Raw genomic sequence first — 57,671 nt, 5'->3', positions numbered from 1 at the left:
TTGCCATTATGGGCGGCTATTTATGGAAAAGTGCTGGTGGTTGAGCCTCGACGGGTTGCTTGTACGTCGCTAGCAGAATATTTATTAACTGAAGATGCAAATCCTAACCAGCTATCCATTGGTTATGCGATTCGTTTTGAACATCACTTTAATGAAAATACGGACATTATTTACGCGACACCCGGTGTTGCATTACGTTGGTTAAGTGAAGGCAATTTAGCTCAGTTTTCAACAATTATTATTGATGAGTTTCATGAAAGACGTTGGGATACTGATCTTCTGCTCGCGTTACTCAAACAGCAACAATCTCATCGTTTAGTTATTACTTCAGCAACGATTGATAGCCAACGGTTAGTTAACTACTTATCTGCACAGCACTTACAAGCTAAAGGACGTAATTTTGCGGTAAATGTGTTGCATCATGCCCATGATAGTCGAGATATGCCTGATGCGATGAACCTTGATAAGCGGATAACCCGTTTGGTTCAAACACATGCTGATAGTCATCAAGATATTTTGATCTTTTTACCCGGAAGAAAAGAGATAGCATCAACGCAAAACGCACTAAAGCAACAGTTTAGTGAGCAAGTACAAGCAGGATTAATCGATATTATTCCATTACATGCATCTGTTACAGATGATGAAAGAAAGCGAGCTTTAACACTAAGTGATAAGCAACGTATTATTGTTGCAACAAACGTAGCTGAAACCTCGATAACCATACCTAGGATTACGTTGATCATTGATTCTGGTTTAGAGCGTCGTACCCACCAGCGAAACGGTCGAACAGTATTATCATTACACGCTATTTCCAACGCAAGTTCAGAACAGCGGAAAGGGCGTGCTGGGCGTGTAACAGATGGTGTGTGTATTCGGTTGTATGGTAAAGCCGCAGCGTTAGAATTATTAACACCACCAGAGTTGCAACGCGAAGAGTTGGTAGAAGCCTATTTGGCTGCTTTATGTTGTAACGCAAGACTTAGCCAACTTTCGTTTATTGATCCTTTACCTGAAAAAACCTTTGTCGCAGCGCAGCAGGCTTTGTTGTCTATGGGGGCTATGACGGAGAATGAAGTTATTACTGATTATGGCCGTTGCTTATATCAACTTCCTATCGATACTTTATTTTCACACTTGATAACAGCAATGGATACCCGAGCAAATAAAGAAGCGATGGTTGATCTTGCTGCTGCATTGTCTATTCCGCAACGGTTATGGCAGCCACCACGCTCAGAAGAAAATATTGAACAATTGTATCGATGGCTGGGTAATGTGTTTTGCGATGCGACCGCCTTAATTAAAATGGTGCGCATGGATGAGTGTCCAGAATGGCTAGCGGTAGATGAAAATATGCTAGCAGAAGCGCGTTTGTTATCAGTTCAAATGCGAGAGTTACTTGAACTTCCAGAGCTGTCCGTTGCTAGCCGATTTAAACGAGATTTATGGCAAGGTTCGGTAATTAAGGCGTTACCTGAATTGGTTTTTCTTCGTCGGGAAAAACGTCAGCAGGCAATGAGTAACGGTATTATTGAAGTCAGTAGTGCAAAAGATTCATTAATTGATAATCAGCCGATAGATGGATCACTATCTCAAGCTATGATCGTATTTGATCAATTTGCTTTACCTGGTAAGGGGGTTAAACAAAACCGCATTTTGGCAACCTGTAGTGCGCCCGTTACATTGTCACAAATAAATGATGCCGAGTTAGTTCAAGGCGAGACTGTTGAAAAACAAGACGGCTCTTTTAAAACTGCGGTGCAAAGGATCTATGCGGGACGGGTGATTAATACTAAATGGATTGAACCTGAAGGGAAATCAGCACGCTCAGCTATAGTCGATATGCTGCTTGTGGGTGAAGTAATGCCTGAGCTTGCACCTCGAATTACCTCAGATATCTCGCAGTGGAATTTATATCTCGCATTGGGTTTATATAATGCAGATTTTGTTAAACGTGCACCAGAGCCTGTTGATGTGACTGAATGGCTATCGCAACAAATCGAAGATTTAGGCATTGAACATATTGATGACCTTGAACTCTTTGAACCTACAGATTTTATCTTTGAGGGAATACCTGAATGGGAACGTCAAGAGTTTGATGAGCGTTATCCGCGTGAAGTGAAACTCACAGATCTTGTGATGACAATAGAATATGACATTCATCGTAAACTTGTTATTGCAAATTATCTGTCGGGCAACCGTAAGCCAGATCCAAAACGATGGGAATTACCACGATGGCAAGGATGGCGAGTGCAATATAGAAAAGCGAGCCGCATTATAGATATTAAGTAGATCTTTAAAGAATTTACTTTAGTCCCAAATATATGATTATGGGGTTTCGTCAGTGATGTTAATACCGTCAGGATTAGTTGCTTCGACAGACTGATAAAAAAGTGTTTTACCGCTATGGTTAAAAAGCTGAATTAAAACTGAAGTCATTGAGCCCGTGACTCTTATTGTACCACTAAAATTGCCATTCGAAATTGTGCCAGAGACAAGTTTACTCCCAGCAATTGGAATAATGTAACCAGGTTCTATTTTATTGAAGTCATGGTAGATAGCGATACTCAATGTTTCTGTTGTTTTTAAATTGATGGTGATTGCCATATCGTAAGAAGTGTTGAAATCAAAATCGTCAGGAACAACTAAATCGCTCCAATTATTGTTTGCACCAGGTGACGCTGGTAGCGTAGGCTTTTCAGGTTCAGGTTCAGGTTCAGGTTCAGGTTCAGGTAGGGTTATATTGGGTTCATCAAATTCACGTTGCTCGTTGTTCTCATCTACTGGATTTATAGTTAATGTATCCTGCTCTAATTCTGGTTCAATAATTGTCTCAACGTCACTATTCGTGTCACTTTTATCACTATCAGGCGTCGTTGTTGGTAATGGTTCTATGGGTAATAGAGTGTCTTCACTACTTGGTTCGATATCCACAGTCGAGCTTTCAGGAGTACGACTTTGTTCGGCAGCATCTTGACCATTACAAGCAATTTGAGTAAATAGAAAACATACGAAAGATATTGTCAATACAGGTTTCATTACAGAGATATTATCGGCCTATACAGCACGGTTTCTAGTGAGAACTGTATAAGCCGATTTTGTCTTATGTTAGTTGCTAATATTTATGCCATCAGCATTTACTGGCACGACGGTTTGAAACGGTGGTATGTTTGGATCGGGATACCAAGCTTCAATTAGTAAGTTCTTGAGAGATCCCGTCGCTGCAATCACACCACTAAAATCGCCGTTAGCAATTTGACCTGAGATAATTCGACTACCTGCAATAGGCATGATAGTTCCATCATCAGCGATATTGAAATCACTGTAGATACTTAAGCTCATTGGCTCCGAAGTATCTAAATCTATGCTAATTGGCATATCATATGTGGTTATCAAATCAAATCCATCAGGAATAACTAGATCCTCAAATTTCGCAGTACCCACATCTGGTACCGTTTCAACCGGTGTGGCTGGTGAAGCCGGAGCCGGTGATGCGGCAGCAGGAGCGTCTGCACTTGCGGCATCATCTCCACCACCACCACCGCCGCAGCCGAATAAGAGAGCAGCACTAAAAAGCGTTACATATAAACTTTTCATCATTAATACTCCTCGCCATTATTCGAATAGTTTGCTGACAACAGCATTATTTCTATCATGCCAGTCAGTATTAGTTGAGCCACCAGATGTAGCAAAGCCAGATAGATCAGGATATGCATCTAAAATATTAGAGCCTTCGCTTGGGTGATCCCATTCTGCGTCAATAACTACTGCCCATGGTACCCCGTTGGTATTGTGGTAAGTATCACAACTTGATCCTGGGCAGTCACCATCAACGTAAACCGAAGTATCTTGCTCGGTACTAAAATAAGTGGTGTTCGCTTTGCTGGTAACATCATAGTTTTTCAAGTGAATTTCAATGGCACGTCCATCAGAAGAACGAAGACCATCACCGTGGTCAATACCTGGTGTACCAAAGATGAATGGGTTAAGTGGCATACTTGGTACTGTACTTGGATCGAGTGGAGTCGTGAATGGAATACTTGCCTCAAATACAAATTGATCTGCGGCGTCATCTGTACATCCTGTCCATACGCGATAATATGGACCGAGAGCACCTGTACAAGCTGGCGTTGATATTTCAGTTTTCAGGTTATTACTGATAATAGCAACTACATCAGTAGTTCCAGACTCAAGGATTTGAGTTGTATGTTGAGTAGCCCCGTTAATAACAAGCTTTGTTCTTGCTGAATCAACGGCACCAGCAGCAATACCATCTATTTTAACAGCAAAACCATTGGCAAAGTCTGCACCGTAAGCTTGTAAACTACCGTAAATATCGTAACGAAGGATGTCACCATTACTGTCAGCCACTTTATCTACACGGTAAAACATCGTGATATCATTAAAATCAAAATCACCTTCTTCTGGCCAGTCATCTTCGAATGCCAGAGTTACCCATGTGCTTGATGTTGGATACCATGTATGAGTGACAGGCTGAGCATCGATTGTGACTTGATGATCTTCAACCTCACCATAAGAGACACCACCAAATGCAAGTGTGCCAGCATCTTTCGATATACGGAAACGAGCCCAAATTTGACCTGTGGTAGCATCATCTGGGACTCTTACTTTTAAGGTGTGACTAGCTGGAGTAACACCATCACCCGCATTGAGGAATTCATCGTTTATAGCGTGCTCTGTTGCTTCATCGAACTCACCATTATTGTTCCAATCAAACCAGGCGTTAACAAATCCAGAAGCAGCACCACCAATGGTTAGATTAATTAAGGCGTCAGAACCTTGTTTAAAGTTAACAGGGAAAGAAACACCATCCTCATCATTAGATCCATCAGCATCATCAGAGCTTGGAGACACCAATGCATCACCCTCGGTATCAACAGAAGGTCCGAAGAAGTAATTAACACCGGAAATGTTGTAGTGACGAGCACCATTAGTGGATAGTGATGTTTTATAAGAATCGGGAGCATCACCAAAGTCAGTAGCTTCTGCGACAATTGGCGCGTTAGCACAGCGGGCACCGTCGTTAAGTCCTGAAACTGGCCCCCCTGAAAATTGAACCGCTGTCGATGTGATGCTTGATAAATCACTAAGATCAACTTGATATACTAAGCCATCTTGATTTCGGCTTAAGTACATGAACCCATTAGAATCAAAATATTGCGCTCCGAATGTTGATGTACCCGAAACACCAGTGTCACCTATTTCAGTGAATGTAGCTCCATTTTCTACGGTATAATTGGTAATTTCATAGAGTTTTTTATTGGTATTATCGACCGCAAATAATCGACCAGCTACATTTGGGTGAAATGCCATGTCAGTCAGGTTTAATGTAGCGTTACCTGAGGTCATCACTAATGTGGCTGTGAATGTCGTTAAATCAACCTCATACATACCTACAGTTTTCTTATAGAGGTAGTATTTATTGTTATAAACATCACCAGTTGGATAACTAACTGATGTATCTAAACCACTTATAGAAACATTTTCAAAGTCAAACAACTGGTTTATACGTACTACTTCAAGATTAGTCGTATCGTATCCATAGATGTATCTGTCCGATTCATTAAAACCTACAGCATTGATGGAGGAAGCCATCGTATCTGATAATTGATAAAAACCAGAAGATAAATCCATTTGATACACAACTGTTGGGTTACCTTGGAAAAGGAAGGCATCGCTAGGACACCCCCCGTTATCCGTAAAAGCGTGGGGGATGATGCTGTAGGCCGAGCTAGAAACAAAGGCTAACGAGCATGCTAGTAAAGAGTGTCGTAAACACTTCATATCTTTGCCTCACTCAGTTTAAAATACTTATGGACATTCATTGTTTTGTTCATCATTGATAAAATGTACAAGTTTCAAGCCAACAAATATTTAATAAGGCGGAAATATCAGTGTTTATATCTATATGATTATAAATGGAAAGTTTTTAATACTTTTCCATAGTTTGTAGCATATAGCGAACTTACAAAAATAAGTATCAATATAAAAATATAATGTAGACAGGAGTGTCTATATATTTACACCTGTCTTTTCTCAAAATAAAAAGCACAAATGGTTATATTAGCCATTTGTGACTCCCTGTTAATAACTTAATTGTGTTATTAAACATTGCCTATTAAATGATTGCTTTAATTGTCTAGTAAAACATGTAGAGATGCATAAATATTAGAATATGTTAAGTTTGCACTCTCTATATAGGATAGGTGTTGATATTAAAACTATCAAGAAAGGACTAATAAAGAAAAGAGCTATGGTCATAGCTCTTAAATAGGTTAGCTAGTGGTATTTTTAGCGTTGAGTTTGGCTTTTATAAACGCAGAATGATCTAAATATATTAAATCAGAAACTTGACGAATCACTGCTTCTTCTTGTGGGTCAATCACACCATCAGCGTAGGCAACTTGCCACATAGCTTCAACTAATTGATAGCGTTCTGGTTGCTCAAGTGAACGCAATTTATTAGTGAAATCATAAAGAGAAACAGAAGTTTCTGCTTGTTGCTGAGCTTTCTCAAGTAATTGTTTTGATGTAACTTCATCAATTTCAAGTAATTTCATTAGAAGTTGAATTTTAGCTTGCTCTTCTCGTGGATCCTTATCGTGGTCGGCAATAGCTACTTCACATAATAAAGAAGCCATAGCTAAATGAAGCGTCGGAGTATCAACGGCTTCATTACTATTAGGATCATTCGTCAATTGCCGAAATAGTGTACGTAGCGATTTGAACATTATTGTCCTTATTATTTTCCTAGTTTAAATTAATAATATTAATAATATCTTCAATAAATCAACATTAAAAATAACAATATTGGATTACATATATGTAATCAATTTATTTTTTTAAATTATTTATATCCATTTTCTACGATAAAAAAGGATAAGTTGAAGAATTAATACACCGAATAAGAGGCTACAGAATATATAAAATGCCCAATGATTTTGTGAACCAGGAATACCTCCTAAATTAACACCCAGTAAACCAGTTAAAAAACCTAGAGGTAAAAATATGGTTGTAATTAATGAAAGAAAATATAAACGCTGGTTTAATGCCTCAGATTGTAAGCTCATTAATTCTTCTTGTGTCACATTGGCACGTTCACGAATCGCGTTTAAGTCATCGATGACATGGAGTAATTTTTCATTTACTTCATGTATTTTTTGCTTGTCTGATAGTGAGAGTAGTGGAGTATCAATAGTGAGTAATTTAGCGATTGCATCACGTTGTGGACTGACATAGCGACGAAGATAAACCGTTTCTCGTCTTAATTGCGCAATGTTATTGCGGAGGTTGTCATCACTATTATTCATTACCTGATCTTCAAGGTGGGTTAACTTGTCATCGAGGGAATCAATCACTTCTATTTTATGGCTCGTAAGGTGATCGCAAAGACAGAGAATGAATGCGCCAATGGTTTTGGGCCCAAAGCCACCATTAATATGTGCCGCGACTCGATCAAGTGCTCTAACAGGACGATCTGAGGTGGTGATAATGGTGTTGTGTGTATAGTAACCTCGAATAGAGACCATTTCTGATGGTTGGTCTGATTGATTATCCGAATCTAAATCTATTCCTCGTAATGACAAGAAAAAACCTTCTTTCGTTTGATTTAAACGAGGGCGAATACGCTGAGTAGTAAGGGCTTCTTTTTCTACATCTGGCAAATGGCTATTGTTAATCCATGCTAGTGCATTTTCATCAGTATAGTCTAAATGCACCCACATTAGCCCATTATTACTGCTCCAGTTATTTATTTGATCAAGTGAGAGCGGTGAAGCGCCATTACTCGCATCAAGTTGATAACTATATGTAAAGCAGTTTTGCATCTGGTGATCCTTTCATCGTTAAAGGCGTTTATATCTAATAAGACTAATCATCACTTTGTTTTTTTACTAGCTTAACTGATAACACCTTAGAGAGAAAAATTATTTAATTATGCGAAGTAATTTGGTTTTTAAAGTTGTGGCTGAAATTGAATCCGAAATTGTCGAGGCGTAAAACTACTCCAATTTTTAAATCGAGTACTAAAATTTGTTGGGTTTGGGTAACCACATAAGTCACTAATATGTTGAATCGGCCAATTGGTAGTAGTCAGTAACCCAGCAGCATGTTCCATTCGAATTTGAGTTAAATAGGCTATGGGAGATTGTTGGTAATATTGTTGGCATAATCGATGAAAATGCGGCTCAGAGCATGGATATAAGGCTGCAAGATCGGAGACTTGCCATGGGTGGTGTAACTGACTTTTCGTTTGCTGGTAAACATGTTCTAAACGGGTAAGTGCTTTAGGGGAGTGAGAGGCGGTTTGGGTATTCACCAATAAACAAATTTGTTCGGTAATACCCTTACATAGCGCATCTCCCAATGGATAATTGAAACTTAAAGATTCACTTAAACAAATGATAGTTTTAAATAGTAATGAGCCTGATTGTGAATCTTGATAGGTAATATCATGAGGTAAGCTCTCATCCCAACACTTATGTTTCTCAAGCATTATCCATGCAACATCCCAAATAAGGTCCGGGTTATCGTCTGGGTTGATAAAAAAGCCATTTTCATAACTGGGTGGTACATAAATAACACTGCCTGTTTCTAATGCCCATTCATCGTCTGGTGTTTTCAATAATCCCTTTCCACCCGTCGTATAAAGCAGCATATACATGTCTGGGCTTCTTCGATAAATACTGAATGCCTCTTTGCCATAATTAATGCCACATTGAAGAATTTTTTGCTTTTCAAGTTCAATCGATTGTACTTGATCAATAATGATAGATTGGCATTTTGGCGAAATAGTAAAATTATCAATATACGCCATTACAGAACTCCAAAATTAAAAAATGATAGTTTGGCAAAGTTTTTTGATTGCTTAGAATAAACGTGTTTGATTAAACATAGGTATGATCTGCTTCACAGTAAGAAAATAATAAATAGGTGGCGGTCATGCAACACTGGCGATACTCAGCAGATAAAACATTTTGGCAAAAAACATGGCGTCTAGCGTTGCCAGTATCAATGCAATCAATGTTGTTTTCACTACTTGGTTTAGTCGATGTCATCATGGTTTCTAAACTCGGTGAGTCGCAAGTTGCCGCCGTAGGTATTGGTAATCGGATATTTTTCTTTAATTTATTGCTTGTTGTGGGTGTCAGTGGAGCTGTTGGTGTACTCGCGGCACAATATTTTGGCGCAGGGAAAATGGAAGGGGTAAGGCGCACCTTGTTACAATCTTGGGTATGCGCAATCTTTCTAACTTTACCTTTTGCTGTGGCATACCGTGTTTTTCCTGATCAAATTGTTTCTTTGGTTAATGATCAAGCCGATTTTATTCACTATGCACGTGATTATTTGTATGTCTGCGGCTGGAGCATTATTTTTACAGCAATTGTTGTACCGCTTGAATCTGCTTTACGTGCGGTAGGTGAAGCTAAAATGCCAACGTATGTTGGGCTGGTGGCTGTCATTATTAATGGCGTACTTAATGCGCTATTAATTTTTGGATTATATGGTTTTCCTGAAATGGGTGTTGCTGGTGCCGCGCTGGGGACAACGATTTCACGTGGTGCACAAACAGTTATTTTGCTGTTTATTACTTATAAAGCCTATAAAAAAGTATTGCCAACACAAGAAGATATAGAGCCAGCAAGTAACGCTAAGGCAAGGAAGCGTTATTTTAATGTCGCTTGGCCTATGATTGTTCATGACGGTGCATGGGCAATGGGAATACTTGTTTATAGTGTTATTTTTGCCAAATTAGGTGTGACAGAGCTTGCCATCATTAGCTTACTATCGCCAATAGAAGCGGTATTGATCTCTGCTTTTATTGGTTTTGCTGTTGCTGCATCAACGATTTTGGGGCACGAATTAGGCGCTGAAAATTATCAACGAGCGTTTCATCAGTCGTGGTTCTTTTTAGCTTTGAGTGTGTCTATCGCTTTTGTGCTTGGTGTGTCTATTTGGCTATCGAGTGGGCTTGTTGGGGAGTGGTTGGCAAAGGCTCAAGCACCGAACCTTGAAATGTCGCTGAATGTTACCTTAGTGATGGCGTTAGGTATGTTCTTAAAAGTATTCAATATGGTGGGCATTGGTGGGGTATTACGTAGTGGTGGCGACATCAAATACAGTATTTTTATCGATTTATTCGGCCAATGGGTAATAGGTATTCCTTTAGCCATACTCACGGGTATTGTTTTAGGCTGGCCCCTACATTGGGTGCTTGTTGCAATATTGGCAGAAGAAGTAGTAAAAGTTGGACTGACAACTTATCGTATTTATGGACGTAAGTGGTTAAAAAATCTTGTTAATGATGACATAGAATCCTCTTCTATGACCGCGTAAAAAATAAGACAATACATAACGGCTGATTAAAGTCTGCATAAAAAGAGTTAGACAGTGATTGTTTAGCTTTTTTTATTTGTAATTAACTCGTCTAAGAATATCAATATTCAACGTGATTTATTGCTTATTACGCAAGTAAAATTCGCAAGCAGAATATTGCCACGCGTAAGTGTTTAATAAATCTGTCATTTTTAGATAATAGAAATGAAATAACAGCTTCTTAATATCCACCAACTTTTTAGGGTATTTGCCAAGGTTGTATATGAGTTACCAATTATCAAGACGTCAGTTTTTATTAAGTTCAGCAAGTGTCGCTGCAACATCAGCAACGGTATTACCTGGTTGTAAAATGCAAAGTAATAATAACCAGAGTGATCAAACACATAGAATTGCTTTACTTGGTGATGTCCATTTTCATGATATTCATGGAGATTTTGGTTTTAACGACAACGAAGTTTGTATCAGAACGATGCAAGACTCTGTTGGTTCTACCCGTATGTTTAATGAAAACTACTTTGTCTTCAAAGCGACATTAGATGACATTGTAGCTGAGGGCATTAAGTTCGTTATTCTTGTTGGCGATTTTTCTGATGATGGACAAGAAGCGCATGTTGATGGCTTGAAAAGAGTGCTTGATCAATACAGTGACGAATATGGATTAGAGTTCTTCTTAACCCATGGCAATCACGATCCAACAACACCCTATGGCGAAGACTGTGATAAGACCTTCTTACGCTCAGATGGTGCTGGTATAAAAGTAACCAGCAATCAAGGCGATGTCGAAAACTTTATTCCTAGTGATGAAGTAGACGGTGTACTCTATAGCCCGAAAATGCAATCTCTAGGTTTCATGCCATTAATGGAAAAGTTAGGTCGATTTGGTTTTCAATCGCAGCCGCATTATCACTACTATGAAACGCCATGGAAATCGGACAAACTTGAAGATCGCGTATATCAAGCAACATCTGCTGATGGAACCTATATAGTTGAATGTCCTGATTCTAGTTACCTTGTCGAACCAATAGAAGGCTTTTGGATTTGCTCCGTTGACATGAACACTCATGTACCTTTGGATCCGCTGGGAAGTCAATGGGATCATGATGCAAAAGGGTATGAAGATGGCAAAGTTCAGAAACCGCAGGTATTAGCTTGGTTAAAAGATGTTATTAAGCGAGCGGATGAACAAGGAAAAACGTTATTAGTTTTTTCGCATTACCCAGCCATCGAATATTTAAACTATAGTGCTGACGATTTTTATTATTTGTTCGCTGACTCATCGTATAACCACAAGCGAGTCCCAACATCAGAAACTACTGAAGAACTCATTGATTGCGGTTTAAAACTGCATTTTGCCGGCCATATTCATATTAACGATACCGCTAAATATGTTGGTCGCAATGGACAAACCTTAGTTAATGTTCAAGCACCGTCATTAGCCGCTTATATTCCAGCGTATAAAAAAATCACCTGTTATGGTCCCGACGACTTCGAGATAGAAACCAAAGTCATTGAAGATGTGCCTGAATTTGATTCTTTATTTAATCATTATGAAAATGAAATAGACTGGCGAACAGCTAAAGGTTTAGACACGCATTGGAAATCGATGCTTGAGGTGTCTTCTTACCGAGAGTTAATGTATCAACACCTGATTTGCTTGACTGTTAATAATAAGTCTGATGATTGGGGCTGGGATATGCGCCATCTTTACCAATCAAAATTTCCACTCTATTGGCTAATGGTTTTAAGCTTGATTGATGACGATTTATCAGGAACGGAACTTTCAACGCTTGTAGACAACATCACCCCAGATACCGATGATACTAAGGTTATTGATTTATTGGTTGAAGCGGGCTTAGAACAAGTGAGTGTTAATAACGCAATTGAAGATGTTAATCAGCACTTAATCAATATGAACTTCAGCCGTCAGCAATTAAATCAGGCTATATTTACAGATTACTGTAATGCAATGCTACATATTCGAAACGGTGATGAGCTTGCATTACAAGACATTGGTTTAGATAAGGTTGTGGGCTACAGTGTTGTTGCAGAGCTTTTTGGTCGTTGTGATATCGACAATAATCTCGAAAATCATGATTATTCTCAAGACTATATAGAGGCAGATCCTGAAGCCGGCTCTCATGAAGAGTTTGATAATAACAAAGATAATTTATCAAACTTAAAATTACGTTTGGCTGCGTTGGCCAGAATTTTCCACATGTTCAGAATTACAGAACCAACAACACACTTCAGGGTTTTCCCGTCGCGAGGGGAAGTACTCGATTTATCTAACGAGAATCCGCTTAGAATTAAAGCGTAATCAATAGCCGACTTTAAGAGTCGGCTTTCTTTTTTTATTAATTACGCCTCATGCACAATATCCCATCATTACACCCCAGTAATTGTCTTTTAACCTGCTCTCACACCGCTTTAACTGTGATAGAATTAACAAAAATTTCGAATCGCCAAGTGATACTGAGCGAGTTTTCATCATGATGTTCTCGGTATCCATTAGTCATTGAAAGACAGGAATTACTTTGAGTCAGTCGAATCAAACTCAAGCAGATGTGTTGAATAACGAAAAAACATTAAAGTCTGCGATTAAAGATTGCATGATGCGCGATCGTTTTCGTCTACACAAACGTGTACAAGGCGCATCAAGAATTAAAAATGAAAAATCGAAGCACGCTGTATTTGACGAAATTGCATTAGAGATTGCGAAATCAATGCAAACGGTAGAACGTCGCCGTACTCAGCGTCCAAAAATCATTTACCCAGCACAGCTACCCGTAAGCCAGAAGAAAGATGATATCGCTGAAGCGATCTTAAATAACCAAGTGGTTATTGTGGCGGGTGAAACGGGTTCAGGTAAAACTACTCAGCTACCTAAAATCTGTTTAGAAATCGGTCGTGGTACCTACGGCATGATAGGTCATACTCAGCCTCGACGTCTGGCTGCACGCTCTGTTGCTTCTCGTATAGCAGAAGAAATGGAATGTGAAATGGGCTCTCACGTAGGTTATAAAGTCCGATTTAACGATCAGGTCTCTGAGCATAGCCACGTAAAGTTAATGACAGACGGTATTTTACTGGCTGAAATTCAACACGATCGTTTCTTAAGTCAATATGACACTATCATTATCGATGAAGCGCACGAACGTAGCTTAAATATTGATTTCATCATGGGTTACCTGCGTGAATTACTACCAAAACGCCCAGATTTAAAAGTCATAATTACTTCAGCAACCATTGATCCTGAGCGTTTCTCTAAGCACTTTAATAATGCACCGATTATTGAAGTTTCAGGTCGTACGTACCCAGTAGAAGTTCGTTACCGCCCTGTGGTTGAAGACGGTGATGACACCGATCGCGATCAGTTAGATGCAATTTTTGATGCGGTCGATGAGCTATGTGATGAAGGTGAGGGTGATATCCTGATCTTCTTAAACGGTGAGCGTGAAATTCGTGATACTGCAGATGCGTTAGAAAAGCGTAAATTACGCCATACAGAAATTCTACCTTTGTACGCACGTCTATCGGCGGGTGAGCAAAACAGAGTATTCCAATCGCACTCTGGTCGTCGCATTGTACTTTCAACAAACGTAGCGGAAACCTCACTAACTGTTCCGGGTATTAAATACGTTATTGATCCGGGTACGGCACGAATTAGTCGCTATAGTTACCGTACTAAAGTACAGCGTCTCCCGATTGAAGCCATCTCACAAGCCAGTGCCAATCAGCGTATGGGTCGTTGTGGTCGTGTTCAAGAAGGTATCTGTATTCGTCTATATTCTGAGGAAGATTTTTTATCTCGCCCAGAATTTACCGATCCGGAAATTCTACGTACTAACTTAGCGTCAGTTATTCTTCAAATGACCGCGATTGGTTTGGGTGATATCCAAGCTTTCCCATTTGTTGAAGCACCAGATAATCGCAATATTCAAGACGGTATTCGATTATTAGAAGAGTTAGGTGCGATTAACTCTAAAGCGACAGATCCGCGTAAACGTTTATCCCCAATGGGTCGACAATTAGCGCGTCTTCCTATTGATCCGCGTTTAGCTCGTATGGTACTTGAAGCGCCTAAATTAGGTGCATTACGTGAAGTAATGATCATTGCATCGGCACTGTCTATTCAAGATCCACGTGAGCGCCCATCAGATAAACAACAACAGTCTGATGAGAAACATCGCCGATTTAACGACAAAGATTCTGATTTTGTTGCGTTCGTTAATTTATGGAATTACGTCCAAGAGCAACAAAAAGAGCTTTCTAGTAATCAATTCCGCCGTTTATGTAAGAAAGAATACTTAAACTATTTACGCATTCGTGAGTGGCAAGATATCTATTTCCAAGTCAACCAAGTGATTAAAGAGCTTGAGTTGAAAATGAATGGCAACGAAGCAAGTTATGACAGTATTCATATTTCGCTATTAAGTGGTTTGCTTTCTCATATTGGTATGAAAGACCAAGAGAAAAATGAATACCAAGGCGCACGTAACGCCCGCTTTAATATCTTCCCGGGCTCTGGCATTTTTAAGAAACAGCCAAAGTGGGTGATGGTTGCAGAGTTGGTTGAAACGTCACGTTTATGGGGGCGAATTGGCGCAAAAATTCAGCCTGAGTGGGTTGAGCCATTAGCGGGTCATTTGATTAAACGTAGTTATAGCGAACCGCATTGGGAGAAGAAGTCTGCTGCTGTTCATGCGTTTGAAAGAGTCACATTGTATGGCATTCCTGTAGTCGCCAAACGTAAAGTGAACTACGGTAATATTGACCCAACGTTATCACGTGAAATCTTTATTCGCTCAGCTTTAGTTGAAGGGGATTGGGATACGCGTCATAAGTTCTATCAACAAAACCGTAAGTTATTACGCGAAGTTGAAGAGCTTGAACATAAATCACGTCGTCGTGACATTTTGATCGATGATGACGAGCTGTTTAACTTTTACGATCAGCGTATTGATTTAAAAGTAACATCAGGTCGTCACTTTGACTCATGGTGGAAAAAAGCTTCGAAAGAAGATCCTGAGTTATTAAACTTTGAGCGTGAGATGCTATTCCGTGGTGATGCAAGTCATGTCACTGATTTAGATTACCCTAACTTCTGGCATCAAGGTAACTTGAAGCTAAAACTAAGCTACCAGTTTGAACCGGGCGAAGATAACGATGGTGTGACCGTACATGTACCATTGGCTATTTTGAACCAAATTCAGCCTGATGGTTTTGATTGGCAGATCCCAGGTTTGCGTCATGAGTTGGTTGTTGCGTTGATCAAATCATTACCAAAGCCGTTACGCCGTAACTTTGTGCCTGCGCCAAACTATGCCGATGCTTTCTTAGCGCGCGTTAAGCCAATGGAAGCGCCATTGCTAGATTCGCTTGAAAAAGAATTAAAGCGTATGAGTGGCGTGACAATTGTGCGTGAAGATTGGAACTTAGATCAGATCTCTGATCACTTGAAAATCACATACCGTGCTGTTGATCACCGCAATCGTAAGTTACGTGAAAGCAAAGATATCTATGGCCTGAAAGACAACTTAAAAGAGAAGGTTCAAGAGACGTTATCGCAAGTTGCTGATGATGATATCGAGCAAGATGGTTTGAAAACCTGGAGTTTTGGTGAGCTACCTGAACGTTACCAACAGAAACGTGGGGGTTTTGAAGTAAAAGCTTACCCTGCGCTGGTGGATAACAAAGATTCTGTTGGTATCAAATTGTTTGAAACTGAAGAGCAGCAAAACAATGCGATGCAGGCGGGTCAACGTCGTTTGATTCTTTTGAACGTACCATCGCCAATTAAGTATCTTCATTCTAACTTGCCAAATAAATCAAAGTTAGGTTTGTACTTTAACCCATATGGTCGTGTACTTGATCTGATTGATGATTGTATTGCTTGTGGTGTTGATAAGCTGATAGAAGAGAAAGGCGGATTAGCATGGCAGCCAGAATCATTTGAAGCATTGAAAGAGTTTGTTCGTGCTGAACTTGGTGACACCGTTGTTGATATTGCTAAACAAGTAGAAGCAATCTTAACCACAGCATTTAACATCAGTAAGCGTTTGAAAGGCCGTATTGATTTAAACATGGCATTTGCGATGTCTGATATCAAAGCACAAATTGAAAGCTTGATCTTCAAGGGTTTTGCAACAGAGTGTGGCTGGAAGCGTCTACCTGATATTTTGCGTTACATGCGTGCCATTGAGCGTCGAATGGAAAAACTGCCAATCGATCCAAACAAAGATCGTGTACATATTTTGAAGATTGAGTCAGTAGTTAACGAATACAAAGAGCTACTGAACAAGATCCCGAAAGGGCAGCCAGTTCCATATAAGGTAAAAGAGATCCGCTGGATGATTGAAGAGCTTCGTGTTAGCTACTTTGCTCAGCAGTTGGGTACGCCATACCCTGTATCTGATAAACGTGTACGTAATGCGATTAATGAGTGCTAATTAACGCTCATTGAAAAGAGATGAAAGCCGATAGTGTTGACGCATTATCGGCTTTTTTATATTCATCACATCAGTAAAAGCATTGATTGAATATACTGATAAACATAAATAAGAAAAATAAGCCTTAAATCTTAGCAAAAGGAGCGTTGTCTCAACATGGATGTCCATTATAGAAAACTTGAAAATATGTACGCTGCTGCACCTATCAATCAGTTTTATTCACCAATAATGACCGTTAGTGAGGGGGTGGCGGAGATTGAAATTAATGCCAATTCATCATTACATCATTCTGCGGGGGCTGTTCACGGCTCGGTGTATTTTAAAATGCTTGATGATGCAGCTTTCTTTGCTGCAAGCTCACTAGAAAGTGAAGTATTTGTATTAACAACCTCATTTACGACTTATTTAACCCGACCAATTTCAGAAGGGGCTATGCGGTCAGTGGGGAAGGTGGTGAACAAAAATAAATCTCAATTTATTGTTGAAGCAGTGGTTTATGATGCAGAAAACAGAGAAATAGGACGAGGTAATGGTGTTTTCGTTCGTAGTAAACAGCAACTTGCTGATGTAAATGGTTACGGTGTTTAACCCATATGAAAGATATAAAAAAGGAGCTAATCAGCTCCTTTTTTATAATGCTACAAACTGAAATTAACGTTCCCAGTATGCTTCTTCCAAACAGTCTTCACGCTCTGGTAGGCCATGAGATAGGCGAGGTGCGTGTTGGATCAATACTTCATAGCTAACACGGTTAGAGTATTGGCAAATCTGAGAGAAAGACGAGTACGACAAGAAGTTCGCTGTGTGTTTCTCAGAATTAGGTACATTAACCTTGTGAAAACGGTTGGCAGACATATCGTGTAGAAGTGCAGAAAGCGCAGCATCACCTGCACCGTTTGTGTTTTTTATCTCAACGGGTCCACCAAGGTAAGGGGCGATGTGAGAGTAAACTCGAATAGGTTTTTCACACTCGCTTTTCGCCATTGGACGGCTGAATTCGTATTTATTGAATTCTGGGATCTTACCTGGAAGAAGTGGCAGTGATGATTCACGCTTCAATGAATCTTCGGTGTAACCCGCCATGTATAAACCAACAGGACCTGCAGTACACAGAACCATATCAACCCAATCAAGTGCTTTATCAGCAGCTGTCAGTGGATCTGTTTCACCGGTTAATGCTTCAGCTTCTTCTTCGTTCATCGCAACACAGGTTACGTGCTCTTTTAGAAACTCAATCCACCATTCGCGCTTATCTTCGATAACGTATTTAGTGCCCATAGTCAGTACTACTGGCACATTGTATTTTTTCGCGTATTCGATAGCTTTAAGCGCAGCGTCTTTCATTGGGTCTGTTGGCTTACCACGAACAAGGTAAGTTGATAGCACCAATGCAGAGGCTTTCTCAAATGCAGATTCAGGAATACTTTCTGGACGAAGTTGGTTCATTTGACCTTCGTTAATCGCGAAAGTACGTTCACCATCTTCACTGATAAGCGTGTAGCAACGACCGATAGGACCATTTACTGGCTGTAGGTAATCTAAATCCATACGACTAGAAGTGTTACATAAATAGCGGTATGCGTATGAACCGATTTTTAGATCTTGGCTCATTACACCAAGTAAGATTGATTTATCATCAGCTAATACAGAGTAGTTGTGCAATGTATTACCAATAGTATCGCCAGGATATTCGTGGCTAATAAGCTTACGATCTTTTAATTCTTTATAAAGCAATTCAGCTTTATCTACATCAAGAACGACAGATTGTCCCTTAGTGAGAGCATGTCTGGCTAAGAAGTCATCGTCAACGCGAGCTTCAATATCAACTATGGTTTGACCAACACCAATTAGATGTGATTTTGCTAATGGATTGTCTTGTTGAATTTGAACAACTAATGGATCGCGGGCATTGACAGGAAAGTAATGCTTTGACTTACGTTGACCAGGAAATTTCATGTCTTGATGGCTATGGAATTAAGGGATTTTGATTTATTCTAACATGAAAATGCGACTGGAATCTCATTTCTTTGAAATATCGTGTTGATAGTTGTTCTTTTGCTGTTTTTTTAAACGAGTCAAATAAAGTTACATGAAAAGAGGCTAAGAACTATGCTTTTAAGCTATTTATCAGTGTTGTGCGTTAGTTTTTGATAGGCATGAAATAGCAGTTATATTAGCTATTATGGTAATTTAAAAATTAGAAAGTTATAAAAAAAGCCGCACTAGCAGCTTTTTTACGATAAAACGACAGAATCAGTTAAGTCTTTTTAATTCTTCTTGTGCTGATTTACCACCAACAGGGCGGCTGACCGAAATAGAGCGGCCTTTTTTCATGCCTTTCTCATAATCATCAGTGAGTGCTTTCATTGCTTCTTGTAGTTGCTTTTTAAACGTTTCACGATCAAGGTTTTCAAATTGTTTATCAATATAGTTGGCCATACGTTGATCATGGTCATCGTCTGTCGTCAACTCAGGTAATTTTTCCAATGCCCCTTCAAGCCAGCCTGCTAAAAAAGAGTTCACACGACGTGTTACTTCTTGTGTACTAGTGCTAGTACCAGCAAAACTATTTCTGAATTGACCTGTTTGTTGGTTCATTTCTCGATATACAACATCAAAAGCAAAAGCGGCGAAAATTGCACGCTCTGCCATGCCAATGAATTCCGCTTTTTTTAAACCTTTATAATTAGTCAGTACACATTCCACGCCGAATCGACGGTTGATACCACGAATAATTTTTAAAATCTGCGCACTAATATCACTCGGTAGTAAGGTCTGAGATTTTGTTTTGCCCATTTTGATGAATTCAATATCGTCTTTCTCAAGACCATATTTGAGCATGAGGCGATGGGCCATACGAATAGCTTGCGCGGCTTCATTAACGTTAGCCGAGTTACCTAACTCTAAGCATTTTGCTATTTTCTTTAGCGCCTTTCGCTTTTGTTCAGACATTCAACATACTCACGATTTAAACAGGGCGCGTATTTTACCGCTTTAGTTGCTACTACATCAAGCGTAACGGCTATTAATAAGGGGAATTAATACTAAGAATTGAATATTTACTATAACAACTTACCACGGCAAAAATTTTTGCTGATATATATTTTCCTTATTATCTGATTACACGAAACAAAGTTATCGTGTAATCAGAAAGTTAATAGGAATAAAAGTAGAGGATGCTATTTTAATGCCGCCCGTTTAGCACGACGTTTGATATTTCCTGTTTTGGTCATAAAGTCGAATAGTGGTGCAAACAAGTTGGCAAATAAAATTGCGAGCATAATACCTTCTGGATAAGCAGGGTTAAGTACGCGAATGAATATGGTCATAACACCAATTAAAATGCCGTATGCCCATTTCCCTTTATTAGTAAATGCGGCAGAAACTGGATCGGTTGCCATAAAGAAAGTACCGAAAGCGACACCACCAATAACAAAATGCCAATAGAAGGGCATTGAGAACATGTAATTGGTATTTGAACCAACGGTGTTAAGTAGTAAAGAGGTACCTGCTAGGCCGATGAAAACACCTAGTACAATTCGCCACGATGCTATTCGCATAAAGATTAATATTAAACCTGTTAGTGCGATAAACAAGGTTGAGACTTCTCCCATTGAACCGGGAATATTACCAATGAAAGCATCAAACCATGAGATAGATTGACCGGTCATGTTATTCGTCAGTGCATTTTGACCACCTTCATACCACTGACTGAGTGGTGTCGCCCCTGAATAACCATCAGCTGCAACCCAAACAGCGCCTCCTGACATATTCGCAGGATAAGCAAAATATAAAAAAGCACGCCCAGCGAGTGCAGGGTTTAAAAAGTTTCGACCAGTACCACCGAAGATTTCTTTTGCGACAACAATACCAAAGGTAATACCTAGTGCTGCTTGCCAAAGTGGAATTGTCGGAGGAAGAATAAGTGCAAACAATATGGAGGTGACAAAGAAGCCTTCATTCACTTCATGCCGCCGAATGATGGCAAATAATACTTCCCAGAATCCACCAACAATAAAGACAGTAAGATAAACAGGGAAAAAGTAACTGGCACCAACTAAAAGATCACTGATCCAACTTGATTGCTGAACAGCGTCAAGAGACCCCCACACCCAGCTAAGTCGCCATGAGGAATCCAATGCTTGCTGAGCCGCTGTCGCATCAAGTCCGTATAACAACGCATTACTAGATTGTTGCCCTATATTGTACATACCCCAAATCATGGCGGGAAAAACAGCTAACCAAACCATGATCATAATACGTTTCAAATCAATACTATCTCTAACATGAGTAATACCTTTATTAACCTGTCCTGGGGTGTAGAAGATAGTTTCAACCGCCTCAAACAAGGGATAAAAAGTTTGGTATCGTCCACCAGGTTTGAATTTTGGTGATAGCTTATCTAAATAACTTTTAAGACTCATAACACTTCCTCCTATGTAGTATTACGAGCACTCGCCAAAATAGATCGCTTTTTAAGCAACTAAACGCTTTTCTTTTATCTAACATCTAGATATGTAATGAAAGATAAAATCAAATTAGCCATAAACACAGACTTTAAGTATAAATAGGAAAATTAGGTTGAAATCATGTCAACCTCAACGATAACCACAACAATGAGTACTCCCATATGACGACCGATTATGTGTCGATTGATGTGCCTTTTGAGTTTCGTCATACCTGTTGGTTTTGTGGCGAACCTTATTATGAAAGCCATGCCTTTATGGCAAAGCCTAATTATGATGGGCAATCTGCACCGATCATGGTGCCTTGCTGCCAAGAGTGTTTTGGTTTTACAAAAGAGATTAAAGTAAGCAGCCTTGATCTTTTGCGCGATAAAGTGAAAGAGAAACTGCATAAGAAGTACCAAAAGCATTTACAAATTGGTGTTAATTGGACTAAGCAAGAGCTTGAAGAGTGTGAATTTGAAGGCAAAGCACTTGAAGGTTTTCGTGAAAGCGGTTGGGCAATGTTTGAAATTGCAAAGGGGCGAGTCAATTACCGTGGATGGGCGGTAAGTATTGATGGTATTCCTGTTGAAGGGCTAACAACCGCGTTCCAATTTGAATTTGATGGCATTGTGTATACCAGTTTAAATCATGCCGTGAACCAACTGGCGACGGCATATGCGATCCCACAGCCCTATTTGGAACAGGTCATTGAATTGGTTGGACGCGATAAAATGGCGTATGCCTTGCGTTTTTGTAAAACAAGTTACGGTTATTCAAGTGCTGAAATTACCGCAAGTTTAGCGAGTTTACGTGCATTATTAGCGGAAGAAAAAGCTAACAAACAGATTGAAACTAGCAGTAATCGTCGTCTTAAAAACAACAAAGTCGCTGTTTCCGAAATTAAAGAGCTAATTTTACATCGAACGATGATTTCACCTTATGCCATTCAATGGGCTCTAGAGCATGGTGCAACCACACTGCAATTGTTAGCTGAACAAGAAGAGGCGTTTTTCGAGCACTTCAATAAAGAATCTGAATTAACAGCCTTTACTTATTTTAATGGATTACAAATTTACCTTGAGCAACGAGAAACCGATCCAGAGTGGGTCGTTAATTTTGATCCAAATAAGCAGCTATTTGAATCTTAATTAAACAGATTATTACCTATCCGACGGTGTGTAGCGCGTAAAAAATGCTATACACCGTTTATGTTTGAAGTAATCTTTAGCACTCGATATAAACGCTGAAATTTAATAAAGTAACCCAATCAACTAGCTTTGCGAAATTTCGTGCATTAAATTATCGATTTGGACAACCACTTTTTTACTTGCTTCTTCCATAGCGTTTATTGCCGTTACCACTTCTGACATATTGCCAGATTTTGCTTGGCTCATCGCTTCACGGCCCATTTCATGAACCGCTTTATGAGGTTCTTCCATTAATGCATAGCTTCTCAAGTGACTAAATACTTTGCCTTCACCATGGTAATACCACTGACCTAAACGACACTCCGAGTGGTTATTAATAACTTCATTAAATGCACCACGCTGTAGGAAGCTGTAAATATTGTTTTTCCAGATAGCATGATCAAGTTTAACTGTATCTAAAAAAGCACGCGTCGATGCAATATGAATAACATGCTGCATATGTTCAGATTGGCCAACCACCTCATTAACAATGGCACCGATTTGAGCGGAAGAAGCTGACACTTCTTCTGCGCAAGACTGGTTCTCATCAATCGATGATTTAATCTCATTAACCTGCGTAAGCACTTGGCTAACAAGTGTGTCTATCTGCTCGCTGGCTTCACTTGCTTTACCTGCTAAATTTCTAACTTCATCAGCTACGACTGCAAAACCACGCCCAGCTTCACCCGCACGAGCAGCTTCAATGGCGGCATTAAGTGCCAACAAATTTGTTTGGTCAGAAATCTCTTTTATTGTCGATACAAGGTGAGAAATTGAAGTGGCAGTGGTATCGAGTATTTTTACAGAGTCAGTACTTTGAGTGGCTTGAGAGCTAATGTTAACAGCACGGTTATCAAGGCGAGAAAGTGCCTGATGAGTTTGTGCAAACATTTCGTCTAGTTGTTGTAGCTGACGGTTTTCATGTTCCATTGATTGAGCACTTTCAACCATCTCATTACGGATAGTTGTAAGCATGTCGCCACCTTTTAGATTGCTCGACAATAACTCATTACTTTTATGGTTATCCTGCTTAGTCAATTGAACCAATTGTTGTGCTTCTTGAAGTTTATCTTCTAAGGCGATGACATCAGCTTGATACTTTTCTTTAAGGTCCGCTAACTCTTGCTTTAGCGCTTTATTTTCTGTCTCTACTCGTTTTCGTCCAAACATAGTTATTAAACCTTTATTTTTCAGCCGTGAAATACAATGAATCTTCCATAATGAAACTAATACTTGGTACTAATAAGTAAATTAAGAATATTATCTGCGAAATATGACTTTTATACCGTGACTTGTTACAAACATTTAAAAGATATGATAAAAATAAACAATGTGTTGTTAACAATCGAATAAGTGGGTGTGAATTTTATATAAGCCGTTCTAGTGGGACTGCTTCATCAAAAATATATTGAAAACATCAAGAATATTCATGAAAAAGTCTTTGATATTATAAAAAGGGGAGGTTGTCAGCACAAGTTCAACCAATATTGAACATAATTTTACGTTGTCGTTATTCAAGAACGATAAACTGTCTAATATTTTAATCAATCGTGAAGTTAGGAAAATAACAACTATTTCATTCCCCAAATTTTTTATGTGTAAATGACGACTTATTTAAAATTAAGAAATTCAACACTCTGAATTTTCAATGTGAACGGGGATGTTTTTTTATCAGCAATTAAAAAGCCTATTTGTTTGATGTCTTCTGCAAGAAGTTCGGGGGCGCCACTGAGTAACCTTCCTCTAAAGACAGCTTTAAAGTCATTAAAGTTAAAAGTTTTAATTTGTTGCTGTCCTTTGATCGTTTCAAATTCATGTTTGTAATTTATACGGTAGTCATTTTTCCAAGTAGTAATCCGTAATTGATATGTTCTACCATCACCAATATAGATAAGGTTTACCGCATTAATGTCAATAGTTAATGGTGATATTGTTCTGTTTACCGAGCTAAAACCGCCGTTATTAGCTAATGATAGCTCACCAGTAAATTGACTTACGTTGCCATCATAGGTGAATAGACCGGTAGAAATACCGTCCATTACATTATCATTTACAGCAGTCCAGTACTGATATTCATTAGGTTGAGTAAAATCAATCATATTAAGCCTTGATGCCAACGTGTGTTTAGAAAAAGTAATACACGTAAAGATTAATGCCAATAGCAATAAAAAGTGTTTAGATGGATTATATCGATAGATACTTAACAGCTTCATAGAAAACCTACATACCTTTATCGTTCGTGGCGAGCATAGCCAAGCATTGATGAGTAAAATCGGAATAATTAGCAAGTTTGTCGTACTCAACGTTAAGAGAACCATGAAACATCAGTGTTACCGTAACGTCTCTATAATTAAGCCAGCATGTGTAACCGTTATAATCATGCCACGCGTATATATCGCCAAGTTTATATCTATTATTGAGCTGTTCTCCTGTAGAGCGAGTATAGTCAAACACTCTAAGAAACTCTTTAATAGTCAGTTTTCTCTCCATTATGATCCTAAATATCTTTATGATTAAATTAATTATATACAATCAAAGATAGTACGATTTAAGGATATTAACTGATCACTCAAAATCATTAATAAAAGCTTTAGAAATAATGAGATAAAATTTTTAAAAAACATGACGTATTAAATGAATAGCAATGTTACTTTGATAAGGTATTGATAATTTTTTAACTATGGTCAAGAGGCAAGTTATGATTTATACAACAACAGAAACAGTTCCAGGTCGGGAAATTGAAACGATATTAGGTGTTGTTAATGGCAATGTCGTTCAATCTAAGCATGTTGGTAGAGATTTAATGGCGGGGTTGAAAAGTATTGTTGGTGGTGAATTGAAAGGCTACACCGAAATGCTGACTGAAGCACGAGCTATCGCGACCGAACGATTAGTGACAGAGGCTGAGAAGCTTGGTGCGGATGCCATTGTTGGCGTGAGGTTTACTACTAGCGCTGTTACTGATGGCGCATCCGAGATTATGGCCTTTGGTACTGCGGTTAAGTTACGAGCCTAAGGGTAAGATTCATCCATCCTTGGTCATTTTAAACTTAACGTAAGTATTGAAATACTCTTGTTAATGTTAGCTGCTGGCGCAGTTTGTTGATTAATACATTCTTATTAAATGGGTTTTAATGAAAGGAATTAGGATGGAAGAGCTTCAAGGTGGACGAGAAGGGCAAATTTTTTTTACTGAAGATAAAGTGTATCGTCCTAGTGGTTTCTGGTCAGAGTCCGTTCATCAGTTGTTGTTGCATCTTGAAAATAACGGCTTTGATGACGCGCCAAAGTTTTTAGGCTACGACAGCGATGGGAACGAGATATTGTCTTTCGTATCAGGGGATGTTTACAATTATCCATTAAAGGGAAATATTGCGACAGATGCTGCTTTAATTTCTGCCAGTAAGCTTTTACGCCAATACCATGATATTACTGCTTCATTTATTACTAGTCCATCATTTGAATCTTCGCAATGGATGCTTCCAAGTAGAGCACCGTATGAGGTAATTTGTCATGGTGATTTTGCGCCTTACAATGTTGCTTTAGATGGTGATAAAACAATTGGCATTTTTGATTTTGATACGGCTCATCCAGCTCCAAGGCTTTGGGATATTGCTTATGCTATTTATTGTTGGGCACCATTTAAAACCAATCAATATGATGCTTTAGGGGATTTAACAGCTCAATCCGCTAGAGCTCGTCTTTTTTGTGATGGTTATGGTTTATCAAATAAAGAGCGCGGGAAGTTAGTTGAAACAATGATTGATAGGATTCAAACCTTAGTTGACTTTATGCAAAGTGAAGCCAATAAGGGTAATGTTGACTTTATTGAGAATATTGATAATGGACATCATCTTGCTTATCTCAACGATATTGAATATTTGAAAACAAGTTCTCAATTTATAACGAATAGTATATATAAGTAAAAGTTAAGGCTGTTATTAATAAAAAGACCTTGGTCAATGTTTTATCTAAGTCTTTTATTTTAAATATAGAGCTTTTTTTATTGTGCTGTAAATCATGATTATATCAGCCCGGTTTATGTTCAACACCATTTTAAGAATCCGGTTTATCAACCGGAGCATTTATAAGTTAAATTTACTCAACAGGAATCAATCGAGAAAGTAGCTAACGGATATGAAAAAATCACCAATAACAACTTTACTGTTAGGGGGGATAAAAGTGGTGGAGTATTAAGTGTTGATAAAGGCGTATCTCTGATGACATTAAAGAAAAGCAATAATTTAAGAGCTAATAAAGCATTAACACGTTATCAATCGTAGTGTAAAAATAGTGATAAAAAAGCCCGTTAGTAAGAACGGGCTTTTATTTTATTACATGTATTTATACTTGTTCTGTTTACTGATTCTGGCGTGACCAGACCATGGTGTTGCCATCCTTATCAAATGCTAACACTTCATAAGGATCTTTTTTATCACCATATTCCATACCTGGTGATCCCATTGGCATACCACCTACAGCAAGGCCAATCATACGCTCAGGCTTACTTTCTAGGAAACGCTTAATTTCAGTTGCTGGAATATGTCCTTCAAAAGTGTAACCTTCAATCTGTGCAGTGTGGCATGACGCATATTCAGGACGTAAACCTAATTTAATTTTAATAGGCGTTAAGTCTTCTTCGTACACCATATCTAATTTAAAGCCATTGTCTTCCATGTGCTTAACCCATTCTTTACAACAACCACAGTAAGGTGACTGATAGTTAGTGCCTGAAATCGGTGCACTTGCTTGAGCTAATGAGGTGATAAATAAGCAGGTGGCAGCAAAGATATGTGAAATTTTCATCTGTAAAATCCTTCAAGTTGCGCGAATATTGTCGCGCTAAATAACCAAATAAAGTTGTGGAAAAATGCCGTTTAGTTATTTCGTTAAACGAGAGGAGGCCTTAGCTGTGTTTCACTAAAATAAACAGGTGTATTTGTTTGACTTGCATATAATTGAACACTATCAACAATCGCAGAAAACGCGAAGAAAGTTAACAGTGCGGCTTGTGTTTGTTTGCTATTGCAATCATCGTCATTACAGCATGATGATTTATCTTTAACCATTTCGGTGTTAGCGAGTGATGTATCTTCGATATGATTTGTATCACAAGAGGAAAGTGTTGTGATCTTCGTTGACAACATCGGCATTTCTTTATCGCAGCATTGTTCTGGTTGGACGGTTTCTATTAATGCTGTTGTCATTTGAAGACAATGTGTTTTAGGTACTTGATCAAAGCTAATGGTGCGTGCAATTACAGCGTTAGTAAAAACACTGAAAATGATAAATAGTGTGAGGATTGAACGACGACACAACGTAATCATATAAAAGCAAGCATTCCTTACATTACATTCGCTTATAGATATTAACTATTAGAAAGTATATATGAACATAATGTAAGTACAATATCGAGCTTGTAACAAGTTGTGTTATTGAAGCAGAGCTTAACGCGATTTTGACATTAATACCTACTAACTAGGCGTAAACTATTCTGACTATAGGAAATTACTCTGTTTAAAATAAAAAATGCGCTGTTAGGGCTAATTATGTTGTATACCGAAAAAGACCGTCAAATTTTGCATGATACATGGATGAGCTATAAAGCAAAAATGCGTATAACTCAAATAGAAATGGCTAAACAATTAGGATTAACACAACTGGAGTTTTCAGATATTTTGCGTGGCTCGACATTAATTGAGCAACAGTTTGTTAATGAATTTTGTGGAGCAATTGGCGTTGATCCTGTTTTAATTCTTCCATCAATGCGCGAAAGAATGTCCACTGGTCAGAGTACAAATTCATCGATTAAAAACACATTTATCTTTGATGGTGAAATTACTAATGTAACGTATTCTGGGAACCAATTAGTTGTTGAGTACGAACATAAAGCAACGTCGACACAATAAAGCTAAATAAATAGTAAAAAGGGCTCTTAATGAGCCCTTTTGATTATTTTTCTGAATCAATTTGCCATTCAGGGACAAATAAATAGAGCACAGCGGCCGATAGTATTGAACCCATAACGTCCGCTGGAAAATGCATACCTAGCCATAAACGGCTAATACCCACACCTACGGCCCATGTCATAAGTCCACCAGCTAATAAATAGTGGCGAGTACGTAATAAGAAGCCGCCCCAAAACAGAATACAAATCGCTGCAAAGATTGTGTGCCCTGATGGAAAAGAATAGTTAGTTTCACCTTCCCAACTACGAATACGCCATTGGCTAACATAGGCAGATGCTCTTTTAACAACGTTGTCTTTTTCACTTTTATTTAGTTGATAAAAGTTTTCAGGTGATGGGATTAAGTTTAAACGCTGTAGTTCATAGGTATAAGGACGAGGGATTGCCGTTTCATGCTTTAAAACTGTTTTCGCGCCAAAACTTAATACCAATAAAATTGCGAATTGAATCCACAATTTAATGATTTGTTTTTTAGGTAAACGGAATAAGACCGGTAATAAACACAGTAAGACGGTTGTGATAAGGAAGAAGGGGTTACCTGCCGTATCTGTTAATAAAGAAAATGATAAACCAGCCGCATCATTAATGGGATCGCTTAACAGAGGTACTGGGAATATAGAGATAGCAATAAAAAGTGCTAATGCAAAAAAAGCTAATGCCAGATAATTAACAAGTTTTTGAGAGATAAAAAACATCATGGTTACAGTCAATCAGTAATAGAGTATGAGTAGGTTGACCGTGGATTCTACTGAAAGTGCCATTGTAATGATATTTATTTTCAAAAATACGTTAAAAGGGATATTTAATGTCATTTTAGGATGTGGTTTTACTGGTGACTCTTTTACATATTAAACGTGCTAAATCGGCTGATTTATAAAATTGTGATATCTGTCACTTAGGATTGTGCTTTTAGAAGCAAACATTAAGAATCCTTAATCTTTTGCTTAATTTCAATTAAGAATCGAAGCGTATCATTAAGTTATCAAAAAAATTTAACCTTAAATTTAACTTTTAACGTGGAGAAGAGGATGAGTATTCTCGGAAATTTCCAAAAATTAGGAAATGCAATTATGTTTCCTATCGCAGTATTACCGATTGCCGGTATCTTACTGCGTATAGGTCAACCTGATCTATTAAACATTCCATTTATTGCCGCTGGTGGTCAGGCTGTATTTACCAACCTTGCTTTACTTTTTGCTATGGGGGTTGCCGCTGGTTTCTCTAAAGACAATTCGGCTCCTGCAGCAATTGCAGCTGCTGTTGGTTACTTTATCTTAATGGCGGCTCTTAAAACATTAAACCCAGATGTCGATCCTGGTGTCGCTGGCGGTATCATTATAGGTGTCTTTGCTGGCTTACTATATAATCGTTTCCATGCAATCAAATTACCTGAATTCTTAGGCTTCTTTGGCGGTAAGCGTTTTGTGCCTATCATTACTGGTCTTGTTGCACTTGTGCTTGCTTTTGCATTCAGCGTTATCTGGCCACCAATTCAAGATGGTATCAACCACCTTGGTCAATGGATCTTATCAAGTGGTGCGCCTGGTGAGTTTGTGTACGGTGTTGCTAACCGTCTACTTATTCCACTTGGTTTACACCACATCCTAAACAGCATGGTTTGGTTTGTATTCGGTAGCTACACTGCTGCTGATGGGCATGTTGTAACAGGTGAAATCTCTCGTTTCTTTGCTGGTGACCCAACGGCAGGACGAATCCTAAGTGGTTTCTTCCCAGTTGTTATGTTTGGTTTGCCAAGTGCTGCGCTTGCATTCTATGTAACAGCGAAGAAAGAAAACAAGAAAGTGGTTGGTGGTATGTTGTTAAGTGTTGCATTAACTGCATTCTTAACTGGTATTACAGAGCCAATCGAATTCATGTTCATGTTCCTAGCTCCTGCATTATATCTAGTACACGCTATTTTAATGGGTGTGAGCATTGTTGTAGCGTCAACACTTGATATTCATATGGCATTTAGCTTCTCTTCAGGCTTGATTGACTACATCTTGAACTACAACGCACCAGCTGCACACAACTCATGGGAAATTATCCCAATGGGTCTTGTGGTTGGCGCAATCTACTTCGTAATCTTCGTTGCAGTAATTAAGATGTTTAATCTTAAAACACCGGGTCGTGAAGATACACCAGCTGAAAATTCAAACCCTTCAAAAGCTAATGACGGTAGCAAAGAAGATTTAGCAAAAGCTTACCTAGCAGCATTAGGCGGTAAAGATAACTTAACTGATATTTCAGCCTGTATCACACGCTTACGTTTAGGTATTGTTGACCGTTCAGTTATCGATGATACAACACTTAAACAACTTGGTGCTAAAGGCGTAGTGAATGTAGGTTCTAATAACCTTCAAGTTATCCTTGGTCCTCAAGCTGAAATTATTGCTAACCAGATGAAGTCACTTTAAGACGTTAGCGCTAAGAGATTCGTGATTTCATAATTTCCCCCTATGGTCACGTTAAACGGTCTACCTTTTGGTAGACCGTTTTTTTGTCTTTAAAAGGTAAAGCCATGATCCTGTTACCTGAAAATTATATCTCTTGTGTATATAATGCGAAAATAAGCGGTGATAAGAAAATAATTAGGTATTAAATGAAAGTTCTCGTTATTGAAGATGATGTCACTACGCGTGAATTTATTGCGCAAGGATTGCGAGAGCATGGCTTTGTGGTTGATGAAGCAGAGGATGGTCATCAAGGATTAATGATGGCAACAAGTTGTGAATATCAACTGATTATTTTAGATCGAATGCTACCGATACTTGATGGTTTAAAAGTACTTGCAGCATTACGAGCAACAGAAAATGAAACGCCCATCTTAATTTTAAGTGCCATGGATAGTGTAGAAGATCGTGTTGCTGGATTAACTGCAGGCAGTGATGATTACTTAACCAAACCTTTTGCTTTAGCTGAACTCATTGCTCGTGCCAATATATTAGTTAAGCGTCATCAGTCTAGTGTAAATATTTCATCTGAATATAGCTATGACGACTTACGACTTGATATTAAATCTCATCGGGTATGGCGCGGATCTCGCTTATTAAATCTGCAGCAAAAAGAGTTCTTACTCCTGCAATATTTAATGGAGCATGCTGAAAGTGTGGTTTCGCGTATGAGTTTATTTGAGTCGGTATGGAGCTACCACTTTGATCCTAAAACGAATGTTATCGATGTACATATCGCAAACTTACGAAAAAAATTAGAAGAAGGTGGAGAGACCAGTTTGATCCATACCGTACGAGGTGCAGGTTATGTCTTACGCAGGCTCTGATCGGTTATCGCGTTCGAGTATTTTTAAAGTTCTACTCTATTTTATTTGTTGTGTTGCTATTATATTTATTCTGTTTATTAACCAAGTCTATGTTAATTCAGAAATTTTTTACCATAAACAGTTAGCAAAAGAATTAAATATTGAAATGACATTGTTTGAGCGTATGGTTCAAAAAGGTCATATTAATGCGATTCCTGATCTTGTTAAAGAGCATCAGCAAATCCAAAATGAGCTTGAGTATAGGATTATCAACAGGCCAGAGACGAATACTACGCTAACGTATCCAGCTGCATTATCAGATACAGAGCTTCGTGTTAATCGCCTTCAAAAGACGTTAAATTTACCTAATGATAAGGTGCTTATTATTGGTGTTAATCCTGAAATAATGCGCTCATACCGTGAGAATATAACACCAATGCTAGTTTCAGGCATTGCTGTACCCGTAATTTTGATGCTTGCGGGCGCTCTATTATTTGCGATTTCTATTTTAAAGAAATTAGAACGTGTTAATCATGGTATGAACCGGGTCAGCCTTGGCGAGAAAGGGGTGAAACTCCCTGTTAGTAAAAATGATGATGAATTTGATGTACTGACTATTCACCTTAATTTTCTTATTGAACAAGTTGAAAAAAAAGAAGAGTCATTAAAGGAACTCTCGGTTGGTATGGCACACGATTTGCGTACACCAATTGCAAGAATGAAACTTCGGCTTGAAAGCTTACTAGCAAAAGACACAGCGCCGTTTACCAAAGACTTAGAAGCTTGCCATGATGATTTGGAAGTACTACTTAGTATGTTCAATGGCATGTTAGAAATTTCTCATATCAATACGGGTAAACATAAAATTGATAAGCAATGGGTTAATTTATCTCAAGTTTGCCAAGATGTTGTTGATTTCTTATTACCTATTTCGGATGAAAAGAAACAAGTTTTATCATTTCGTGAAGATGAACCATACCGTGTAAAAGGAGAGCCTAGTCTACTTTTTCGTGCGATTTATAATGTAGTTGAAAACGCGATTAAATATACACCTGATGAAGGAGCTATAGACGTTGTCGTCGATCATTTTGGTGTGGTCGTGATTGATAATGGGCTTGGCGTATCGGATGAAGATAAAGGGCGTATAAAAGAGCCGATGTATCGTGCCGATAAAAGTAGGACGCATCAAGGTTTTGGCTTAGGGTTATCGCTTGTTGAAGCGGTGATGAAAAGTCATGGTGGTGATTTGGCTTTTAGTGATAATAACCCTGGTTTACGAGCGCGATTATATTTTCCTTTAAAACATGATCATAGATTGAATGAGAGATAAAAAAAGCCCGCTAATTGCGGGCTTTTTTGAATACTAAATATCACTTTTTCTGTTTAAACTTCTTCTGTTTGAAGATTATTATAGTGTTCTTTTTTAGCGTTAAAACGAGAAACCAAATCATCGATACCATCTTGGCAATAAGGTTTTAAGCCACTCATCAGCATACGTTTACGGCCAGTGCCTACAATCTCTCCATTTTCTTTAAAACAGAAGTTCAGTGCTACACTTCCACGCTTTCCATCAACATCAATATTTGAACTCGTTAGTTCTACATGAGGTGCTGTTAAATCTAGTCGACAGAACTCAAGTTCCATACTTTCGTAAATAACTAATGGTCGAGTAGGGTTGATCATTATGTCTTTAGATTTCATCAAAGGCACCATGATATGAGGGAAATTCATTCCTGAAAACTGAACGTAACTTTTAGTTATTTGAGCAATTAGATCTTGGTCATGGGTTATTTCACCTGAACGTGCAAGGTGAAGGAATTCCTTGCTTTTACTATCGACCAATGACAAGTCGGTATCGGATTCAGCTGAAATACTCAGTTCTGTACTCTCATTTATCATACCTGCAAACGTTACACGCATTTTTTGGCTGATACCAACATTGGCAAGTAAGACAGAGAAAAGTAGATCGCCAGGAACACAAAAGCGCTTATTGTCTGGATCGTGAATAGGGTTGAAATCACCCGCAATTCGTTTCGCAAAATCACTTGCTTGTTCACGAGTAAAAGAAAACTGACCACTTTTATCTGAATAGTATGTATCTAAAAACATGTTACGTATGAATACCTAAAATAGAGACTGCGCCTATTCTACAACATAAAGTGTTGTGTAATGGTCTAGCCAGATGAAAAACGAGTAGCTCTTAACTTATGTATAAATGCAAGCATTTATAATTGATACTTAATGACTTTTTATTGCGATTAGTATCATCTTTATTTTAATGTTAATTATATAGAAATGGCTGCATTTTTGTTTGAAATTTTCAACATAATGATAATATTGATTGCGTAATATGCTTAACCACTATTTTTTTAATGTTTTTTCCATGAAATCGATGATTGGTGTGTATATCAATAAATTATTCGGTATTATCATTGACCTGAAGAATAAAGAAATCTTTTGTTACAACTTAATATATAATAAAAGGTTTTTGTCGACTTCTAACGTGTAGAAGACGGGAAATAAAAAAGTAGCATGGAAGCTACATCTAAAAATAAAAAAGCCAAGCTACTTTAAGTAGCTTGGCTTTTAATATAGTGAAAAGCTGAAACGTCACATACGTATATCTAATGGAATAATTGTAACCTTATCACCGACTTCTGCATTTACTTGCTCTGGTGCTATTTCAATCAAGCAGTTTGCTTCACTCATCGAACGAAGTATACCTGAGCCTTGCGAGCCTGTGCTTTTCACCACTAAACGAGCATTAGCATCAAAACTCGAAATACCACGAGTATACTCAGTACGTCCTGAACGGGAACGAAGTTTTTCAATCGCGATAGCTTGATGCGTCTTCGGCTGCCAATTGATAATGCCTTGCTGTTTTCTAATAGCGGGTTCAACAAATTGTAAGAACGCAACCATTACCGCGACTGGGTTACCTGGTAATCCAAAGAATGGCACTTTACCTATAGTTCCAAAAGCAAGAGGGCGACCAGGCCGCATATTGATTCGCCAAAAGTTAATTTGACCTAACTTATCTAATACGGTTTTTATATAGTCTGCATCGCCGACAGATACACCACCAGAGGATAAGATCAAATCAGCTTGAGTGCTCGCTTGTGTTAAGGTTTTTTCAAGCGACGCTTCGTTATCATCAATAATACCGAGATCAACAACTTCACAGCCCAAGTTGGTGAGTAGGGCATACAATGTATAGCGGTTTGAGTCATAGATGCAGTTTTGTTTCTGCACTTCCCCCGGTTGCTGAACTTCATCACCGGTAGAGAAAATTGCAACACGGATAGGCTTGTTGATTATGATTTTATCAATACCCAGTGATGCCACCATACCAAGCTCTGGTGCTGTGATTGTCGTGCCTGCTGCAACGGCAATTTGACCTAATGCGAGATCTTCACCTGCTTGACGTACGTTTTGGCCTGCTTTGATTTTTCCCATTGATTTATCAAACGTGACCGTGTCACCTTTCTGGTTCACCTGCTCACGCATAATTACAGTATCTGCACCTTGTGGAACGGGGGCACCTGTCATAATGCGTACGGCTTCACCTGCTTGTAGAGTGTTATCGTAGCTATGGCCAGCCATTACTTGAGCAACAACATGATAGTTTTCACGATCTAAATCATCGCTACGAATCGCATATCCGTCCATTGCAGAATTTGTATGCTGAGGTACGTTAACTGGCGATAAAATGTCTTGTGCGACAATTTGTCCTAGTGCTTGATGTAGATTCACAGACTCGCTGTGATTTAATGACTTAATCTGCTCAAGAACTTTTCCTCGACCTTGAGCAACCGATAACATGCCTGCTGGATTTATATCGCTACAACTTAATGTTTGCGCTTCAGTGTTCGCATTGCTTTTCACGTAATCAATGACGAAATCAGTAATTTGGTCAAGATTATTGATATCCATTTGTGGCAATGTACTTTCAGCTGGGATATTCGCTGCGATGGCAATGATGTTGCCATCTTCTGGGTGTAGCCAAGGTTTGCCGACTTCTTTGCGGTGCAATTCAATTTTAGGGAAATCGAGCTTTTTAAAACCTTCCACCAAAATGAGGTCTAATTGGGTTTGATCTAATTGACTAAGCAAATAGGGAAGTTGCGCTTCTTCTCCTGGTGTTTCAGTCACTAATGCACGACGGTAACGAGAAGAGATCAACATTTGGCTTGCGCCAGCTTTACGAAGGCGATAGCTGTCCTTGCCTTCTTGGTCAATATCAAAATTATGGTGAGCGTGTTTTACCACGGCTACACGAAGTCCTCGCTCTACAAGTTTAGGCAACATTGCTTCAAGTAAAGTGGTTTTACCTGTACCACTAAATGCAGCGAAACCAAGTAGCGGTAAAGAAGCGTTAATTTGACTCATGTAGCACTCCAAATTGAGAGAGTTCTTCAGGGGTATTAAGATTCACAAAAGCCTCTGCTTGATCACTGAAATCAACCGTGATCATATTGCATTGACGGTAAAGCAGAATAATCTTACGGTCTCCATTAGTGAGAAAGGCTTCAAGCTTAGGTAAAATACGGCGGTGTATAAGTGTTACTACTGGCTGAATATGCTCGCCATTATGAGCGACGGCAATATCTGTTTCTTCTGTACAAGCCTTTGCCATTCTTGCAACTAAATCATGCGGAAGCTTAGGGCTATCACAAGGCACAAAACCGATCCAATCGTTATCAATATGAGAAAGTGCGGCATGCATACCGCCCAGAGGGCCTGGGTAGTCTTTAATGGTATCACCAAAGACTTCTCCAAATTCAGCGTAACCTTCATGGTTGCGGTTTGCATTGATGGTGATATGAGATGTTTGTGGGCGCAGCGTATCGATAACATGTTGAATTAATGGCTTATTAGCCAATTTAATTAACCCTTTATCATTGCCTCCCATACGGCTGGCTTGTCCACCAGCCAAAATAACCCACTGAGTTTGCTCAGGCGTAGGCATAGTTATCCTTATCTTTTTTAACAAGCTGCAAATCTGCACGCTCAATTAATTTTGTGTCATTGATTGTCCACTGGCGACGACATAAGTCGGTGAGTTCATTATGCTGGTGGCTAGTGATGACAAGGCTAGAGCCCCGTTCTAATAAATCTTTTGCTAATACAACTTGGCGGCTGATAGATTCTTTATCCATACTTGCACTGGATTCGTCCATCAGTAATACACTTGGCTTTAATACCCATGCTCGTGCCATTGCTACACGTTGGCGCTCACCGCCTGACAATACAGAGATATGTTCATCGGCAAGGGTTTCCAACCCAACCATTCTTAAGGCATTTATGGCTTCATTGCGGCGTTGTTGACGATCTCTAATAATATATTTTAAGCCATAACAGACATTATCAAACACTGTGGCATCAAACATATAAGGGGTTTGATGCATGTAGATAATGCCATTTTGATAGTATCCACCAAATAAGCGATTCAACCAATGGTGCTGAGTATTGATTTTTCCAGATGTTGGTTTCTGTAATCCTGCGAGTACTTTTAGTAACGTTGTTTTTCCAACACCGTTATCACCAGTGAGATAAATCGAATCTTGCGGTTCTAACTTTAACTGAGGAATATGGAAAAGTAGGCGATGTTTAAAACGAACAGAAAGATCTGTTGCCTCAATTGAAATATGCATCATACCAATACCCTCAGTTTAATTCGTACGCAAGTGGGCTTTGCCACGAGAGAACGATAAAATAAAGTTTAGACCGAGAGCGAGAAGTAATAATACCATTCCCAAGGCGACACCTTGTGCAAACGCACCTTTAGAACTTTCCAATGCAATGGCTGTCGGAATGTTTCTGGTTGAATTTAAGATATTACCACCAACCATCATAGAACAACCTACTTCAGTGATGATACGGCTAAAAGACGCAACAATTGCAGCTAATAAGGGAAAACGGCATTCCCACATAAGGCTCATTAAAGCTCGTGGGTAACTGGCCCCCAATGAAATTGCGGTTTCCCATGCCCGGCGATCACTGTTTTGAAAGGCGGCATGCATCATAGAAATTAAGATTGGAAAACAAATTAATATTTGTCCAAGAATCATTGCTCGTTGCGTAAACAGCATTTGCCAGTCACCTAAAGGACCTGAGCGCGACAGCAACATATACAGTAACAAGCCAATAACAACAGTTGGAACTGATTGTAGTGTATTAACAAAAGATAGGATTAGCCATCTACCTGGGAATTTTCCATAAGCAAGGGCGAAAGCAACTAATAGAGAAGGAATTAATACAATAGCAATGGCTAAAAGAGAAACTGAAAAAGAAACACCTACAATGCCCCATAGCGAACTATCTCCACTAAAAAGAAGTTGGATTGCTTGTTGTGTTGTTTGCCAAATATTCATTGTTATTTTTATCTAATATTTAATTGGTTACGCCGAACATGAACTTGATCCATCATAACAGAAGTGTTAGTTAGAGATGAGGATGTGTTCGGCGTACAATGTTACAAAATCAAATACAACTGTTCATTTATTGTCTAATCGCATCTGCAACAAACAGTTGTTCATCATGGCGTTGGTAATTGTTAATCATTGTTTGTGCTTTAGAGTTGACTAACCAATCGCTGAATGTTTTTGCGCCTTGGTAGTTAATGTCAGGGTAGCGGCTTGGATTAACTAAGATCACTTGGTATGGGTTAAATAGACGTTTGTCACCCTGAACCATGATTTCTAGGTGTAGCTTATTTTGGAAAGCAAGCCATGTACCACGGTCAGTTAGAGTATAAGCTTGTAACTCAGACGCCATGTTTAATGTAGGGCCCATGCCTTGACCGACAGCTTTGTAGCCACCGAAGTTAGGCTCCATTTTTGTTTGTGCCCAAAGGTTTAGTTCTTTTTTATTGGTGCCAGAATCATCACCACGAGAAACAAATACAGAATCTGTTTCAGCTATTTTTATTAGTGCGTTAGCAACGTCTTTATCACCATTAATTTTTGCAGGATCTGCCTTTGGACCAACAAGTACAAAGTCGTTGTGCATTAACTTTCGAGGAAGAACACCAAAACCATCATCAACAAATTTGGCTTCCGCTTTAGGCGCGTGAGTCATTACCAAATCAACATCACCATTTTCCCCCATGCGTAATGCTTTGCCTGTACCTGCAGCTAGAACTTCAACAGTGTAGCCCGTGTCTTTTTTAAATGCAGGCAAAAGGAAATCAAGTAGCCCTGAGTGATAAGTACTGGTTGTTGTTGCTAAACGAATTGTTTTGTTTTCTTTATTATCGGTTGCGGCATGACTAAGGCTTGCTGCGGCTAAGCTTAAAATAACTAAACTCGTTTTAAAAAAATTCATACGGTTCCTTGGTTTACAGACTCAACGTAAAATAAAAGAGACAATGTGAGACCTTTCGTCTCAATAAATAGCTTATGCGCCTATAAGCAAATAAAATGCCAGAATATATAAGAGTTATATTATGCGATCTTGGATTGTGTAAACCATTGATTATAAAGTGCTATTTTTTCTTTTTTTGCGCTGTATCATTATTCTGCTTTAAATGTATTTTGACTTTTATCTAGGCGGTGAGACAAAATGTCGCATCTTTTTTATGGGTAATAATGTCCCTTATGTCTGATCTTGAATTAAATACGCCTTGGACTGCCGTGTCTGTACTGGTAGTTGATGATGAACCCGGTATGCGTGCCATCTTAAAAAAAGCATTAAGTAAGAAGTTTGCTCAGGTTGATACCGCTGGCAGCATTGAAGAAGCGGAAGAAATCAGAAAACGCTGCCACTTTGATTTATTAATAGTCGATATAAATTTACCTGGGCGTTCAGGGATTGAATGGCATGAAGCGTTTGATCCAAATACACGTCGCAGTGATGTTATTTTTATGACAGGTTACGCAGATTTAGAGATGGCGATTCAAGCACTACGCGCAGGGGCATCAGATTTCATCTTAAAGCCGTTCAATTTAGAACAAATGATGCAGTCAGTAAGCCGTTGTATTGAACGTCGATTAGTTGAACGTCAAAATTTCGCACTACAACGCGATGTGGAACGTAGCTATCCCGTTGATATTATCGGGGATGCTGCAAGTACGCAAAAAATGAAAAAGTTGATAACTCAACTAGCACCATCGATTGCTGCTGTATTGGTTGAAGGTGAATCTGGTACAGGTAAATAGTTGGTGGCTCGTGCGCTTCATCAGCTAAGTAAACGTACCGGACCATTTGTACCTCTAAACTGTGGCGCGATTGCGCCTGATTTATTGGAAAGTGAATTGTTTGGTCATGTTTCTGGTGCATTCACAGGTGCAAAGAAAGGGCGTGATGGTCTATTTCGGGTAGCAAATAACGGCACACTGTTTTTAGATGAAATTGGTGAAATGCCGTTATCCATGCAATCTTCGTTATTACGTGCGCTTGAGCAAAAAGCGATACGACCAGTAGGTGCAGAGCGAGAAGTGAATGTTGATGTGCGTATTGTGGCTGCAACGAATAGAAATCTTAAAAAAGAAGTGGAAGAAGGACGCTTTCGTCAAGATCTATATTATCGTTTAAATGTCCTTACTATTGAATTACCCGCATTACGTGAGCGAATAGAAGATATTCCAGCATTAGCACACCATTTTACTCAGCAACTTTCGAAAGATTTAGGAATGAAGCCAATCAGTTGGGCTCATGAAGATATTCTAGCGATGCAAGCCTATCAATGGCCGGGTAATATTCGTGAATTACGTAATATGATGGAACGTTGTATTTTATTAGGTAAATCGCCTTCTGAATATTGGCAGGAATTAAATGGAGATATGCCTGTAATATCATTACCAGATAAAACGCCAACAGAATCTCATAGTGATGAGAAACAACCATGTCAGTGTCACGACGGTGAACAAGAGCAATATTGTTACCCAGTAAATTGGACGTTAAAAGATGTCGAAAAAGCGCATATTATGCAAGTAGTAGACTCTAATGAGGGTAATAAGTCTGCAGCTGCTCGTCAGCTTGGTGTCGCACGTAAAACATTAGAACGTAAATATAAAGAATGGGCTGAAGAGTCTGCATTATGCGAATAACCAAAGTGTTAATGCGCCCTAAAGCATTTATATTGTTATGGTTAAGGCGGTTTCGAACTATGGTTCGTTATCGTCTATTATTCTTAACGTCTGTCCCTATTATCATTACATTATTTACGTTAATTGGTTTAACTTTTTATTGGACAGTGACTTACACTTGGCAAAATGCGTTAATGAATGTAAGGGCTGATTTAGCCGTTTCTCACCATAGTCTGGAGTTATTACAAAAAGAGCAGCGCATGGAATTGCAGTCAATGGCTGACTCTTACGATTTCCAATATCGTTTACGTTTTGATGAGTCCTCCTTGAGTAACTGGGTACGTTCTGAAAACCAACAATATAAACTGGATTTTATTGTACTTCATCCTGCATCAGCATTGGGCGAGTTCTCTAAGCAAGAACGCCGTTTATTACTAGAAGGAAAAGAACAAACATTTTTTCAAGTACTAAATCGTAGAGAACTAGCGGCATTGAATAGTGATTTACCTGCTCGTGCGCAAGTGCCACTGCTCAAAGAAAATAAGACAGAGCAGAAAGGGTTAGTTAGTCGGAGTTTAATCCCCATTTTTAATAATGAAGGGCACCTTCAATGGATTCTTGATGGCGGCATATTGCTCAATAATAGTACGCTATTGGTTGATAGAATTCGTGATTTAGTTTTTGCGTCTGATACGTTACCAACGGGCAGTATTGGCACAGTTACTATCTTTATGAATGATGTTCGTATCAGTACGAATGTACCATTGGATAGTAAAAATCTGGTTGGGCGAGCAGTAGGTACTCGCGTCTCAGACGAAGTAAGCCGTGAAGTACTTAAATTTGGAAAGATCTGGGTTGATAGAGCTTATGTCTATGATAGTTGGTATGTTTCTGCTTATGAACCGTTACGCGATATAAACGGTAAAGTGATTGGTATGCTTTATACCGGCTATTTACAATGGCCGCTGATCAAAACCTTTTTAACTAATATTATTGAACTAGGCATCGGTATCATATTGGTGCTGATTATCTCTGGTATTGTCGTATATCGGGGATCTCGTGATTTGTTTTTACCCATTGAAAAAATCTATCAAGTAGCAAAATTAGTTCAGATGGGTTCTGATCGTCGAGTGGGTAAATTAGATGTCTACCCCGATCACGAACTGCAAATTTTGGGGACTCAGTTTGATACCATGCTGGATCAGCTTGAACAGCGTAATCAAGTGATAAAGCAGGCTGCAGCAGAATTAGAAGAAAAGGTTGATCAGCGTACTCATAGTTTGCATCATAAAACCGAAGAATTAGAACAACATATTAAATTGCTTAATCAAGCAAGATCTAAGCTAGTGATTAGCGAAAAGTTAGCCGCTCTAGGTGAATTGACTGCAGGTATCGCCCATGAAATTAATAACCCTCTTGGGGTTATCTTGGGCAATGTGGAATTGATCCAATTTGAGTTAGGGGATAATACGGTTCAAGTTCAAGAAGAGTTAGATGCAATCCATGCTCAAATTGATCGTATACGTAATATTACTCGAAGTTTGTTGCAATACAGTCGTCAGGGTGGCGTACAAAATGAAGTGACATGGCATCACCTGAACCAGATTGTTGAAGAGAGTTTAACCTTAGTACGTTCAGGAACAAAAAAGCTATCAGTCACTTTTGTCGTTGAACTTAATGCGAAATGCAGCGTGGAAGTTAATCGCCACCAATTGTTGCAAGTGTTAGTGAACCTTCAAATGAATGGTATTCATGCCATGGAAGATAAGGGGCGATTAATCATTAGAACTGAAGATTGGATTGATGAGCAGGGGCAATCCAACGGTGCAATTGTTCGTGTTATTGATCATGGCTGTGGTATTGCGAAAGAAAATTTAGAACGAATATTTGATCCATTTTTTACTACTCGTCGCTCAGGTACGTGGCTTGGTCTCTCTGTTAGCCAAAGTTTAATTGAAGATATTGGCGGAGAGATAACGGTTGAATCTGAAATAGGTCAAGGTACAACGTTTTCCGTCTATTTAAGACAAAAAGCATCTACAAGCAATGATCTAGAACTATTGATGATGTCTTAGTTATTATTACAACAAAAGCCCCTTGGTATTTATCTAAATAAGAAAAATACCAAGGGGCTCTTTGTTATATGTGTACTTTAGAAATTACATGAACGATAAGCCAATAAGTAGAAAGGCTAGAGAGGTAAGAGAAATACGAGTAATTAAACTCAGGTGGGTAGGGTTGATCATTTCTTGATGCTGCATAGACACTCCTTTTATTTATTATAACTTAAGCATAGTCGAAGAATGTCGTAAATGTGAGTTTTTTTCTTAAAAAATAATAGGCTAGGAAGTTTGTGAGAAAAATACTTAATACAGGTTTAAAAAGCAGTATACCTACATACTTTGAAGTTTTTTCAAATCATGGTTTATGATAGTTCTAAAAGCAAAAAGCCAGCAATATATGCTGGCTTTTAATTCTATCAATTAACAGTAATGATTATTTCGTTAATTCTTTAAGTTTCTGCTGTTGGTAGTATTTTGCATCAGCAGTAATTGGTTTGCTCTTACCTGTTTGTAACCATTGCTTAATACGGCCTGCATCACCAATAGGCGTTAGCTTGCCTTGAGAATCTAACATAACCATCAGGATTCTCTTACCATCAATCGTTGTTACCATTCCCAAGCAACGACCAGCTTCATCAAGGTAACCTGTTTTCGTTAAGTTAACCGTCCACTTCTTACCACGTGCTAGGGCATTTGTATTAGTGTAGCCAAGTTTGTAATTAGGTTTACCAAAGTAAGCAGTATGTACAGGTGATGTACTGTACTTACGAATTTCAGGGTATTTGTAAGCAGCGCGTACCATCTTAGCTACATCTGATGCTGTAGAGTGGTTATGAGGGTCAAGACCTGAGCTATCAACAAAATGAGTATTGGTCATACCTAAAGATTTAGCTTTACGGTTCATCGCTTTGATAAATGCCTTATAGCCACCAGGATAGTTACCTGCCAGTGTTGCTGCGGCAAGGTTCTCAGATGACATTAAAGCAATATGGATTGTCTCACCACGACTTAGCGTTGAGTCCATACGAATACGAGTATATGTATTGTACATGTGCTTTTTATCAGTAGGAGTAAATGTTAGTTTTTCGTCTAGTGGGAGTTTTGCGTCAAGTGTTACCATCGCTGTCATTAACTTAGTCAATGAAGCAATGGGCATTTTCACATTTGAATTTTTTCGGTACAGCGTCTTTCCTGTACTTAGGTCTATCACATAATTGCTGACTGATGCCGTTTGTAACTTATTAGGATCCAGCTTGCTGGTGTTGATGCTTGCCATGGAAGAGAAGCTAATACTAGCAAGAGTAAAAAACAGAATGAAAGCGTTACGCACAACGGCTCCTTGATAATGCAAAGGGAAATAATAACAGTATTGTTAATGTCGCTATTGTTGACTTAAGCCGCACTGTTAAGCAAGTCATGTTTATGTAAATAGCTCATTTATTTTCACCAAAAATTATCAACGAGTAAACATTTGTAATTAGACAACATTCAATAAAATAAATGTGATCGATTAATACAGAGGATAGTTGTAAATAAGATAATGGCTATCAGTTTGGAGTGGGTGAAACTTGATTTATGATTGCAAATTAACATTGCTGTTCGTTTGTTCTTTCATTTGGATGGATTTATTTACCATGTATGTCCTACTTTGTTTGAGATTTTGATTGCATTTTTGTGGTTATTTAAAAATAGTTACTCACTAAATATTATAAATAGCTATGATTAAACCATTAGGCATATTATCTGCAACGCAAGTTTGTGAGGAATAGTGTGTATAGGACTTAAAGAGTTAAATAGACACTTCTGAAATAATATTGAACATTAAAAGATGTGATCTAAACCAAATAAAAATATCTTTTGACATAAATTTCGCACAAAAAGAGATGAAAAACGCCGTTCAAATGTTTAGGGTGTTTTAATTAAAATCGATTGATTGGACTAACTATGCTTGCTCGTTGCTTACTTATCGCTTCTGTATCATTGATGTCATTATCATCTTATGCAACAACAGACGATTCAGATTTAAATGATATTAAAAATAGTATTGAAAAGTCACAAGATACAATGCATTACGTTCGGACTGTATCTGGTTCGATTCCAGTTCCTATGCCAAAACACAATGAAGATAAACCAGCCTATAGTTACTATGAAATAGTCTCTTATGACATTTATAGTAGTCAAGGTGGAAAGCGTATGATCCAAGCAGTAATCACAAACCATTCCGGTGGCGGTATTGCACTAAAACCTAAGCAGATCAAAGCGTATTTCAGTGATAATAAATATGTTGAACCAACGCGAATTGAGCAAAAGGGTAAATTTGCGCAAGGTGAAACAAAGTCAGTAACCTTGTATTTTGATGAAACAGACGCTTCGATTATTGGTTTGCTTACTCGCTCTTATTAATTCTCTTAAGCCAATAGCAATGTGGTTTTAAACTAAATGAAAGCCCTGATAATCATCATCTATTATCAGGGCTTTTTACTATTCATCTACTTCAGGGTGTGTTTTGTTAGCTGGTGGCTGAATTAGTTAGCACTCCATACTTGTTTACCTGTACGAGCGAAGTTATAACCACCGAGTTCTTTACCGTGAGCTTGAACATTTTCTTCCGAAATTGCTTGCAGTAATTGTTGTTGAAGCGTTCTAAAGTAAATGTTTTTTGGGATCACCAATTCAAATGCTTCTGTGCAGAGTGGAATAAAGCCTAAACCAAATTCACCCGCTGTACTTTGGCTAGCACAGCCTGCATCAGTATGACCGCGAGCAATGGATGAAGCTAATTCACGTTCACTGTTACACACATCAGATTGATTGAGCATTGAGAGGTTATAAGCGTGACCGTGTAACCATTCTTCTAATGCTCGCATACTACCAGCACCTTCCTGACGTAATGCCCAGCGCCAGCGAGAAGATAGCAATTCAGGAAGTTGGATAGATTTTGAATTTATCGCTCCGGCTAACTCTTTGCTAACCACTAAACCTTGTTCTCGCTCAAAGGCATGGATTAATACCCAGCTCTTATGTCCTGGGTATTGTTGTAAAAGCGCAGGGTGTCGAAGGCTGGCTTCTTCTGCATTTCCCCAGTGAATGGCGCACATATCAACGTGGCCTTTACTTAACATGGCCAAGCCTTGTCGTGTACCTGTTGAGGTATAACCAATTAATGCAGTACTGCCTAATTGGTTCGCCATTTTACCCACCACAATTTGTAATAGTGGATCGTCTGAGCCTGCTATTAATAAGCGATCGGTTAAAACACCGTTATGACAAGACTCTAATAGCCATTTATCCAACATCGCTTTAGGAAATAACCACTTACCTGTTACTTTTGTTGCTGGTAGTAAGCCATCGTTAGCAAGGGCATAGACTTTCTTCTCATTAAGATCTAAATACTCAGCAACAAGCTTCGCGTTCATGAATTCTGGAAAGTCAGACATTAGTTTTGCTCTTTATTAGAAGAAGGTTGTTCTGTGTTATTTGATTGTTGAAAAGCATCAGCACCTTTCACATCAAGAATAAGATTCTGGCCGCCATTATAAACTTGGAAACGGTGGCCTTTTGCGCGGGCAATCATAGTGATACCTAGCTTCTGCGCTAATTCATAGCCCATTTGTGTTGCACCAGAACGGGATAGAAGCACGGGAATACCCATCTGTGCGACTTTAATCACCATCTCTGAGGTTAAGCGTCCTGTAGTGTAAAAAATCTTATCCTCGCCATTTTCGCCATTTAGCCACATTTCACCCGCAAGCGTATTAACGGCGTTATGGCGACCTACATCTTCGACAAACGATAAGATCTTTGTATTACGGCAAACGGCACAACCATGAACGGCGCCTGCTGCTTTGTAAGTTTCATTATGGTGAGTTAACGCTTCAAGAAGCCTATACAACATAGATTGTTTTATTTGTACTTGTGGCAGTGTTACATTTTCAAGCTTTTTCATGACGTTACCAAACATGGTGCCTTGGCCACAGCCTGAGGTAACGGTCTTTTTCTCTAATTTCTTTTCTAAGCCATGGGTACTTTCACGGGTGATCACCGCAGCAGAGTTGGTATCCCAATCAATAATTACCGATTCAATGGCATCAATATCTTCGATAAATCCTTGGTTCTTTAGATAACCGAGCACAAGTGCAGAAGGTCGTTCACCTAGAGTCATTAGGGTCACGATCTCAATCCAATTTAAATAAACCGTAAGGGGATGCTCACAGGCAATTTCTTTGGTTTGAAGATCACCGTACTCATCCATGATATCCACAGACATTGTCTGTTTAACGGTGGATTTAGTTTTTATAATTTTGGGAAGTTGACTCATTAGGATGTCCAGTGGTTAAGAAACGTATCGAGATTTCAAACAAGCCCGTCATACACAGAGTGATTTCAGCTTATTAAGCAGTATTAAATGGCATGTATTAAGGCAAATAAGTTTGTCTTTAGCGCCATAAAGCAAATATTGTTCCATAAATTATATTTACCGATGGAAAGAGGCTACTAGTTGCCATTATTGGCTATATTTTGATTTTTATTTCGAACTTGGTCTAAATTTTGCTTGTTACGGACGAATATTCTCAACATATCGCGATAGGCGAGTGTGTAAAAGCAAGATGTAAGGAGTAATTGTGCCAGAACAAGTAACGCTAGAAATAAAGAAAGATGAAAGTATTTGGCCTATTTATTTTCGACTTCAAGCAGAAGAGAGACAAGTTGGGCGTTGGACGACATACGCATGGACGATTGAAGATCTTTGTTTGAATGGTGAACAAGACTCAAACGTAACACTTGCGGAAATCGGTGCTGGTAATTACATGCTGCCGTTAGAATTATTTCGTGATGAACGTATGGAGTATCGCTTTAACTTAAACGCACAAGATCCGCATTTATTTTTTGTTTGTGCTGAAGAAGATGAACAACTTAAACCTGTATTAATGACGGCAGCTCAAGGTGTTGCAGCGCGTTATATGGATGGAGATTATGTTGTACTTCACATTCAAATCCCATTACCTATTCAAGTCTGGATGGAAGCGTATCTTGGGAGACACGGTGAATTAGAAGAGTTTAAACGTCGAGGCGGTGGCAAAGGTAAAAAGCAGAAAGGACGTTCAAGTGGCAACTAATTTTTGTCAACGTTGGTCTCAAAGAAAATTAACCAAAACAGAATATGAATCTGTTGATGAGACATTAATTCTCGAAAGTGCTGAAACGGCTCCTGAACAAGATGTAGTTGCTTCAGAAAATACGGCTTTAAATGCAGATGTTATTGAACCTATTGGAACGGATAAAGCTATATGTAATCAATTGGATAAGGCTGATTTGGTCGTTGATAATATCCCTGATAATGCACTGACGCATGATGATGTATCAACAGTGACTTATGATTCTGGCGTTGCATCGTTTATGAAAGAATCGGTTGAAAAATCAGTTAAAAAAGCAGCATTACGTAAGTTATTTCATTCAGAAGAATTTAATTATATCAGTGACATGGATGATTGTACTGAAGACTTTAGCAACATCCCAACGTTAGATCCTGCCATCGCTGCTCAAATGCGTGGTTGGGTAAATCAAGCGGTAGAAAAAGTAACTGATATGGTTGAAGATTTAAGCAGTGAAACGATGTACAACTCTGAGTTAGACAATAAGGCTGAACAGTCTGAATTAGCACTAACAGCAATAAAGGAAATATCCTTAACTTCTCAAGATACCCTCCAGTCAACAATACCTTCATTTACGGATAATGGTGCTGAGGATGAACCTAACCCTATAACGGTTTCTCCAGAGAAAAATTCAGCACAAGACATTTAAATTTATAGAGTGAGACAAAAAGGGAACTAAACCCTTATTAATTGTTGGGACATTTTGGCGCTATGGGTCTTTTGCGCTAGGACAAAATGTCTCAATGTTAGTGTGGGTATTAATCCATCTCCGATTTTAGTTCCTTTTAGGTCATTTTATTCCGTGAAAAGTTGGATCGGTTATTGCTCTATAGGGGCGAGAAGAACACGTTAGTTATATTTTATGACTTCTAAGTATTAAGACGTAACCCACATAGCTTCTTCAATCGGCACTGACTAGCGGTGACGGGCAAACAGGAATAAGAATGTTAAAAAGTACACTAGAAGCATTTTCTGATACAAACGGTAAAGCACGTGCTGTTGCAATTAATGGCACAGTAGAGCTAACAAATTTAATTCCACCTACGATTACTTATGAAAGCCGTGGGGATTTATTGATCGTGGGTACTCAGGAAAACATCATTGCACTTGCTGAACAGTTTTCAGAACTCAATAGCGTAACTTTGCTGTCAACTGATGCAACAGGCGAAAAATCAGGCTTGTCTAATCTTTACTTTTGCCAAGACGTATCAGCAAAAGGTTACCTTGGCGCGTTTGAAGTAACTTGTCAGGTTGCAGGTCAATTAACCAAAGCGAATTTAGCAAAAGTGGCTATTGGTCGTGATTGCTTTGATTTGATCTTAGATATGACAGAAAACGGCATTATGTCGTTAGAAATTCCTGCTCCAGGTTATTACGCGGTAGGAAGTCGTAAAGATAAACTGGCTCAGCTGGTGGAAGATCTACCCGCTATGATGGGGACCTTTGATAAGCCCAAATACTTTCGCTTAAATTTAGCTCTCTGTGCGCATTCATCGCGTGGTGTTTCAGGCTGTGATCGTTGTTTAGACGCATGTCCTGCTGGCGCATTAAGTAGTGATGGTGTGGAAGTTGCGATTGATCCTTACCTTTGTCAGGGGGTTGGCTCGTGTGCTACAGCTTGTCCAACAGAGGCAATCACATACGCATTACCAGATCCTCAAAATACACAAAACTTTGTTCATCGTGTTCTTACTCGTTATAAGCAAGAGGGCGGTGAGAAACCTACATTACTATTGTACGGTAATCGTGATGAGAAAGCGGTAACTGCAGCATTAGCAACTTTTCCAAGTTCAGTCATTACGCTTGCATTAGAAGAACTTGCAACTGTTGGTGTTGATACATGGTTTAGTGCATTGGTTTATGGTGCGCATCAAGTTCTTCTTGCGACTAACACAAAATATATTCCTGCCACGATTGATCGCGTTTTATCGAATGAGCTTGCTATGGCTCAACGTTTCTTAACGGAAATGGGTTATGACGCAGATCGTATTTGCCTGTTTGATTTTAGTGATGTTGAAAACTTTGTTCCTTATGACAATGCATTAGTTGCTCCTGTTTCTGAGGCTTTAACTGGCTCTAAACGTGAAAAACTATTTTCTTCACTTGAAATGCTTTACACGCAAGGTAGCGCAAAACCGACGGAATCAACAGTTGTAGAAAAAGCGCCTTATGGTTCTGTTTCATGTGACACAACGGATTGTACGTTATGTATGAGTTGTGTAGCGGTTTGTCCAACTCGCGCTTTACATGCTATTGGTAATCGTCCAGGGCTTCTATTTATTGAAGAGGACTGTGTTCAATGTGGTATGTGTGAAAAAGCATGTCCTGAAAAAGTCATTTCATTAGAACCTCGTTTTAATTGGGATTGGCATGCTCGTAAAGAAGCACGTCTTGTTCATGAAGAGTCTGCAGCTTGTTGTATCAGTTGTGGTAATGCATTTGCGCCAGCATCTATGGTGAAAATGTTAACTGAAAAACTTCAGGGACATTCTCACTTCCAAGGTGATGCTATTCGTCGTTTATCTATGTGTGAAGATTGTCGTGTTCGCGATATTTTTGAGCAAATGGAAAAAGATCCAGAAAGTCAGGCGCGAGTTTAAGGAACGAAGATGGAAACAATTGCTATGAGCCCAGCTCAAACGTCATTGAATGAAGACGCAGTACTTCGTATTGAAATTTATAACATGCTTGCACATTTATTTCGTCAAGCGCCAGATCAAAATGTATTGAATTTTTTAGCTGATATAGATGTTGATACGGCTAATAAAGCTCAACAATCTACTATGACTGCTGCTTGGCCTTTACTAAAACTTGCAGCACAAAAGAGCATGCCACTTGCGGTTGAAGAAGAATATCAAGACGTCTTTATTGGTATTGGTCGCGGTGAAGTTGTGCCTTTTGGATCATGGTATTTAACTGGTTCACTTATGGAAATGCCTCTGGCTTACCTTCGTCGAGATCTTAAACAATTAGGTTTTGAACGTGATGAGTCAGTGAAAGAACCGGAAGATCATATTGCGGCTTTGCTTGAAGTCATGGCAATGCTAGTTGAAGGCGGCGATGAGCACTTTCAAAAAACGTTCTTTAATCGTCACTTAGCTGAGTGGTGTGAAAAGTTCTGTACCGATGTTAAAGCTGCTAACAGCGCTGTTTTTTATACCGCTGTTGGTGAGCTCGCTTTGCAGTTCTTAACTGTAGAGAAAACACGCTTTTTAGAATCAAATTAAACCCTATACGTTGATTGCAACAGTTTGATTCAAAGCAATAAAACTAAGGCAAAACCCATCGTAACTTATTTTAGTGACGATAAAGGAGCAAACTTTATGAGTGAGCAAAAAACCAATGAAAGCCGTCGTCAATTGTTGAAAAACATTGGCTTAACTGTGGCTGCTGCTGGAACGACAACAGCAGTGCAAGCTGCTGAAAAGTCAGAAGAGAAAAAAACAAAAACAACTAAAGGTTATCACGAGACCCAACACATTCGTGATTACTACAACACTTTGTAAGGCGTAGCTCTAAATGAAACTTACTAAACGTTCCGATAAAGTGAGCAAGGTAGAAAACCAACTGGGTATTTCTCGACGTTCTTTTATTCGTAATACATCTCTAGCTGCAGCTGGTGGCGTTGCTGGGGTAAGCATGTTTGCTCCTGGTATGATGAAAAAAGCACAAGCTGCATCTGAAGATGTATATGACGCACCGAAAGTGGTTAAACGTACTATTTGTTCACACTGTTCAGTGGGTTGTGGTATTTACGCAGAGACGCAAGACGGTGTGTGGACTCACCAGGAACCCGCTTTCGATCACCCTTTTAATGCTGGTGGACACTGTGCGAAAGGCGCAGCACTTCGTGAACATGGTCACGGTGCACGTCGCGTAAAATACCCAATGAAACTTGTTAATGGCAAGTGGAAGAAACTGAGCTGGGAACAGGCGTTAGATGAAGTTAGCCAGCAAGTGCTTAAGATCCGTGAAGAGTCAGGTCCAGATTCTGTTTACTTCCTAGGTTCTGCAAAGCATAACAACGAACAAGCTTACATGTTCCGTAAAATGGTTTCTATGTGGGGCTCTAACAACGTTGACCACCAAGCGCGTATTTGTCACTCAACAACAGTGGCAGGTGTAGCGAATACATGGGGTTACGGTGCAATGACTAACTCGTTAAACGACATGCATAACTGTAAGTCGATGTTATTCATTGGTTCAAACCCAGCTGAAGCTCACCCAGTAGCAATGCAGCACATCCTTATCGCGAAAGAAACTAACAGCTGTAAGATTGTGGTTGTTGACCCGCGTCGTACACGTACTGCTGCTAAAGCAGATCACTACGTTTCTTTACGTCCGGGTACTGACGTTGCTTTTGTTTGGGGGGTGCTATACCACATCTTCAACAATGGCTGGGAAGATAAAGAATTCATCCGTCAACGTGTTTATGGCATGGACGAAGTTCGCGCAGAAGTGGCGAAATGGAATCCAAAAGAAGTTGAGCGCGTAACTGGTGTGCCAGAAGAGCAGGTTTACCAAACAGCAAAAATGCTATCTGAAAACCGTCCTGGCTGTGTTGTTTGGTGTATGGGTGGTACTCAGCATACAACAGGTAACAACAACACACGTGCTTACTGTATCCTTGAACTTGCACTTGGCAACATGGGCAAATCAGGCGGCGGTGCAAACATCTTCCGTGGTCACGATAACGTACAGGGTGCAACAGACTTTGGCGTGCTTTCTGATAACCTACCTGGTTACTACGGTCTATCTGAAGGAGCTTGGAAACACTGGGCGCAAGTGTGGGATGTAGACTACTCGTGGTTACAAGGTCGTTTCGACCAAAACACTTACAACGGCAAAAAACCAATGAACAGTGCAGGTATTCCTGTTTCTCGTTGGATAGATGGTGTTTTAGAAAATAAAGATAAGATTGAACAGCGCGATAACATCCGCGCCATGTTCTACTGGGGTCACGCTGTAAACTCACAGACTCGTGGTCCTGAAATGAAAACTGCGATGGAAAAACTGGATATGATGGTTATCGTTGACCCATACCCAGGTGTTGCTGCTGTAATGAATGGTCGTACAGACAATGTATACCTATTCCCAGCAACTACGCAGTTTGAAACATACGGCTCAGTAACGGCAACTAACCGTTCTATTCAATGGCGTGATCAAGTTATTGAACCGCTATTTGAAGCGAAACCTGACCACGAAATCATGTACTTACTTTCTAAGCGTCTTGGTTTTGCGGATCAATTATTTAAGAACATTAAAGTTGAAAACAACCGCCCACACATTGAAGACATCACACGTGAATTCAACAAAGGTATGTGGACGATTGGTTACACAGGTCAAAGCCGTGAGCGTCTAAAAGAGCACCAACAAAACTGGCATACATTCAACCGTACTTCTCTTGAAGCGATTGGTGGCCCAGCGAATGGTGAAACTTACGGTCTACCTTGGCCTTGTTGGGGTACGCCTGAGATGAAACACCCAGGTACACACATTCTTTATGATACATCTAAGACTGTGGCACAGGGTGGCGGTAACTTCCGCGCACGATTCGGTGTTGAGCACAATGGTGTAAGCCTACTTGCTGATGATAGCTACTCACTAGGTTGTGAGCTAGAAGATGGTTACCCAGAATTTACCGCTAAGATGCTGAAGCAACTTGGTTGGTGGGACGATCTAACAGCAGAAGAGAAAGTGGCTGCTGAAGGCAAAAACTGGAAAACTGACCTTTCTGGTGGTATCCAGCGCGTAGCGATTAAACACGGTTGTATTCCTTATGGTAACGCAAAAGCACGAACTGTTGTTTGGACATTCCCAGATGCAGTGCCTATTCACCGTGAGCCACTATACACACCACGTCGTGATCTTCTTCCTGAGTACCAAACTTGGGATGATAAGGCGCACTTGTTCCGTTTACCAACTCTGTACAAGTCAATTCAAGACAAAGATATGTCGAAAGAATACCCAATTATTCTAACGTCTGGTCGTTTGGTTGAGTATGAAGGTGGCGGTGAAGAAACGCGTTCAAACCCATGGCTTGCAGAGCTACAACAAGAAATGTTTGTAGAACTTAACCTAAAAGATGCAAACGATCGTGGCATTAAAGATGGCGAGATGGTTTGGGTTGAAGGTGCAGAAAAAGGCCGTATTAAAGTGAAAGCGATGGTAACCCCACGTGTTCGCGAAGGCTTAGCATTCTTACCATTCCACTTCGGTGGTGAATTCGAAGGTGAAAGCCTACGTAGTCATTACCCAGAAGGTTGTTCTCCTTATGTTTCTGGCGAAGCTGCTAACACAGCAACGACATACGGTTACGATCCAGTAACTCAGATGCAAGAAACAAAAGTCACCCTTTGTAAGATCACTAAAGCGTAAGGATTCATCAAATGGCACGTATGAAATTTCTTTGTGACTCTAAGCGTTGTATTGAATGCAACGGTTGTGTGACAGCTTGTAAAAATGCTAACTCAGAAGCAGTAGGCTGGGGTATTCAACGTCGTCGCGTTGTGACATTAAACGATGGTCTACCAGGTGAAACATCTATTTCTGTTGCTTGTATGCACTGTAGTGATGCGCCTTGTATGGCGGTTTGTCCAGCAGATTGTTTCAGTCAAACAGAAGATGGCATCGTTCAGCACGATAAAGATCTTTGTATTGGTTGTGGTTATTGTCTATTTGCTTGTCCGTTTGGTGCACCTCAGTTCCCTAAACAGGAAGCGTTTGCAGAGCGTGGCAAAATGGACAAATGTACTTACTGTTCTGGCGGTCCAAATACGGAGCCTGGCTCAGAAAAAGAGCGTGTACTTTACGGCGCAAACCGTATTGCAGAAGGTAAGTTACCAATGTGTGCTTCTATGTGTTCCACTAAATCATTACTTGCAGGTGACGCTGAGAAGATTTCTGAAATCTTCAGCAAGCGTGTTGTTGCTCGTGGTGCAAAAGATGCAGGTTGGGCAAGTACTGAAGATCTAGCGTACGACGCGGCAAAAGTACGTAAAGCGTAATTGTCTTTATTTGGGCTCAACCTATGTGTTGAGCCTAAATTTCAGATCTCGGATGTAACAAATTTCTGTTCAAATTGAGCAGGCAGGAGCTTTAATGACTAAGAGAATTCAACGCTGGTTAACGGTATTCGTTACCGCATTAATGGTGGCGTTTTCTGTACAATTGATGGCAAACGAGGCTACTACAACAACCAGTAGTGAGCAACTTGGCGAATCTGTGGTAAAAAAAGAAGTCATAGGTTTTGCGGGTGCTGATTATTGGCGTGCGGTCAAAGATGGCGAAAAAGGTTATACAACATCAGGTTGGCCTGAGCATGATGTTTTGATCAGTGTGCCAGGTCAAACATGGTATATCTTAAAAGAAAAATGGATGTCACCTCTCGGTGCAATGGCTATTTTTGGTAGCCTAGTGATGGTGACGTTAGCATACTTTGTTGTAGGTCCTCTTAAATTAAGTAAACCTAAAACAGGCCGTAAAATTCAGCGTTGGAGCCGTATAGATCGTGCTCTACACTGGAGCTTAGCATTCACATTCTTAACGTTAGGTTTTAGCGGTTTAACACTTGTTTACGGTAAACACTTTATTAAACCTATCGTACCAACAGAAGTGTGGGGCTGGATCATTTATGCAGCGAAGCAGTACCATAACTATATAGGTCCATTGTTTGGAATCATTCTTCTTTTCGTTGTCATTAAATGGTGGCGTAAGAGTATCTTCAGTAAAGTGGATATTGATTGGTTTAAGAAAATGGGCGGTATGGTGGGCAAGCATAAAGGCTCACACCCTAAAGCTGGCTTCTCTAACGGTGGTGAAAAAGCACTGTTTTGGCTACTTGCCTTCTTTGGTGTCTTCATTGTAGTGAGTGGCTTTGTTTTAGACTTTCCAATTTTCGACCAAACGCGTCGTCATATGGAATTATCAAATCTAGTACACATGATTTCAGCACTTATTCTGATCTGTGGCTTTATTTTCCACATCTATATTGGTTTATTCGGTATGGAAGCGGGTCTTGACGGCATGGTAACCGGTGAAGTGGATGAAACGTGGGCGCGTGAACACCACAGCGAATGGTTTGAAGAAGTAAAAGATCTTCCTGAAAACCAACCAGGATACAGTGAATCACAACAGCATGAAGTAAAGAGTAAACTTTCGTCTAATGCATAATCATCGTTAGTGATTTTTAAAACCGACATTCGTGTCGGTTTTTTTATACCAAAAATTCGAGCTTAATGTTTTTTGTTACTTATCGCTATTAAGCTTTTTCACGATAAAGTAAAATACTACTGCTAATAATATCAATAATAAAACATTGAAAAGGATCAATTGATGAGGAATAAAGCAGGATTCACCCTGATTGAAGTTGTTATTGTTATCGTCATTCTCGGCATCCTTGCTGTTACTGCGGCTCCCAAATTCCTCAATATTTCTTCAGATACGTATCGCGCCAAGCTACATGATCTAAAAGGCTCTATGACTGAAATATCACGAATTATCTATGGAAAAGCTGTAATTCAAGGCGACGAAAATGATATTACTGGCAGTAAAAAGGTAGACGGGATAGCTATCTGGAATGGTTATCCAAAAGGTAATTATGCCGGTATTGGTAAGACAATTGTTGATCTGCAAGAGAATTGGGCCGCTAATCAAGATACATCGATATCAAACCAACCAGGCTATCGAACTTATGTTATGACATTTATGAAAAAAGTGTCCAAAGGTGAGTCTGATAATGTTGAAAAAATCAAAGCAACCAATTGTTATTTACGTTACAAAGAAAATAACACTGGTGATGAGCCTATTATTACTATTATTGATTCAGGTTGCTGATCTAACAGTGATATTGATAGTTCATTTACACGGATTTGTAGGGCGAAATCACGCATAATTAAGAACCTAGATTGATAGGGTTAAATTCTATGTATTTCAGTGCTATAAAGGCACTATAAATACCGAAATAAAGGATGTTCATATGCTTTTCCCCTACAAAAATATCGTTGTACTTACGGGTGCAGGTATCTCGGCTGAATCGGGCATCCGAACTTTCCGTGCTGTTGATGGCTTATGGGAAGAACATCGTGTTGAAGATGTTGCAACACCAGAAGGTTATTTACGTGATCCTGAGCTTGTGCAATGTTTTTATAATGCTCGTCGAGCTCAAATCGAGAATGGCTCTGTTGCCCCCAATGCCGCGCATATTGCACTTGCCAAGCTTGAACAAGAATTAGATGGTCACGTGACCATTGTTACGCAAAACATTGATAATTTGCATGAGAGAGCAGGAAGTAAAAATGTTATTCATATGCATGGAGAGTTATTAAAAGCTCGATGCTGTGAATCAGGACAAACACTTGAATGGCATGGTGACTTAACGACCAGTGATCATTGTCATTGTTGTCAAATCCCTTCACCAATGCGCCCAGATATTGTTTGGTTCGGTGAGATGCCAATTGGGATGGATAGAATTCATGATGCGATTGTGAAGGCTGATTTATTCATTTCTATAGGTACATCTGGCAATGTATATCCAGCGGCAGGATTTGTACATGAGGCTGCTTTACAGGGTGCTCATACGATTGAATTAAACCTTGAGCCAAGCAACGTAGAAAACGAATTTGAAGAAAAACGCTACGGTAAAGCTTCTGAATTAGTGCCAGCTTATGTAGAAGAAATATTATCTGCTTAATAAAAAAGCCTCAAATTTGAGGCTTTTTTATTATGAGTACGAAAAGGTGAGTATCTTTCTCGACTAAT

At 39.2% G+C, this 57,671-nt stretch carries 48 protein-coding genes and 2 pseudogenes (1 of these 50 running past the window's edge); 25 read left to right on the top strand and 25 right to left on the bottom strand.

Going from position 1 to position 57,671, the window contains the following annotated elements:
* Window positions 1-2,289, top strand: the 3' portion of a protein-coding gene (locus SKA34_RS11600; protein ID WP_006645720.1) for a helicase-related protein. Its footprint begins 186 nt before the window's first position; 2,289 of the gene's 2,475 nt are visible here — the last part of the coding sequence; its start codon lies off the left edge, out of view; the stop codon is at window positions 2,287-2,289.
* Window positions 2,290-2,325: 36 nt separating this feature from the next.
* Here SKA34_RS11600 and SKA34_RS11595 read toward each other — a convergent pair whose 3' ends face one another.
* The 6 genes from SKA34_RS11595 to SKA34_RS11570 all read right to left on the bottom strand — a co-directional run bounded on the left by SKA34_RS11595 (window position 2,326) and on the right by SKA34_RS11570 (window position 8,833).
* Window positions 2,326-3,024 carry a hypothetical protein gene (locus SKA34_RS11595; protein WP_157044486.1) on the bottom strand — a complete coding sequence of 233 codons (699 nt, stop codon included), beginning with the start codon at window positions 3,022-3,024 and terminating at the stop codon, window positions 2,326-2,328.
* Window positions 3,025-3,105: 81 nt separating this feature from the next.
* Window positions 3,106-3,597, bottom strand: a complete 492-nt coding sequence (locus tag SKA34_RS11590; protein ID WP_232284270.1) for a hypothetical protein — start codon at window positions 3,595-3,597, stop codon at window positions 3,106-3,108.
* A gap of 15 nt (window positions 3,598-3,612) precedes the next feature.
* Window positions 3,613-5,802 carry an LruC domain-containing protein gene (locus SKA34_RS11585; protein ID WP_006645717.1) on the bottom strand — a complete coding sequence of 730 codons (2,190 nt, stop codon included), beginning with the start codon at window positions 5,800-5,802 and terminating at the stop codon, window positions 3,613-3,615.
* A 491-nt stretch (window positions 5,803-6,293) separates the two neighbouring features.
* Window positions 6,294-6,749 (bottom strand): TerB family tellurite resistance protein, encoded by a 456-nt coding sequence (locus tag SKA34_RS11580; protein ID WP_006645716.1) that lies wholly within the window; start codon window positions 6,747-6,749, stop codon window positions 6,294-6,296.
* Window positions 6,750-6,869: 120 nt separating this feature from the next.
* Window positions 6,870-7,844, bottom strand: a complete 975-nt coding sequence (locus tag SKA34_RS11575; protein ID WP_006645715.1) for a zinc transporter ZntB — start codon at window positions 7,842-7,844, stop codon at window positions 6,870-6,872.
* 128 nt (window positions 7,845-7,972) lie between these two features.
* A complete protein-coding gene (locus SKA34_RS11570; RefSeq protein WP_006645714.1) occupies window positions 7,973-8,833 on the bottom strand; it encodes an AraC family transcriptional regulator in 861 nt (286 codons plus the stop codon).
* 125 nt (window positions 8,834-8,958) lie between these two features.
* On the opposite strand from SKA34_RS11570, the gene SKA34_RS11565 reads away from it, so the two are divergent.
* From SKA34_RS11565 to SKA34_RS11550, 4 genes are all read left to right on the top strand, one after another.
* On the top strand, window positions 8,959-10,353 hold the full coding sequence (locus SKA34_RS11565; protein WP_006645713.1) for an MATE family efflux transporter: 1,395 nt from the start codon (window positions 8,959-8,961) through the stop codon (window positions 10,351-10,353).
* A 262-nt stretch (window positions 10,354-10,615) separates the two neighbouring features.
* A complete protein-coding gene (locus tag SKA34_RS11560) occupies window positions 10,616-12,670 on the top strand; it encodes a metallophosphoesterase (RefSeq protein WP_006645712.1) in 2,055 nt (684 codons plus the stop codon).
* A gap of 217 nt (window positions 12,671-12,887) precedes the next feature.
* Window positions 12,888-16,802 (top strand): ATP-dependent RNA helicase HrpA, encoded by a 3,915-nt coding sequence (gene hrpA, locus SKA34_RS11555; RefSeq protein WP_083784389.1) that lies wholly within the window; start codon window positions 12,888-12,890, stop codon window positions 16,800-16,802.
* 156 nt (window positions 16,803-16,958) lie between these two features.
* Window positions 16,959-17,390, top strand: coding sequence for a PaaI family thioesterase (locus SKA34_RS11550; protein WP_006645710.1), 432 nt, complete (start codon window positions 16,959-16,961; stop codon window positions 17,388-17,390).
* 63 nt (window positions 17,391-17,453) lie between these two features.
* On the opposite strand, the gene SKA34_RS11545 is transcribed toward SKA34_RS11550, so the two are convergent.
* The 3 genes from SKA34_RS11545 to SKA34_RS11535 form a co-directional block, all read right to left on the bottom strand.
* On the bottom strand, window positions 17,454-18,758 hold the full coding sequence (locus tag SKA34_RS11545) for an inosine/guanosine kinase (RefSeq protein WP_006645709.1): 1,305 nt from the start codon (window positions 18,756-18,758) through the stop codon (window positions 17,454-17,456).
* Between the two features lie 297 nt (window positions 18,759-19,055).
* On the bottom strand, window positions 19,056-19,754 hold the full coding sequence (locus SKA34_RS11540; RefSeq protein ID WP_006645708.1) for a DUF2786 domain-containing protein: 699 nt from the start codon (window positions 19,752-19,754) through the stop codon (window positions 19,056-19,058).
* A gap of 227 nt (window positions 19,755-19,981) precedes the next feature.
* Window positions 19,982-21,226: an NADH:ubiquinone reductase (Na(+)-transporting) subunit B gene (locus SKA34_RS11535; protein ID WP_006645707.1), complete on the bottom strand. Its 1,245-nt coding sequence runs from the start codon at window positions 21,224-21,226 to the stop codon at window positions 19,982-19,984.
* A 206-nt stretch (window positions 21,227-21,432) separates the two neighbouring features.
* Between SKA34_RS11535 and SKA34_RS11530 the strand changes: the two genes are divergently transcribed.
* Window positions 21,433-22,401: a hypothetical protein gene (locus SKA34_RS11530; RefSeq protein WP_006645706.1), complete on the top strand. Its 969-nt coding sequence runs from the start codon at window positions 21,433-21,435 to the stop codon at window positions 22,399-22,401.
* 123 nt (window positions 22,402-22,524) lie between these two features.
* Here the strand turns inward: SKA34_RS11530 and SKA34_RS23920 are convergent, their stop codons facing one another.
* The 4 genes and pseudogenes from SKA34_RS23920 to SKA34_RS11515 form a co-directional block, all read right to left on the bottom strand.
* Window positions 22,525-22,899 carry a CZB domain-containing protein gene (locus SKA34_RS23920; protein ID WP_369750681.1) on the bottom strand — a complete coding sequence of 125 codons (375 nt, stop codon included), beginning with the start codon at window positions 22,897-22,899 and terminating at the stop codon, window positions 22,525-22,527.
* Between the two features lie 45 nt (window positions 22,900-22,944).
* A pseudogene (locus tag SKA34_RS23915) lies at window positions 22,945-23,193 on the bottom strand (methyl-accepting chemotaxis protein); the annotation flags it as partial.
* 857 nt (window positions 23,194-24,050) lie between these two features.
* Window positions 24,051-24,539 carry a CIA30 family protein gene (locus tag SKA34_RS11520; RefSeq protein ID WP_006645704.1) on the bottom strand — a complete coding sequence of 163 codons (489 nt, stop codon included), beginning with the start codon at window positions 24,537-24,539 and terminating at the stop codon, window positions 24,051-24,053.
* A 121-nt stretch (window positions 24,540-24,660) separates the two neighbouring features.
* Window positions 24,661-24,930, bottom strand: coding sequence for a DUF3081 domain-containing protein (locus SKA34_RS11515; protein WP_006645703.1), 270 nt, complete (start codon window positions 24,928-24,930; stop codon window positions 24,661-24,663).
* A 208-nt stretch (window positions 24,931-25,138) separates the two neighbouring features.
* Here SKA34_RS11515 and SKA34_RS11510 point away from each other — a divergent pair, with 208 nt between their 5' ends.
* Together SKA34_RS11510 and SKA34_RS11505 are read left to right on the top strand one after the other, a co-directional pair.
* Window positions 25,139-25,456, top strand: a complete 318-nt coding sequence (locus SKA34_RS11510; RefSeq protein ID WP_006645702.1) for a heavy metal-binding domain-containing protein — start codon at window positions 25,139-25,141, stop codon at window positions 25,454-25,456.
* A gap of 133 nt (window positions 25,457-25,589) precedes the next feature.
* Complete coding sequence (locus tag SKA34_RS11505) at window positions 25,590-26,366, top strand: phosphotransferase enzyme family protein (protein WP_006645701.1); 777 nt, start codon at window positions 25,590-25,592, stop codon at window positions 26,364-26,366.
* A gap of 433 nt (window positions 26,367-26,799) precedes the next feature.
* On the opposite strand, the gene SKA34_RS11500 is transcribed toward SKA34_RS11505, so the two are convergent.
* Window positions 26,800-27,246, bottom strand: coding sequence for a DUF411 domain-containing protein (locus tag SKA34_RS11500; RefSeq protein ID WP_006645700.1), 447 nt, complete (start codon window positions 27,244-27,246; stop codon window positions 26,800-26,802).
* Between the two features lie 83 nt (window positions 27,247-27,329).
* Window positions 27,330-27,767, bottom strand: coding sequence for a hypothetical protein (locus tag SKA34_RS11495; RefSeq protein ID WP_006645699.1), 438 nt, complete (start codon window positions 27,765-27,767; stop codon window positions 27,330-27,332).
* 222 nt (window positions 27,768-27,989) lie between these two features.
* Between SKA34_RS11495 and SKA34_RS11490 the strand changes: the two genes are divergently transcribed.
* Complete coding sequence (locus SKA34_RS11490) at window positions 27,990-28,349, top strand: helix-turn-helix transcriptional regulator (protein WP_006645698.1); 360 nt, start codon at window positions 27,990-27,992, stop codon at window positions 28,347-28,349.
* A gap of 43 nt (window positions 28,350-28,392) precedes the next feature.
* On the opposite strand, the gene SKA34_RS11485 is transcribed toward SKA34_RS11490, so the two are convergent.
* Complete coding sequence (locus SKA34_RS11485) at window positions 28,393-29,106, bottom strand: phosphatase PAP2 family protein (protein WP_006645697.1); 714 nt, start codon at window positions 29,104-29,106, stop codon at window positions 28,393-28,395.
* Window positions 29,107-29,436: 330 nt separating this feature from the next.
* On the opposite strand from SKA34_RS11485, the gene nagE reads away from it, so the two are divergent.
* The 3 genes from nagE to SKA34_RS11470 all read left to right on the top strand — a co-directional run bounded on the left by nagE (window position 29,437) and on the right by SKA34_RS11470 (window position 32,997).
* The gene (gene nagE / locus SKA34_RS11480) at window positions 29,437-30,825 is read left to right on the top strand and encodes an N-acetylglucosamine-specific PTS transporter subunit IIBC (protein ID WP_006645696.1); all 1,389 of its coding nucleotides are present in this window, start codon (window positions 29,437-29,439) and stop codon (window positions 30,823-30,825) included.
* A gap of 185 nt (window positions 30,826-31,010) precedes the next feature.
* Entirely contained in the window at window positions 31,011-31,688 is a 678-nt protein-coding gene (locus tag SKA34_RS11475) for a response regulator transcription factor (protein ID WP_006645695.1), read from the top strand.
* Window positions 31,669-32,997, top strand: coding sequence for a HAMP domain-containing sensor histidine kinase (locus SKA34_RS11470; protein WP_006645694.1), 1,329 nt, complete (start codon window positions 31,669-31,671; stop codon window positions 32,995-32,997). The genes SKA34_RS11475 and SKA34_RS11470 overlap by 20 nt, the downstream gene beginning before the upstream one ends.
* Window positions 32,998-33,050: 53 nt before the next feature.
* On the opposite strand, the gene SKA34_RS11465 is transcribed toward SKA34_RS11470, so the two are convergent.
* The 6 genes from SKA34_RS11465 to SKA34_RS11440 all read right to left on the bottom strand — a co-directional run bounded on the left by SKA34_RS11465 (window position 33,051) and on the right by SKA34_RS11440 (window position 38,993).
* On the bottom strand, window positions 33,051-33,776 hold the full coding sequence (locus tag SKA34_RS11465) for a DUF3581 domain-containing protein (protein ID WP_006645693.1): 726 nt from the start codon (window positions 33,774-33,776) through the stop codon (window positions 33,051-33,053).
* 501 nt (window positions 33,777-34,277) lie between these two features.
* On the bottom strand, window positions 34,278-36,056 hold the full coding sequence (locus tag SKA34_RS11460) for a bifunctional molybdopterin-guanine dinucleotide biosynthesis adaptor protein MobB/molybdopterin molybdotransferase MoeA (RefSeq protein ID WP_006645692.1): 1,779 nt from the start codon (window positions 36,054-36,056) through the stop codon (window positions 34,278-34,280).
* A complete protein-coding gene (gene mobA / locus SKA34_RS11455; protein WP_006645691.1) occupies window positions 36,043-36,636 on the bottom strand; it encodes a molybdenum cofactor guanylyltransferase MobA in 594 nt (197 codons plus the stop codon). Before mobA ends, SKA34_RS11460 begins: the two co-directional genes overlap by 14 nt.
* Window positions 36,623-37,321, bottom strand: a complete 699-nt coding sequence (locus SKA34_RS11450; RefSeq protein ID WP_006645690.1) for an energy-coupling factor ABC transporter ATP-binding protein — start codon at window positions 37,319-37,321, stop codon at window positions 36,623-36,625. The genes mobA and SKA34_RS11450 overlap by 14 nt, the downstream gene beginning before the upstream one ends.
* Before the next feature lie 18 nt (window positions 37,322-37,339).
* Window positions 37,340-38,041: an ABC transporter permease gene (locus tag SKA34_RS11445; RefSeq protein WP_006645689.1), complete on the bottom strand. Its 702-nt coding sequence runs from the start codon at window positions 38,039-38,041 to the stop codon at window positions 37,340-37,342.
* A gap of 127 nt (window positions 38,042-38,168) precedes the next feature.
* A complete protein-coding gene (locus tag SKA34_RS11440; protein WP_006645688.1) occupies window positions 38,169-38,993 on the bottom strand; it encodes a substrate-binding domain-containing protein in 825 nt (274 codons plus the stop codon).
* Between the two features lie 263 nt (window positions 38,994-39,256).
* On the opposite strand from SKA34_RS11440, the pseudogene SKA34_RS11435 reads away from it, so the two are divergent.
* A pseudogene (locus tag SKA34_RS11435) lies at window positions 39,257-40,717 on the top strand (sigma-54-dependent transcriptional regulator).
* A 59-nt stretch (window positions 40,718-40,776) separates the two neighbouring features.
* On the top strand, window positions 40,777-42,771 hold the full coding sequence (locus SKA34_RS11430) for a cache domain-containing protein (RefSeq protein WP_006645685.1): 1,995 nt from the start codon (window positions 40,777-40,779) through the stop codon (window positions 42,769-42,771).
* 421 nt (window positions 42,772-43,192) lie between these two features.
* Here the strand turns inward: SKA34_RS11430 and pbpG are convergent, their stop codons facing one another.
* Window positions 43,193-44,089, bottom strand: a complete 897-nt coding sequence (gene pbpG, locus SKA34_RS11425; protein ID WP_006645684.1) for a D-alanyl-D-alanine endopeptidase — start codon at window positions 44,087-44,089, stop codon at window positions 43,193-43,195.
* A gap of 614 nt (window positions 44,090-44,703) precedes the next feature.
* Here pbpG and SKA34_RS11420 point away from each other — a divergent pair.
* Window positions 44,704-45,162 (top strand): hypothetical protein, encoded by a 459-nt coding sequence (locus SKA34_RS11420; RefSeq protein ID WP_006645683.1) that lies wholly within the window; start codon window positions 44,704-44,706, stop codon window positions 45,160-45,162.
* A 122-nt stretch (window positions 45,163-45,284) separates the two neighbouring features.
* Here the strand turns inward: SKA34_RS11420 and SKA34_RS11415 are convergent, their stop codons facing one another.
* Both SKA34_RS11415 and fdhD read right to left on the bottom strand, forming a co-directional pair.
* Window positions 45,285-46,196, bottom strand: a complete 912-nt coding sequence (locus tag SKA34_RS11415; protein ID WP_006645682.1) for a helix-turn-helix transcriptional regulator — start codon at window positions 46,194-46,196, stop codon at window positions 45,285-45,287.
* Window positions 46,196-47,077 (bottom strand): formate dehydrogenase accessory sulfurtransferase FdhD, encoded by an 882-nt coding sequence (gene fdhD, locus SKA34_RS11410; protein ID WP_039860303.1) that lies wholly within the window; start codon window positions 47,075-47,077, stop codon window positions 46,196-46,198. Before fdhD ends, SKA34_RS11415 begins: the two co-directional genes overlap by 1 nt.
* Window positions 47,078-47,381: 304 nt before the next feature.
* Between fdhD and SKA34_RS11405 the strand changes: the two genes are divergently transcribed.
* The 10 genes from SKA34_RS11405 (at window position 47,382) to cobB (ending at window position 57,603) form a co-directional block, all read left to right on the top strand.
* A complete protein-coding gene (locus tag SKA34_RS11405; protein WP_006645680.1) occupies window positions 47,382-47,876 on the top strand; it encodes a DUF3305 domain-containing protein in 495 nt (164 codons plus the stop codon).
* Window positions 47,866-48,561 (top strand): DUF3306 domain-containing protein, encoded by a 696-nt coding sequence (locus tag SKA34_RS11400; protein WP_006645679.1) that lies wholly within the window; start codon window positions 47,866-47,868, stop codon window positions 48,559-48,561. The genes SKA34_RS11405 and SKA34_RS11400 overlap by 11 nt, the downstream gene beginning before the upstream one ends.
* A gap of 295 nt (window positions 48,562-48,856) precedes the next feature.
* Window positions 48,857-50,512, top strand: a complete 1,656-nt coding sequence (locus SKA34_RS11395; RefSeq protein ID WP_006645678.1) for a 4Fe-4S binding protein — start codon at window positions 48,857-48,859, stop codon at window positions 50,510-50,512.
* Between the two features lie 9 nt (window positions 50,513-50,521).
* Window positions 50,522-51,139, top strand: coding sequence for a molecular chaperone (locus SKA34_RS11390; RefSeq protein ID WP_006645677.1), 618 nt, complete (start codon window positions 50,522-50,524; stop codon window positions 51,137-51,139).
* Between the two features lie 96 nt (window positions 51,140-51,235).
* Entirely contained in the window at window positions 51,236-51,418 is a 183-nt protein-coding gene (locus SKA34_RS11385; protein ID WP_006645676.1) for a twin-arginine translocation signal domain-containing protein, read from the top strand.
* Between the two features lie 13 nt (window positions 51,419-51,431).
* The gene (locus SKA34_RS11380; RefSeq protein WP_006645675.1) at window positions 51,432-54,290 is read left to right on the top strand and encodes a formate dehydrogenase subunit alpha; all 2,859 of its coding nucleotides are present in this window, start codon (window positions 51,432-51,434) and stop codon (window positions 54,288-54,290) included.
* Between the two features lie 11 nt (window positions 54,291-54,301).
* Window positions 54,302-54,919 carry a formate dehydrogenase FDH3 subunit beta gene (gene fdh3B, locus SKA34_RS11375; protein ID WP_005367779.1) on the top strand — a complete coding sequence of 206 codons (618 nt, stop codon included), beginning with the start codon at window positions 54,302-54,304 and terminating at the stop codon, window positions 54,917-54,919.
* Window positions 54,920-55,013: 94 nt separating this feature from the next.
* Complete coding sequence (locus SKA34_RS11370) at window positions 55,014-56,084, top strand: formate dehydrogenase subunit gamma (RefSeq protein WP_006645674.1); 1,071 nt, start codon at window positions 55,014-55,016, stop codon at window positions 56,082-56,084.
* A gap of 162 nt (window positions 56,085-56,246) precedes the next feature.
* Window positions 56,247-56,747: a prepilin-type N-terminal cleavage/methylation domain-containing protein gene (locus tag SKA34_RS23835; protein WP_006645673.1), complete on the top strand. Its 501-nt coding sequence runs from the start codon at window positions 56,247-56,249 to the stop codon at window positions 56,745-56,747.
* Window positions 56,748-56,889: 142 nt separating this feature from the next.
* Window positions 56,890-57,603 (top strand): Sir2 family NAD+-dependent deacetylase, encoded by a 714-nt coding sequence (gene cobB, locus SKA34_RS11360; protein WP_006645672.1) that lies wholly within the window; start codon window positions 56,890-56,892, stop codon window positions 57,601-57,603.
* Window positions 57,604-57,671 lie beyond the last annotated feature (68 nt).

The sequence above is a fragment of the Photobacterium sp. SKA34 genome (assembly GCF_000153325.1).
Taxonomy (GTDB): domain Bacteria; phylum Pseudomonadota; class Gammaproteobacteria; order Enterobacterales; family Vibrionaceae; genus Photobacterium.
The sequence above is the reverse complement of the archived record's forward strand: the minus strand, read 5'-3'. Positions and strand labels throughout refer to the sequence as shown.

Bases quoted from the DNA above. Each gene is read 5' to 3' on its own strand.
- SKA34_RS11465 (WP_006645693.1), bottom strand. From the start codon at position 33,776: ATGTTTTTAGATACATACTATTCAGATAAAAGTGGTCAGTTTTCTTTT.
- SKA34_RS23920 (WP_369750681.1), bottom strand. From the start codon at position 22,899: ATGCAGCATGTTATTCATATTGCATCGACGCGTGCTTTTTTAGATACA.
- SKA34_RS11535 (WP_006645707.1), bottom strand. From the start codon at position 21,226: ATGAGTCTTAAAAGTTATTTAGATAAGCTATCACCAAAATTCAAACCT.
- SKA34_RS11460 (WP_006645692.1), bottom strand. From the start codon at position 36,056: ATGAGTCAAATTAACGCTTCTTTACCGCTACTTGGTTTCGCTGCATTT.
- SKA34_RS11415 (WP_006645682.1), bottom strand. From the start codon at position 46,196: ATGTCTGACTTTCCAGAATTCATGAACGCGAAGCTTGTTGCTGAGTAT.
- SKA34_RS11570 (WP_006645714.1), bottom strand. From the start codon at position 8,833: ATGGCGTATATTGATAATTTTACTATTTCGCCAAAATGCCAATCTATC.
- SKA34_RS11500 (WP_006645700.1), bottom strand. From the start codon at position 27,246: ATGAAAATTTCACATATCTTTGCTGCCACCTGCTTATTTATCACCTCA.
- SKA34_RS11440 (WP_006645688.1), bottom strand. From the start codon at position 38,993: ATGAATTTTTTTAAAACGAGTTTAGTTATTTTAAGCTTAGCCGCAGCA.
- nagE (WP_006645696.1), top strand. From the start codon at position 29,437: ATGAGTATTCTCGGAAATTTCCAAAAATTAGGAAATGCAATTATGTTT.
- SKA34_RS11445 (WP_006645689.1), bottom strand. From the start codon at position 38,041: ATGAATATTTGGCAAACAACACAACAAGCAATCCAACTTCTTTTTAGT.
- SKA34_RS11395 (WP_006645678.1), top strand. From the start codon at position 48,857: ATGTTAAAAAGTACACTAGAAGCATTTTCTGATACAAACGGTAAAGCA.
- SKA34_RS11550 (WP_006645710.1), top strand. From the start codon at position 16,959: ATGGATGTCCATTATAGAAAACTTGAAAATATGTACGCTGCTGCACCT.
- SKA34_RS11540 (WP_006645708.1), bottom strand. From the start codon at position 19,754: ATGTCTGAACAAAAGCGAAAGGCGCTAAAGAAAATAGCAAAATGCTTA.
- SKA34_RS11380 (WP_006645675.1), top strand. From the start codon at position 51,432: ATGAAACTTACTAAACGTTCCGATAAAGTGAGCAAGGTAGAAAACCAA.
- SKA34_RS11430 (WP_006645685.1), top strand. From the start codon at position 40,777: ATGGTTCGTTATCGTCTATTATTCTTAACGTCTGTCCCTATTATCATT.
- SKA34_RS11560 (WP_006645712.1), top strand. From the start codon at position 10,616: ATGAGTTACCAATTATCAAGACGTCAGTTTTTATTAAGTTCAGCAAGT.
- SKA34_RS11510 (WP_006645702.1), top strand. From the start codon at position 25,139: ATGATTTATACAACAACAGAAACAGTTCCAGGTCGGGAAATTGAAACG.
- SKA34_RS11590 (WP_232284270.1), bottom strand. From the start codon at position 3,597: ATGATGAAAAGTTTATATGTAACGCTTTTTAGTGCTGCTCTCTTATTC.
- SKA34_RS11475 (WP_006645695.1), top strand. From the start codon at position 31,011: ATGAAAGTTCTCGTTATTGAAGATGATGTCACTACGCGTGAATTTATT.
- SKA34_RS11585 (WP_006645717.1), bottom strand. From the start codon at position 5,802: ATGAAGTGTTTACGACACTCTTTACTAGCATGCTCGTTAGCCTTTGTT.
- SKA34_RS11490 (WP_006645698.1), top strand. From the start codon at position 27,990: ATGTTGTATACCGAAAAAGACCGTCAAATTTTGCATGATACATGGATG.
- SKA34_RS11370 (WP_006645674.1), top strand. From the start codon at position 55,014: ATGACTAAGAGAATTCAACGCTGGTTAACGGTATTCGTTACCGCATTA.
- fdh3B (WP_005367779.1), top strand. From the start codon at position 54,302: ATGGCACGTATGAAATTTCTTTGTGACTCTAAGCGTTGTATTGAATGC.
- SKA34_RS11485 (WP_006645697.1), bottom strand. From the start codon at position 29,106: ATGATGTTTTTTATCTCTCAAAAACTTGTTAATTATCTGGCATTAGCT.
- SKA34_RS11520 (WP_006645704.1), bottom strand. From the start codon at position 24,539: ATGATTGATTTTACTCAACCTAATGAATATCAGTACTGGACTGCTGTA.
- SKA34_RS11575 (WP_006645715.1), bottom strand. From the start codon at position 7,844: ATGCAAAACTGCTTTACATATAGTTATCAACTTGATGCGAGTAATGGC.
- SKA34_RS11390 (WP_006645677.1), top strand. From the start codon at position 50,522: ATGGAAACAATTGCTATGAGCCCAGCTCAAACGTCATTGAATGAAGAC.
- SKA34_RS11450 (WP_006645690.1), bottom strand. From the start codon at position 37,321: ATGCATATTTCAATTGAGGCAACAGATCTTTCTGTTCGTTTTAAACAT.
- SKA34_RS11565 (WP_006645713.1), top strand. From the start codon at position 8,959: ATGCAACACTGGCGATACTCAGCAGATAAAACATTTTGGCAAAAAACA.
- fdhD (WP_039860303.1), bottom strand. From the start codon at position 47,077: ATGAGTCAACTTCCCAAAATTATAAAAACTAAATCCACCGTTAAACAG.
- SKA34_RS11385 (WP_006645676.1), top strand. From the start codon at position 51,236: ATGAGTGAGCAAAAAACCAATGAAAGCCGTCGTCAATTGTTGAAAAAC.
- mobA (WP_006645691.1), bottom strand. From the start codon at position 36,636: ATGCCTACGCCTGAGCAAACTCAGTGGGTTATTTTGGCTGGTGGACAA.
- SKA34_RS11470 (WP_006645694.1), top strand. From the start codon at position 31,669: ATGTCTTACGCAGGCTCTGATCGGTTATCGCGTTCGAGTATTTTTAAA.
- SKA34_RS23835 (WP_006645673.1), top strand. From the start codon at position 56,247: ATGAGGAATAAAGCAGGATTCACCCTGATTGAAGTTGTTATTGTTATC.
- SKA34_RS11515 (WP_006645703.1), bottom strand. From the start codon at position 24,930: ATGGAGAGAAAACTGACTATTAAAGAGTTTCTTAGAGTGTTTGACTAT.
- SKA34_RS11580 (WP_006645716.1), bottom strand. From the start codon at position 6,749: ATGTTCAAATCGCTACGTACACTATTTCGGCAATTGACGAATGATCCT.
- SKA34_RS11420 (WP_006645683.1), top strand. From the start codon at position 44,704: ATGCTTGCTCGTTGCTTACTTATCGCTTCTGTATCATTGATGTCATTA.
- SKA34_RS11495 (WP_006645699.1), bottom strand. From the start codon at position 27,767: ATGATTACGTTGTGTCGTCGTTCAATCCTCACACTATTTATCATTTTC.
- SKA34_RS11505 (WP_006645701.1), top strand. From the start codon at position 25,590: ATGGAAGAGCTTCAAGGTGGACGAGAAGGGCAAATTTTTTTTACTGAA.
- SKA34_RS11545 (WP_006645709.1), bottom strand. From the start codon at position 18,758: ATGAAATTTCCTGGTCAACGTAAGTCAAAGCATTACTTTCCTGTCAAT.
- cobB (WP_006645672.1), top strand. From the start codon at position 56,890: ATGCTTTTCCCCTACAAAAATATCGTTGTACTTACGGGTGCAGGTATC.
- SKA34_RS11530 (WP_006645706.1), top strand. From the start codon at position 21,433: ATGACGACCGATTATGTGTCGATTGATGTGCCTTTTGAGTTTCGTCAT.